The organism is Rhizobium sp. CF122, from assembly GCF_000282035.1.
GTDB lineage: Bacteria > Pseudomonadota > Alphaproteobacteria > Rhizobiales > Rhizobiaceae > Rhizobium.
Genome location: NZ_AKKA01000089.1, coordinates 1 through 54,485, shown reverse-complemented (window position 1 = coordinate 54,485; position 54,485 = coordinate 1). Strand labels below are relative to the sequence as shown.

Below are 54,485 nucleotides of genomic sequence, written 5' to 3'. Positions count from 1 at the left end.
GGTCCGGGCCACTCACACAGCCTGACAGAACAGACAGTGCGGCAAGGATTGCATATCGGTGCATAGGGTCTCCAACGGGATGCTCGGCGATTCTCTAAGAAATTATTACCGCCTATGGTTAATTTTTCACTTCTCAATACGCCTTAACCACAGTCCAAAAGGAAGCATGCGTGATGACGAAACGGAGGCGTTGATGCCGGCCATTTGAGCGCGCGCCCCGCACGCCAATTGCATGAATATGACTATGCCGCGATCCGAGTGCACAATCGCAAATACCGATGTAACAGCGGCGCGCAGCACGCAGTGGATGAGGATCTTCGCGCAAACTCAACTCATGGGACTTGACGCAGCTTACGCTGTCAACCGCCGTCTAATGTGGAGCGTATGGCCCTCGAGTAGTCGCTCCCCGCCGGGGCGGCGAGTGCCCGGCTGCTGATCGCGGCCTGTTTCCTTACCTGGTCGAGAGGCAGGTCGGTACGGATCAGGCCGCGGTCGTAGAGGTAGTCCGGCAGGTAACCAGATGCGATGATGCGCCAGTCGAGCGGGATGCCGGGATCGATCAGTCGGGCGAGCTTGAAGACGATCGTCGTGCAGTTTGCCGTGATCGTCTGGTAGAATTCGGGCTGTGCCGCCAGCGCGTTGGCCTTTTCAAGGTAGGACAGGAAGAGGGCGCGCGCTATCTGCGGGGAGACACGGAGCGGATAAAGCGACACGGTCTCCCGGCGGATGTTGGTGCGCAGGCGGACGATGTCGCTCTCTTCCGCAGCTATCAGCACCAGTTCGAACTCTTTGAAGAAGCCGCCGATCTCCGAGAATGCCTCGCCTCGTTCCTTTCGGATCTCGGCCGAGAATACGACATGGCGACCATCCGCAAAACCGAAGCTGACAAGGGTATGGGCAATCGCGGGGTTGCTCCAGACGGAGTTCAGCAAATCGACCGACCGGAGCGTGGCGAGGTCATATTGCTCGGTTTGCCAAAACGGATCGAAGTCTTCAGTCGTCCGCCATTGAAAGTTCCGGACGTTGTGCAGGATGATCTGGTCGCCTGTTATCGTTGCGGTGACACCGTGGGCAACGTCGGCCGCCCACTCCCGGTTGTTGCTCGGCTTGATGCCGGTCCACCAGTAGGAAACCGCGAGCATCGCCGCCAGTAGAAGCACACCGGCGAAAAGCAGGCGCCGCCTGACAGTCAGAATGGCGATCAGTCCGACGAGAAAGCCAGCGGCGATGATTGGCCATTTCCATGTAGAAGGCGCCTGATAGAAGGCGGCAAGGGCAAACCATCCGGCGAAGGCAATGGCTGCCAGCCGGAAGACGAAGCGAGCGATAAGTACCAGAATTCGCCACTTCCGAGGCTTTGCCGCAGTGGAGATAATTGCCATTGTTTCGCCCCCGCGAACGCGCCTGCCTGCCAATCGGAAGGCGCAATATCGCGCGGCCTTCCAGGAAGCGCAAACCACCGGAACGACCAGCGTCCGCTTCAATGGCGGCCCCAGATCCCACCGGCGGTGCGAGCGGGGCCGCCTCGTTGAATTATGCGGATGCGGCTTCGCTCGAACTGCCTGAGAGCGCCTTGCGCAGCCGCTCCTCCTGATCCGGCGCCAGCGAAGTTTTCAGGACGCGGCCACGCAGCCCCTGGAGCTCGGCGAGAACCTTCTCCGGTTGCGCCTTGCGCACGAGGATGAAGAGAGCGGAGGAGGAATTCGGTATGGTCCCGCCAAGAGACCTGATGAACTCGTCGTCGATACCATAGTCAGTGAGCGAGCCGGAGATCGCGCCGGTGCCTGCACCGACGAGGCCGCCGATTGCAAAGCCCGCGAGCGGATTGAGGAACAGCAAGCCGACAAGACCGCCCCAGAGGGAGCCGGACAACAAGCCTGATGTGGCGCCGATCGCCGTCAGGTTGAGGCTCTGCTTGAGATGGACCTTGCCGGCCTCGTCTCGAACCACCACGACTGCATCTTCGAGATCGACGAGGTATTCCTTCTTCAGGCTGTTCAATTTCAGCAGCACCTTGTCTGCTTCGTCCATGGCATCGAAGCCGATGACAACGAGTTCCGACATTGTCCGTTCCTTTCGTTTGATGGCGAGGATATGGAGCATGACGGCTGGCAGACGTGCGCCAGCCGGGGGCCCATTGATCGAACGCGTAGATCTTCCTCCAGTCTGCTTTCATGTCAACGAGCAACCAATTGCGCGCCGCAGCCTCATCAAGCGCCTTATCGAGCATTCCGAAGTCAGATTTGCGCATCATATGCGTATTCCCGATCTGCATCGGTATGCTGAACGGTGTCATTGCGAAGAAAGGCCGCATCCAGCCATGACCACTGGTTGGGACAGGCTGGAGCCCCGGCGCTGCACAATGCTCGTCGCATTTCTCGACGAGCTTGCGTTCCCACTGAAGAGGGTCACTCGGTAAGTACGTTACGGTAATAAACGAGCGTCAAACGTAACAGCGAGCAGAAGTGCCTTGGCCTACTGGGTAAGCGGCTGTGGCTTAAAGTCTCCCTGAAGAGTTTCATCGGCAGGGCGTCTCTTGGCCTGCATCGGCTGCTCAAGCACTGTCACTGGTGCGGCGACAGCCGTGGCGGCAACGTTGCCGATGGTTGTCACCGTGCCGCCGACCACAGCGGTCAGCCCTTGGCCGAGCGAGACATTCGAGTCCGTCAGCGTCTGCCCGGTGATGATGCGTTGGCCAATCAGTTGAACGATTTCAGGACTTTCGGCGAACTTGCCATGGTTCAGACCTTCCCCCTTCACCTTGGTAAGATCGATCGCCGTAATGCCGGCAGCTTCGAGTTTCGAGCGATAGGGCTCCACGGTCGGGTCAATCGAGCCCAAACGCGAGACCTTGCCGGTGATGAAGCTTGACACTGCAAGCGCCTTGTCATCCTGCGACACGAAGATCGTGAACTTCGGCGTCGGCGTGCCCATCTCGGCGAACTGTTTTGCGAAGACCTGAATGTCGATATCAGGGGAAGCGAGGATGACGTTGTGAATCTTGCTGTTCACATGGCCGTCGCGGATGCCCATCTGTCGCAGCGACTCCATGGTGAGCCAGGTGCCCATGGAGTGAGCAAGGATGGTGATGTCCTTGACATCCGGGTCCGCGGCGAGCGTTCGCAGCCCCTGCTCGAGTGCTGTGCGCGAGTAGTTGGTGCTCTCCTTGTCGTATTCGTAAGCCGTGAGTTGCGCGCGTGAGGGCCAAGTGAAGAGAAACGGCGTCGCCTCCATGCCGGAATCGTGGACGATCTGGGCGAGGCGGAAAACCGAGTCTTCGTATTTGTTATTGAAGCCATGCACGAAAACCAGCGCGTGACCGCCTTGAATATGCTGGCGAAACCAGGCACGGCCCTGCGCTTGCGTCTCGATCTCTCTGACGCTGGTCACCGCAAAGTCGGTCGCGGGGTTGGGCGGCAGTCGCCTCGGCCATTGGACGGTGCCGGGCTCCCGTTTTGGCGGTATCGAGACGTCGACCGCCGTCAAGTAAGGTTTCGGGCTGCGTTCGCCGGTAAACAGCGTTGCAGGGTCGCCGGACGGTTCGCGGGTGGTGGCGACCAGCATGCTGACTTGCGAGGTCTTCGGCGTGGCCGCCGTCAGCGCAATGGGTGCCATGACCCCGCTTGGATGACCACAACCGGCAAGAAGTGCGGCGACGAGCAGCGGTGCAATTGTCCGAACAGCGCGGGCAGCGATCACGTTTCCGGTCCCCTCATTTGAAAACGCAAGCACCTTACGGTGGCCGGGCCAAAGTGAAAGTACCTTACAGTAACCACGCAGATGTTACGTGCAATTCGCGCAAGACGCCTACGTGCCGCGACGAGTTTTGGGTAAGTGTTACCGAACCGCAACGAGTGCACGCCGCTTGTCCTCTGGGCGGCTCCAGTCCGATTCTCGCGACGCTCCTTTCGTCCTCATTTGTCCTTTTGTGAATTCGGTTCACAGATCCTTGGACCAAGTGACCGCTTATCATCGAAATCCAATGCCTCCATATGTCCGCCAGTCAATCACGCCGGCAGGCCGGCAGTCATTTGAGGCACATTATGCCAATTGCTCTTTTTGCTTTGACGATCGCGGCCTATGCGATCGGAACCACAGAATTCGTCATCGTCGGACTGTTGCCGACTGTCGCTTCAGATCTTCATATCAGTCTGCCGCTGGCCGGATTGATCGTCAGCGTTTATGCCTTGGGTGTCACTTTCGGCGCACCCGTGCTGACGGCGCTGACCGGACGTATCGAAAGGAAGCCACTGCTTCTCGGCCTGATGGCACTCTTCGTCATCGGCAACGGCATGGCGGCAATCAGCCCGAGCTACGCGCCGTTGCTGGTCGCGCGCGTGCTTTCGGCCTTTGCGCATGGCGTCTTCTTCTCTGTCGGTTCGACCATTGCGGCCGACCTCGTTCCCGAAAACCGTCGTGCTTCGGCGATCGCTATGATGTTCATGGGCTTGACGGTCGCCATCGTCACCGGCGTTCCGCTTGGCACGCTGATCGGCCAGGTCTTCGGCTGGCGCGCAACCTTCGCCGCTGTTGCCGGCCTTGGCGCAATCGCCTTTCTTGCGATTGCCGTGTTGCTGCCGTCGAACCTGAAGAAGGCACCAGCCGCCGGCATCGGTGACCAGATCCGCGTGCTCGGCAGCGGTCGCCTGCTTATCGTCTTCGCCATGACAGCGCTCGGATATGGCGGTACCTTCGTCGCCTTTACTTTCCTCGCGTCGATCCTGCAGGAAATCACCGGGTTTTCCGCCGGCACCGTCGGCCTCATTCTCGTGGTCTACGGCATCGCCATCGCCGTCGGCAATGTCGCCGGCGGCAGGCTCGCCAACCGCAGCCCGGTACGTGCCTTGACCGGACTCTTCATCGCCCAGGCAATCGTGCTGGTGCTCTTCAGTTTCACGGCAGCATCGCCCTGGCTGGTCGTTCCGACGCTGGCAGCACTTGGCTTCCTCTCCTTCGCCAACGTGCCAGGCCTGCAGATCTACGTGGTGCAGTTGGCAAAGCAGGTTCGCCCCGCCGCCGTCGATGTGGCATCGGCCCTGAATATCGCAGCCTTCAACCTCGGCATCGCGGCGGGTGCATGGATCGGCGGTCTGGTGGTCGAGTCCTCGCTGGGGCTGGGTGCAACGCCATGGGTTGGTGCAATCCTCGTCGTGGCAGCGCTGGTTCTGACACTCTGGAGTGGTGCTCTGGATGGCCGCTCGGCATCCGATGCCGACACTGCGAGCCAGCCTGCCTAACCACGGCGACGGGAATCCCCAACATCCCGAGATCGGTGGTCGACGCGAGCCCAATTGCGTTGGCCACTGTTACTTTTTGGACGGCGGAGTACCTGTGCCTTAACCCGGCGAAGGAGGCTGGCGCTCCGCGGGAAGCATTCTTTGCCAGTCGTTTCAGATGTTTCTTTTCCCGGTAAAATTGTGTCGTCGTCGACCACAATTTTCTTGCCTAATAGCGGCATGCTGCGACATACTCAGCGCAGCTGATAGCCACTTGTATGCATGCCTCGAAACACCTTGCGCATTTGCGTTTTTCACGCAGTTGGGGTTCGATCAATGGTATATCTGTCGCCTTTTCTCAAGATATCGGTTGCAATGCTCGCCACTTGCGGGGCGTCGCTTCTGTCCAGTACATCCGCATACGCACAAGATCCCCTTGACGATTTTCCGCTGGTTATCAGTTGTGAATACAAGGGCACCTACCACGCATTCTATTTGTCGAGGGTGACGAAAGACGGCACCGCCACTTTTTCAGCCTCCGACCGGATTGCGGGCACGATTACGCTGGACGGTAAAGCAAAGGCCGTCGGCGGATCCGATGGGGGAAGTTGCGTGGGCAAAACCCTCAAGGAACTGCGCGCGTCAGGGCAGGCGCACGACCTCAAATCTTAGCCCTGCAACGCCGCGATTCTGGGCTATTGGCTTCGACCAGGGCCAGCTTTCGCGCGGGCGATGGAGAGGCTCCCAACCTACGTCGCACGAGCTGGCTTGATCTGTAGCGTGAAGCTCAGCTATTGGCGCGACGCGAGGGGGAAGAGGCATGGAAGAGCTGCGAACTCCTTTCAAGGTAACAGCGGGTCGCTTTCTGCGCTCGGTGAGGATTTTCATGTCCTCGGAAGTCGGCGGCGCAGCCAAGCTTCTGACGGCAAGCCTTGTCGCGCTCTTCCTCGCGATCAACGGGCTCAATGTGCTGAACAGCTTCGTGGGCCGGAACTTCATGACGGCGATCGCCGACAGGCAGATCGCGGAATTCGCCCGGCAAGCCGTATTCTATCTTCTCGTGTTTGCTGGCTCCGCGATCGCATCGGTTTATGCGCGCTTTACCGAGGAGCGGCTAGCACTCACCTGGAGAGACTTTCTGACGCGTCGCGCCGTCAATCTCTATCTTACTGACGGAGCCTTTTACCGCCTCGGTGTTTCGGGCGCACTCTCGTATCCGGATCAGCGCATTTCGGAAGATATCCGGGCATTTACCGTGACGACACTGTCTTTCTTGCTGATGATCTTCAGCAGCGGGCTAACGATCCTTTCATTCTCAGGCGTACTTTTATCCATCAACCCCGTCTTGTTCGCCGTGGCCTTCATTTATGCGGCTTGCGGCTCGCTTCTGACGATCTGGCTGGGGCGCCCGCTCATCAAGCTGAACTACGACCAGCTCGATAAAGAGGCAAGTTTCCGTACGGGCCTCATTCAAGCGAGGGAGAACGCCGAGCGAATCATACTCACCGGCAGTGAGCCGCGCATGAAGTCCTTTCTTGCAAGCCGAATTGATGATTTGGTGACCAACTTTCGCAGCATAACATCCGTGAACCGCAATGTCGGCTTCTTCACGACGGGCTACAACTGGCTGATCCAGATCATCCCCGCTTTGATTGTCGCACCGGCCTTCTTCCGCGGTGATATCGAATTCGGGGTGATCACCCAATCCGCGGCAGCATTCGCAATGCTGGTGGGCGCCTTTTCGCTGATAATCAACCAGTTCAACTCGATCTCCAATTTCGCCGCCGTCGTGGCGCGACTAAGCATGCTTTTGGAAGCGATAGAGAACTCGCAGCAGCGCGTCGGATCCGACATTCAGATCGACGACACCAGCGAGGGCCTGTCGTACGAGAGGCTCACGATACTGTCAGAGTGGGACGGCTTGCCGTTGTTGCAGGAGTTGACCGTAGCCATTCCGCCTCGTGCTCGCGTCCTTGTGACATGCGCCCGAGAGGACCAAGGGAGCGCGCTTTTCAGGGCCACCGCCGGTGTTGCTTGTCCCGGTTCTGGCCGAATTTTTCGCCCCGCCGCCGAACGGATACGCTTCCTGCCGCAGCACTCCTATTTTCCGACGGGTACGCTTCGACAACTCATCGTTCCGTCGGACGCGAGCACAGAAATTCCGGACGAACAAACTTCGCTGCTACTTGCCGAATTCGGACTCGAGCGCATTTCTAAGGCAGAGGGATTTCAACAAGAAGTGGAATGGCATACGTCTCTGACGCAAAGAGAGCAGTGCTTGCTGATGCTGGCGAGCGTGTGCGTTGCGAAGCCGGATGTCATCTTGCTTGAGAGGGCCGAGGTTATGGTTGGCTGGGATACACTTTTCCGGATCATGACGCGCTTTGCAAATGACGGCATCGCCTGCGTTCATATCGGGAGCGCCGCCAACATATCATCCTATGACGCCATCCTGGACCTTGGCGATAGTGGCGGATGGCAATGGAGGAAACCCACATAACCGCGCAGACGCTTCCGCGGCGTGCAGCACGGAGATTGCGACGACAAGAAAGTCGATAGGAGGCTGACGATGACGAATGCCGCTCTTGCAACCGACGATTATCTGAAAACGAGCACTCCGCTTGGAGCAGACGAACTCCGCTTGATGGACGCCTACTGGCGCGCATCGAACTATCTTTCGGTCGGGCAGATATATCTGCTCGACAATCCGCTCCTGAAGCAACCCCTCAAGCGGGAGCACATCAAGCCGAGGCTGCTTGGCCACTGGGGAACGTCGCCTGGCTTGAACATGCTCTATGTGCATTTAAACCGAGTGATCAAGCGCGACGATCTCAACATGATTTATGTGATCGGGCCTGGCCATGGTGGGCCATCACTGGTCGCGCATGCTTATCTGGAGGGGACCTACAGCGAAGTCTACCCGAATATCGGTCAGGACACCGAAGGGATGAAGGCTTTGTTCAAGCAGTTCAGCTTTCCCGGCGGCATTCCGAGCCATGTCGCTCCCGAAACGCCAGGAAGTATTCATGAGGGTGGCGAACTCGGCTATGCGTTGAGCCATGCCTACGGCGCGGCCTTCGACAATCCGGATCTGATCGTCGCCTGCGTTGTTGGCGACGGCGAGGCGGAAACCGGTCCGCTTGCGACGGGATGGCATGGCAATAAGTTTCTCAATCCTGCCCGTGACGGATGCGTGCTGCCGATCCTGCATCTCAACGGCTACAAGATCGCCAATCCCTGCTTCCTAGCCCGCATCCCCAAGGACGAATTGCGGAAGTTCTTCGAGGGGATGGGCTATGCTCCGCTTTTCGTGGAAGGTCATGATCCTGACAAGGTGCAGCAGCAGCTGGCCGCAGCGATGGATACAGCCGTTGCCGAGATCAACCGGATCTGGGCGGAGGCGCGTGAGAAGGGTAATCTGAAACGCCCGGCGTGGCCGATGATCGTTTTCCGCACGCCAAAGGGCTGGACCTGCCCAAGCGAAATCGACGGCAAGAAATGCGAGGACTACTGGCGGTCGCACCAGGTTCCGATGGGCGACATGGATAAGCGGGAACACATCGAGATCCTTCGGCACTGGATGCAGACGTACAAACCTGGAGAGCTCTTCGACGACGACGGTAAGCTGCGCGCCGAATTCGCGGCGCTCGCCCCGGCTGGCAATCGCCGGATGAGCGATAATCCGCACGCGAACGGTGGTCTGCTGCTGCGTGACCTGAAGATGCCAGATTTCCGCGACTACGCCGTTCCCGTGCCGAGCCCGGGGGCGACAACGACCGAATCCGCCCGGGTGATGGGCAAGTTTCTTCGCGATGTCATGAAGATGAACCTGAACACAAAGAACTTCCGGCTGTTCAGCCCCGACGAGAACAACTCGAACCGCTGGCAGGATGTGCTCGAGGTCACCAACCGCTGCTACATGGCGGAGATCTATCCCGAGGACGATCACCTGTCGCCCGATGGCAGGGTGATGGAGGTGTTGAGTGAGCATCAGTGCCAAGGCTGGCTTGAAGGCTACCTTCTGACAGGACGCCACGGCTTCTTCTCGTGCTATGAGGCCTTCATTCACATCATCGACTCGATGTTCAACCAGCACGCCAAATGGTTGAAGGTGTGTAATCACATACCTTGGAGGCGGCCGATTGGATCGCTCAACTACTTCCTGAGCTCGCATGTCTGGCGCCAGGATCATAACGGCTTCAGCCATCAGGATCCGGGGTTTATCGACCACGTCGTCAACAAGAAGGCCGAGGTGATCCGCGTCTATCTCCCCGCGGACGCAAACACGCTGCTTTCCGTTACCGATCATTGCTTGCGTAGCCGCAACTACGTGAACGTCGTCGTGGCCGGCAAGCAACCGGCGCCGCAATGGCTGACCATGGATGAGGCGATCAAGCATTGCGCCGAGGGCCTCGGCATTTGGGAATGGGCCAGCAATGATAAGGGCAGTGAGCCTGACGTCGTGATGGCGTGCTGCGGCGACGTTCCGACGCTCGAGACGCTGGCGGCGGTGCAATTGATCCGCGAGCATCTGCCCGAACTGAAGGTGCGCGTCATCAACGTCGTCAACCTCATGAAGTTGCAGCCATCAAGCGAGCATCCCCACGGTCTTTCAGACCGCGATTTCGATGCGCTCTTCACCAAGGACAAGCCGATCATCTTCGCGTTCCATGGATATCCCTGGCTGATCCACCGGCTGACCTACCGGCGCACCAACCACGGCAATCTGCATGTGCGCGGATACAAGGAGGAGGGGACGACGACGACGCCATTCGACATGGTCGTTCTGAACCAGCTAGACCGCTTCCATCTTGTCGAAGACGTCATCGATCGGTTGCCGCAACTCGGTTCCCGCGCCGCCTACTTCAAGCAAGCGATCCGCGAGAAGCTGATCGAGCACCGGCAATACATTGAAGACCATGGCGATGACATGCCTGAAATCACCGGTTGGAAATGGGGCGTCCAGGGGCGGCCAGCAAAGACGCAAAGGACGTCGACGGAAGGCGACAATACCTAAGGCGTTCGGCCCGCAACGTGCGGCCGGGCTGCATTTCCTGGGCGCCGATGACGTCGGTGCAGTATACAAGTCACTGCTGTGACGACGCTCGGGCGGCGATTTGCATATTGGCGAGTTGAGGAGCGCCGTCAGGCGCGAAGCCCGTGTGGAAAGGGGGAAGTCATGGTCGAGGTACCCACCCCAAACATCGAGTCCGCGCCGAGCGACGAGGATTTCGCGCGACTACAGTTCACGACCCTACTCTATTACCTGCATTGCACAAACCCGGACAACGGGCTCGTCCGCGACAAGACTCAAGCGGGCGCGCCGGCGAGTATCGCCGCCATCGGCATGGCACTTGCAACTATCCCTGTCCTTGTGGAGCGCGGTATCATCATTCGTGAGTTTGCTGCCAAGATCGCCCGACGGCGGCTTGATTTTCTCCTGCATTGCCAGCAGGGTCCCGAGCCCGACGCCTCGGGCTATAAGGGCTTCTTCTACCACTTCCTCGATATCGAAACAGGACGTCGGGTATGGCAGTGCGAACTGTCGACCATCGACTCCGCCTTCCTGTTTGCCGGCGCCCTGACGGTCGCCACTTACTTTGATGAGGATACGGCTGACGAAGCAAGGATCAGGCAACTTGCTGCATCGCTCTACGAGCGGGCAGACTGGAACTGGGCATGTGACCACGGCGCGACCCTGACGCACGGCTGGCGCCCCGAGAACGGCTTCATTCCCTACCGCTGGCGCGGCTACGACGAAGGCTTGCTTCTCTACATACTGGGGCTCGGTTCGCCGTCGCATCCCTTGCCGCAGGAAAGTTACGCGGCCTACACGGCAAGCTATGACTGGCGCAACATCTTCGGACGCGAACTGCTCTACTCCGGTCCGCTCTTCACGCACCAGCTTTCGCATATGTGGATCGATTTCCGCGGCCTCCGCGACGAATTTATGCACGAGCATGACAGCGACTATTTTCAGAACAGCAGGCAGGCGACCTTCGTCCACCAGGAATATGCGATCCGAAATCCGATGGAGTTCGAAGGCTATGGCGAGCACTGCTGGGGATTTACCGCAAGCGATGGACCCGGCTGGCTGACGGCGGAAGTTGATGGGGTGCGCAGGGAGTTCTTCGACTATATCGCCCGCGGGGCACCGTTCGGGCCGGACGACGGGACGGTCTCGCCGTGGGTCGTCGTGGCGTCTCTGCCTTTCGCACCCGAGATCGTCATTCCAACCGTCCTCAACTGCGGGCGCATGAATCTGGGAATGACGCGGCTCTACGGGTTCAAGCCATCGTTCAATCAGACTTTCAAGGTTGCAGACAGTCCTACAGGGTGGTGGATCAGCCCCTGCCACTTCGGCATCGATCAGGGCCCGGTGGCGCTGATGATTGAGAATTACCGGACCGGCTTCCTATGGAATCTGATGCGCAATTGCGAACCTATTGTCAGGGGACTGCGCCGCGCCGGCTTTACCGGCGGCTGGCTTTAGCCAGCGTTTGTGCATGCGGACTTGTACGATGGTCGCGCACGCCGAGTTCGATCAATGGGAACCGCGAAGCTGATTGTCCACGAGCCAATTCCGGTTGAAAACACGCTTCGCTCCATCGGTTGCCTGGGAGGCCTGCACGATATCCTCCCGCAACCACCAGTCGATCGAGGTGCCGGGCGGCGAGAGTTTTCCTTGTTCAAGGTTTGCCGTGACCAGGATTGATATCGATGGGTTCCGCGCAGACTTCCCTGCCGCCGTTTCGGCAGCCGACAGAGCAAAAAGCGGCGCGACGATGCCCGTCATGAGGACGGACGCGTAGACTGGTAGCGTTTGCGAGTACGACATAACATGCACCCCGCTGGAACTGCAGCAATACTACAATGTCGCAAGTCAAACCTGTAGTCGAGCCTGTATTTTGTGTGCTTCGTCCAATGAGATGCCGCGGGGATAGGAAGCACCCCGCGCTGGATTTCTGTACCTTTACTTTGACCGTCTGCGGCGGCGACCGGCACAAGCGCTATCGCTGCGGCAGTACCCGTGTTGGCTCGAGGCTGCACCACGCGGATTTCAGTCAAAACGAGAGCGTTGCGGCCCCTTCCTTGATCTCGGCATGCATCGCGCTTGCGCCGACGATCACGACACCATCGAGGAGGTCTTCCTGATCGTAGCCGCGCGACTTCACGCACGGTGGGCAAGCCCAGATCGTGCCGCCACGATTCTGAAAGTCCTCGATCAAATTCGTGAGGGGGTCGAGAGGAGGGACATGCGTCATGCGCTGGCCGCCTTTTCGCACCAAATCGATCGCGGCGCTGGTGAGGAACATCGAGACTTTGAGCCCGGCGGTGATGCCGCCGTTGGCGATCGTGAAGGCAACGGACGAAAGCTCGGAATCAATTCCCTTCGTCAGGAGCACGACCAGTTTTTCAGTCGAGGTTTGCATAGTATTCTCCTCCAGTTGAGTTGTACCTGTTCACTCTAGGGAGGCGGGAAGCACCTGTATTTGGCCGAGATGCGTGAAGACTTATCCAAAAGTCCTCAACCGACGCGCGGCGTGGCGCGGGATGACGTTCTGTCGACGCTTCTGTCAGCGATGCGCCTTTCGGGATCGCTGCAGTTCTGCTTTATGCCGTCTGGTGCCTGGCAGACGGATGACAAACCTTCCCTGGCCGCTCTCTCGGGAAAAGCAAGCGGTACGGTGCCGTTCCACATCGTCGTCGCGGGCCAATGCTGGCTGAAGATTGAAGGCGACGAGGCAACCTTGAATGCAGGTGATGTGCTGATATTCCCCTTCGGTACCGGACATCAATTAGGGGCAGGGGCCGGCGGCGTATTGGTCGAACCCATGCGCGAATTGCCGCCGAAGCCGTGGCGGCAGATCCCCGTTCTCCGGCATGGAGACGAAGCGGACGGCGTGAGGCTGCTCTGCGGCTACCTGCAATGCGATGCGCTGAGCTTTGAGCCACTGAGGAAGGCGTTGCCCAAGCTCATTCATGTGAAAACGCTCGGCGCGAATGGTGGAGACTGGCTCCGTGCCACCATCCGGCAGATGGTTGACGAGGTCGATAGGCCACGTGCGGGTGGAATTTCCATGCTGCCGCGGCTGACCGAAATGATCTTCATCGAAATTCTCCGCCACCAGATCATGATGGCCGAGCCGCGTAGTGTCGGTTGGCTGGCGGCGCTGGCGGATGAGGCGTTGTCGCGGTGCCTTTCCATCATTCACGACGACCCGACGCACGACTGGTCTTTAAAGGAATTGTCGATCACCTGCGGGATGTCGCGAAGTGTGCTGGCGGAGCGGTTTAAGACAATCCTTGGTACATCCCCCATCAGGTACATGCGGGATTGGAGGCTCTATCTTGCCAGCGTGTCGCTGGCGACGACCGGAGCGCCGATCGCCGCCATTGCTTATGAAGCCGGATATGCGACGGAGGCGGCTTTCAGTCGAGCCTTCTCCCGCGCCTTCGGCACACCACCGGCGACGTGGCGCACAGAGGCGCAGAATTCTCACGCGGCCTTGGGCCAAAGGCCACCTTGCAGCACACCGTGAAAGCCTTGCGGTGCGCTGCACAGCGAGCGGGCTGTTTGGCGGTCTAAAGTGGGCCCGTCGGGTCTCAACCCGACGGCCTTTCAAGATCGCAACGTTCTAAATGCGGCTCTGACCTCGTCGCTGAACAGTTCAGGTTCTTCCCACGCCGCGAAGTGCCCGCCTTTTGCGGCGCGATTGTAGTAGATGAGCTTTGGATATGCCCTGGATAGCCAGCTCTTCGGCGGCTTGTAAACTTCTCCGGGGAATACCGTGACGGCAACCGGAACTTTCACCGGGGTCAATTTCACTCCCGAAGCAGTGTTTTCCCAATAAATTCGCCCGCTGGAAGGGCCGGTGTTCGTCAGCCAGTAGAGCGTGATATTGTGGAGGATAGCCTCCTTGTTCAGGGCCTTCTCCGGATCTCCACGCGTGAAGACCCAATCGGCCATCTTATCGTAGAGCCAAGCGGCCAAGCCGACCGGCGAATCCGCGAGGCCATATCCGACCGTCTCCGGACGGGTACCCATGATGGCCGCGTAACCGAAGCCGTTGTTCAGGAAGTCGCGGGTTTCTTCGAAGACGGCCTTCTCATCTAGAGACAGGCTATCCGGCGCGGGTCCACCGCTCTTGAGAGCCTGCGCAGCTTCCGGTGGGAAAGTCGTCGCGCGTTCGACCCTGTTGACATGGATACCCAGCAGTCCTTCAGGTGCCTGACGACCCAGGGCGTCGCTGATGATCGCGCCCCAGTCGCCGCCTTGCGAGACGTAACTGTTATAGCCGAGACGTTTCATCAACGCGTCCCATGCTGCTGCGATCCGCTGCGGGTTCCAGCCCGTCGCAGTCGGCTTCTGCGAGAAGCCGAAACCGGGGATCGAGGGGAGCACTAGGTGGAAGGCGTCTTCAGCGCTGCCGCCGTAAATAGTGGGATCTGTTAGCGGGCCTACGACATTCAAAAGTTCGAACACCGACCCCGGCCATCCATGCGTCATGATCAGTGGCAGTGCGCCCTCATGCTTCGAACGAATGTGGATGAAATGAATGTCCAGGCCATCGATGTTCGTCAGAAACTGGGGCAGCGCGTTCAGCTTCTCTTCGGCCTTTCGCCAGTCATAGGACGACTGCCAGTAGTCTACCAAATCTCTCAGTCTATTGGGCTGGACACCCTGAGAGCGGTCGGTCACCGTTTCGCCGTCCGGCCACCGCGTCGCGGCAAGGCGTCGCCTGAGGTCCGTTAGCGCGGCCTCGGGAACTTCGGCTCTGAACGGACGGATATCCCCGCCGCCAGCCTTCGTCACGTCAACGGCGTTCGCTGCGGTTGCCGCCAAGGGGAGGATCGTCGTCGCAAGTCCGATTGCCGCACCGCCAAACAGCAGTGAGCGCCGTGACATATGGATTCTTTCGATTGATTGCTGGATCGTCATGACATGCATCCTTTGCGCGGGAAGCCTCCAGGGCTCATTTGACCGGCTCGACGAGTGCGACGCCCTTGCTGACGACATAGGTCGCCAATTCGGAAGCCTTGCCGTCACCGACGTTCTTGGCGGTGTGCGGCACTCCCGAGGGAATGAACAGCGATTGGTCGGCCTTCAGCGTAACGGGCTTGCGGCCCTCGATCCGGTATTCCAGCGTGCCCTGGAGGACGACCGCTATTTCTTCGTCGGGGTGCTTGTGATTGGTTGCCAGAGCGCCGGGATTGAGATCGACTCTCGTCTGGATGGCTTCCTTTCCCGGAACGCTGATATTGCTTTTGGCGAGATCGATGCGCTGTATATGAAGCTGCTGTGCCTGAGCTGTCTGAAGCGACAGGACGCCAAGTGCCTGGGCTGAGATGATCGTCATACGCGTTTTCATATGTTTCCCCCTTCGAAGATGGTGGGAGGCGTGGGCAAGGTACGCCACGCTCCCGAGAAAGGTTGGTGGTCGCGATCAGACCTGATCCGGACCTGCACGGTAGATCAGGAACTTGTTGCCTTCAGGATCGCGGAAATATGCACAATAGGGGCCTTCGCCGTTTTCGCCTCTCGGGCCCGGCGCTCCTTCGTCGGAGCCGCCCAGCGCCAGAGCGGTCGCATGCGCTTCGTCGACCTTGGCACGGGAGCGAGCTTCGAAAGCAACCATTCCACCATTGCCGACGGTGGCCGGCTTGCTGTCAAACGGTTTGATGACGCCGAATTCCAGCGTCTGGTAGCCATAGTAGACAGCGCGACCGGGCTGGACGAGAACGCGGCCGATCCCGAATACGCCAAGCAGTTTGTCGTAGAATGCCGAGGCGGCATCCAGGTCGTTGGTCCCGACGGTCGAATGGCCCGGCAGGCCACGCACCGTCTCGGGCCGGGCGGCATGTTGTTTATTGGCTGTCATGTCGTTCATGTCCGTCTTCCTCTTGGCTCAGGGGTTCAATCGCGGCCATCTCGGATGCGAGCTCTTCGGCCAGCGAGTGGGAAGAATCTAAGCGGGGCAAGCTTGCCTCGGTACTCAGGGAAACTGAGAGCCAGCCTCTCGTTTCGATGCCCTGAATCGGCTTCGATGCAGGGCGCTGAGCGCCAGCTCGCTATCCACAAAGATCGTCGACGACACCGTGCACGTTTGAATTTCGTCTGCGGCGAGCATCCGCCAGATCGGCTGCGGTGCGATCGACGCAGCGGTTCACGCCGGGTTCGGGACTTGCCGAATTCAAGAGGCTGCCTCTCGCATTCTTGCTCTACCCGATGCGGTGGCGATGTTCGATTTTGCGGCAATCGACAAACCGATCGTGGAATTTCGAACGAAAGGGCACTCACATGCTGAAGTTGTCAATCGGCACCCTGCTTGCGGCCGCAGCGGCTTTTACACCTATGTCGCTGGGGCATGCTGCAGCCGCCGAGCGAAAAAGCCAGGCCAGCATCAGCTTCCTCGACGTTGGCAAGGGCATCACGCTGAGGAGAATGGTGGTGCGGGCACCGGACCCGAAGGGGACGGTCCTCTTCCTGCACGGGTTTCCCGAAACCCTATTTGTCTGGAAGGAGATCTCGGCTGCACTCAGCGACGATTTCGAAGTGCATGCCTTCGACTGGCCAGGGTTTGGACAATCGACGCGACCCGCTGTCGAGAAATTCTCCTACTCACCCACAGCCTACGCGGAGGTGCTGAACGCTTATATCGAGAAAGCCGGCATCGATCGATCGAATCTGACGATCTACGCCACGGACATCGGTGCCCTTCCTGCGCTGCTTTTGGCAGTCGACGAACCGGATATTGCCAGGTGCATCATCGTCGGCGACTTTGCGCCGTTCAACCGGCCCGAATACATGTTCGACAGTCTGCAGAGCCTGAAGGCCGAGCCTTCGGCCTCACAGGTGCGCGCGCACATGAACGAGACCAGCGCCGAGATTCTGGCGAATGCCTACAGGCGAGGTCTTTCAAAGGAAGAGCAGTTCGACCTGCCCGAAGACGTCCAGAAAGACATGGTCCGTGGCTGGAGCCACGGGGCTTTGACCTCGGCTGATGCCTTCTATTACTATTATGCCAAGTTCACGCGGGATGAGGATTTCCTCGAGGCAAATCTGGACAAGCTCAAGACCCCAATCAAGCTAGTCTGGGGCGAGAAGGACCTCTACATCAGAAAGGAAATGGGCGCCGAGTTGGCCAAGCGGATCGATGCGAAACTCGATATATTGGGTGGCCTCGGGCATTACCCGCATTTGCAGAAGCCAGAGCAGACCGTTGAGGAAGTGCGCGCCTCATTCCGGTGAGACGGTAGCACTCGCGGGGTCGGCACCATAACTTCTGCAGGCCGCCCGAAGCCGAGGCAGGGTCCAGTCGATGAATGAACGCACCTTCAAGGCGAGTAGACCTTGGCGCGAATAGACGATGTGGATTGGCCCTGGTGGGCCGGCGTATTCATCCAGGATCGGCACAAGCGCGCCCGACGCCAACTCGTCGGCAACCTGGTAGTCGAAAAGCCGTGCAATACCCGCTCCGCTGAGCGCGGCGGCGACACAGTTCGCCGCAGTGTTGACCTCCACCCGATGGCGGGGGACGGATTCAATCGATGCGCCATCGACGTCGAATGTCCAGAAGAATGTCCGCTTGTTGAAAATGATGCCGTCGTGGTTTGCCAGGTCGCCGGGATGCTCGGGACGTCCACTCCGCTTCAGATAAGTCGGGCTGGCGCAGGTGAGCAGCCGGAATTCGCCAGCCTTCACCGCATAGAGGGAACTGTCCGCAAGTTTGCCGAGCCTGATGGCGATATCCACTTGCTCACCGACCAAGTGAACCGTGCGGTCGAGCGACAGCAGGTTCAACGAGACCTCTGGGTGTTGCTGTATGAATTCCAGCGCGATCGGCAACACGTAGCGGCGCCCGAACTCCACGGGCATCGTAATTGTCAGGGTCCCGCGAGGGGTGTGATATTCCCCGGAGGCACGGCGCTCGGCCTCCTCAAGATCTGCCATGATTTTCCGCGCGGCTTCGACATAGTCGCGCCCGGCATCCGTCAGCTGCAGGTTCCGACTTGTGCGGATGATGAGATTTGCGCCGAGCTGCCGTTCCAGATCGGCGACTTTGCGGCTGACGCTGGGCAACGGCGCGTTCAGCACCCGACTGCCGGCCGACAAACTGCCGGCGTCGACCACCGCAAGCAACACACGCATGGCATCAAATCTGTCCATCGGACACCGCGGCTAGCGTTTGTCTTTGTCGAAGCCAAATCGGCTCGGAGGATTGAACACGTTTGACGGCTCCCTGTCACCTGCGAGAGAGCGATACGATTGCCTTTAGCCAGCCTGAGAGAGCCAGGGAGTTCCCCAATCCGCGTTTATGGCGTCACAGTCCGCCGTCGGTCGAAGGGCGTCCTCGTGGCGCTCGACGTAAAGAAAAGGCCAGCCATCTTGGGAAAGCTTGCGACAGTCAAAGCCGAGGGCTTCGAAGGCCGGCTTCATCTCAGTCTCAATATACTGGTCGAGCATCGGCGCGCGATCAGGGTTCTGACTCTCCGTCGGCATCGCGACCCGTCGCGCCAGATCCTCCCGCAAATCGCCGGAAGTGAAGTAGGACTCTGCTCTGGCAATAGCGGCATCTCGTGTCATGGCTGCAACCTAGCAGGAACCAACCGGCACAGCCAGAAAGCACGCACAACTGATCGCCTCAGGCGGCGAGCGGTCCCTCGTGGCACTTGCAAATAATGCCGCTTCGGCTGCGACGTCCCGCCCGGCGACCAGCGCATGATAGTTGCAACCTCCGGCATATGCATCGCCTCCGCATGAGGGGCGGAGTATATCTCTAGGATACGTAGAATTCGAATAGTTGAAGCAATCAATCTTTATATCGATATATATTAATATGCCTCGTGGCTGTATTGGATCCGGGGCGCAAAGATGCTTGAATTTTTCAGTCGGCATGCTCATCGATTTGTTCGCGACAATGACGGCAACTTCGCAGTTCTAACTGCGCTGGCAATGGTGCCGTTACTCGCCGCGGCTTCCGTCGCAGTTGACTACGCCAATGCCGGTTTCGAGGCTGACAAGCTGCAGGAGGCATTGGATAGCGCCGCGCTCAGCGCGGTCCGGCTTTACGGCGAGGGCCAAACCGAGGCGGAAGCCACTCAGATGGCGAACGAGACGTTCTTCGGAAATTGGGACCGCTCTCAAGGCAACGGGGCCCCCCTCGCGGTGGTGCTTCCCCCGTCTCTGAATATCCTCTATTCGGAGGTCGGACAGCAGATAACGGCGGCGACCGACTATTCTTTTGACTACCAGCCGGTGTTTCTCACTCGCTTATCGTTCCCTATCTCGCGCCACAGTAGCGCCTCTTACCAGACGGGCGGCGAAGCCTGCATCCTGGCGCTCAATCGGACAGCCGACCGCGCGTTCGAGGTGAGCGGTAGTTCCAGGGTCGATACGTCGGGCTGCACGATCACCGCAAACTCAATTAGCGACCAAGCCATCTATGTTGGCGGGTCCGGAACCCTGAAGACGGAATGTCTTTATACGCCGGGCAAGGTCTCGGCGTCGCCAAGCAGCACTACTCTTGCGTGCGGCCAACCGCGCGAAGGAAGCGCTGTGGCCATCGACCCGTTCAAGCGCAAAACAATGCCGACAGCCGGACAAGCGGTGGATCTGTCCGGATGCGGACAGAACTTTGTCGGCGGCGGCGGTGGTGGCGGCACCTGCAATGGTACGGGCAAGACACCAAATAAACTTCCCGAAGGATATGCCGTGACGCTGAAGCCGGGGACGTACGGCGGTCTCGAAATCAAGGGCAATGTGAAGCTGCAGCCCGGCAATTACATCATCAACGGCGGCGCTTTGAAGTTCGCCAGCCAGTCGGTCATCACCGGCGATCAGGTCACCTTCTTCCTGCTGAACGGTGCTGCAATCGACATCCATGGCGGCTCGACCTTCAACGTCACCGCGCCGACATCGGGCGCATGGGCCGGGTTCTCGATCGTCGCCGACCGGAGCAACACAGCTCCTGCGGTCATCAACGGGAACAGCAACTCGCACCTCAACGGCATCATCTACATGCCGGCGGCCCAGGAAGTCCAGTACGCCGGCAATGGCGGGACGGGTGGCGAATGCGTCCGCATCATCGCCCAGGAGATCACTATGATCGGAAACAGCACGTTCAAGCTGGATTGCAAGTCGGAACTGGCGAACAACGAGATCAACAATCCCGGTGCCACCCGACTTCTCGAATGAGGGCAGACAATCGGCGGACTGCTGGGTGAGCGTGTACGTTTCTTGTCCGATTTTCGAAGTCGGCACAAATGAATGTGGTGCGCGCCAGCACGTCGGCGGGAATCCTTGCCACCCGGCTCTCCGACTTCTTCTTGAGAAGGGCGAAGTTTAGGAATTCGATGCACAGCGACTTCCCGACGCCGTTGTTCCTGGAGCTAGAATCGTCCTTCTCGCCGAGAACGATGTTCATGCCCTTCTCGAATGCTGACCGACAGCCCCTCGACCGCCTCGTCCTAGCAGTCGTAGACGCCGACCGCGCAGCGCCGGACCGTGCGCCGTGCCACTCCGGCGACGCTGACCGGCGTCAGCGGCCGGCCGATCCGGGCTTCGGCCGGGGTTACGATGCCGTCTGGCACAGGAATTGAAAATTTCTCGGCGACCTCAAGCCCGGAAATTCCAACGGCCGCGGCAATCAGGAGAACTCTCACGCGTCTGAACAGGGTCATTGCTTCGCTCCTTTTGCGAGGTGATCGGGAAGCTCGTCGGTGTCCTTGAGCTTCGACAGATCGACCTTCTTGGCGCCCGTGGTGTTTTTGAACGTGTAGTCTGCCGCCACTCCGTCGAGGCGACAATCGCTCTGAGCATTGTTTTTCTGGCGCAAGAGCTCGCAAAGGGCGGAAGCAGCTTTATGCGCTCCTGCCCTTGGCTGGTTGCTTTCTGTTTCGGTCTGTTACATGGACTCGGCTTTGCGGGTGCGCTTGCAGAGCTCGGCCTACCACAAGGAGGCATCCCACTGGCCCTGTTCGCATTCAATATTGGCGTCGAACTCGGTCAACTCGGCTTTATCGCAATCGTCCCTACGGCGGGATGGTGTGTGCGACGCGGCTTGGGTCACGTTCCGACTTGGACTTACTCACACAGCCTCATACACAATCGGCGCTACGGCGTCGTTGTGGATGTTCGACCGCATAGCCTCCGGTTAGAGCTCATCGTGTCAGCCACTTGTCCATGGGAAGCTTTGAGCCGTTCTCGTCGCCTCGCGTAGGACGCCGTTCACCGCAATTGCTTGTGGACGAATGGCCGCTTAAGAGCCAGAAACCGCCTCGCCATAACAGCCTGCGTCCGGGGGCGTCGAATTCAGGCACGCTTGACGCACCTGAAGCCGACATGACTGGTGGACGTGTCCTCGGGCTCGGCATGCCTCGCCGCCGGACGATAGCGGCGGCAGTAGTTCGGCGCACAAAGATGCGACCCACCCTTCAGGACGCGCCTCGGAATTCGGATTTCCGGCTGGCGGGGGTCGTAGCTGGTTTCCCGGTCGCCGCCGCGCGGGTTCTGGGGAATGCAGCACGATTTAGCGGCAGGCTCCGGATGGCGAGCCGACCAGAAGTCGGACGTCCACTCCCAGACGTTGCCGATCATGTCATGGATGCCATATCCGTTCGCAGGGAACGCGCCGACGGGCGACGTCCTGTCGGCTCCGGCCGATTTGCTGCTTTGCGTAGGAAACGTACCCTGCCACGTGTTCGCCATGAGCTTTCCGTCCGGAACCAGCTCATCGCCCCAGGCAAACTCGACTTCGTCCAGGCCGCCACGTGCGGCCAGTTCCCATTCGGCCTCTGATGGCAAGGCCTTCCCCGCCCAGTCCGCATAGGCGCGGGCGTCGCCATAGGCGACATGAACGACCGGGTGGTCGAGCTTGCCGCGGATGTCGCTGCGGCCGCCGTAAGGATGTCGCCAGTCGGCTCCAAACTTGAACGACCACCACTGGCTTATGTCCGGTCCAACGATGGTCCTCGGTTGGGTGAATACGAGCGATCCGGCCCTGAGCATCTTAGGAAGCGCTCCGGGATAGTCGGCTGCATCCGGCGTTCTTTCCGCAACGGTGACATATCCGGTTGCTTTGACGAATGCGGCGAACTGTCGATTGGTCACGGGTGTCACATCGATCCAGAAGCCGTCGACCGTGACAGGATGGGCGGGGGCCTCTTCCGGATAGTGCTCGTTTGACCCCATTGTGAAGGTTCGGCCCGGCACCCATACAAGGCCATTCGGTCCTGCATCATTGGTATGCGCTCGTGTCAGCAATGTCATCCTGAGGTCCTTGCCGTTAATTGCAACGACGGGAGTAGGATAAGCCCCGCCGGTGACGCCCACATATGTCGCCGACACGGGGATAGGGCGGCGAAAGCCCGTCGGTCGTTACCTGTCTGTCCACACCGTGTAGCGGACCGAGGGCCACGCGGCCCTCGGTCGAGAACGCATATTACTTCGCGTCCTGTGCAGTTTGATTGGCCTCCATCAGCTTCTTCTCGTCGTCCGGCGTCAGCTTCGGGGGCTCGACCGAAATTGTCAGCTTATTGAGCTTGCCGGTGAACGGGAATGGAACCTGATAGTCGCGGTCATCGATCGGGGTGCCGGTCTTGGACCCGATGTCGAAGGTCTCATCGACCGGCAGGATGAGTGGGACGGAACGCTGTATCGCCTGCGTCGCGACTGTCTTGCCGTCGACGGTCAGCGTCCCCGTGCCGCCACGACCGATGCCGCTGAGGTTGTTGAAGGCAAGCGTTGCGAAGCCAAGGCCGTCATATTTGAAGTCAAACTCGACGGTGTGCTTGCCGGGCGAGAGTGCTTCGGGGCCTTCCCAACGGATCCGGTCAAGACCGAGAAGGTTCCAGGTCACGACTGGCTTGCCTTTCAGCAGGTACACCCCGTATCCGCCAAACCGTCCACCTTGGGAAACAATGGCGCCATCGCCACCTCCTTGTGGTACATCGATGTCCGCGGTGATCGTGTAGGAGGTATTGAGAAGATTGGGCGCCACGCTTTCCGGCAGGCCGGTCACCGGTTGCTTATAGGTGAACACGTTCCGTCCCGCCGTCACCGACGGGCGTGGGGAAGCTAAACGAGTCGCCGCTGAGGCGTCCAGCGGCAGGACCTGATACTTCGCAAACTCACCGAACATCAGGTCCTTCATTTCCTGGACCTTCGCAGGATTGGCGGCGGCCAGGTCGTTGTTCTGGGTCCAGTCATGCTGGACGTCATAGAGCTCCATCTTGAAGGCGGTGGCGGGATCGTCAACCGCCTTGCCGGCCAACTCCCAGGGCGCACGGATAGGGACTGCGCTCAGCATCCAGCCGTCGTCGTATAGTCCCTGCGCGCCCATCATCTCGAAATACTGCGTGCGGTGTCGCGAGGGTGCCTCGGCATTGGCCTTGTCGAAGGCGTAGGCCATGCTCACCCCCTCGATCGGTTTTTGCGCGATGCCATCGACCATGATCGGTGCAGGAACGCCAGTCGCCTCAAGAATTGTCGGTACCACGTCGATCACATGATGGAATTGCCACCGAATTCCGCCCTTGTCGGTAATGCGCGCGGGCCAGGAGATGGCCATGCCGTTGCGGGTGCCGCCGAAGAAGGATGGGATCTGCTTCGTCCATTTGAAGGGTGTGTCGAGGGCCCAGGCCCACGGGACGGCATAGTGCGGATAGGTCTCGTTGCTGCCCCACTGGTCATAAAACTTCAAGTTCTGGGCAACAGTTGGATTGATGCCGTTGAACGGAACCAACTCTGCGAAGGTGCCGTTCATCGTGCCTTCGGCGCTCGCGCCATTGTCGCCGCTGATGAAGATGATCAGGGTGTTGTCCAGCTTGCCCATGTCCGCGACGGCCTGGACCACGCGGCCGATCTCGTGATCGGTGTACATCAGGTAGGCCGCGTAGACGTCGGCCTGCCGAATGAACAGCTTCTTTTCGTCGGCCGACAAACTATCCCACTTCTTCAACATATCCGGCCATGGTGTGAGCTGGGCGTCCTGCGGGACAACGCCAAGTCTTTTCTGGTTGGCGAAGATCTGGTCACGAACGTCGTTCCAGCCTTTGTCGAACAAATGAAGATCGCTGGCCGTCTTGATCCACTCCGGCGTCGGGTGGTGTGGTGCGTGTGTGCCCCCCGGCGCGTAGTAGAGCAGGAACGGCATCGACGGATCGATCGAATTCAACTGGTTCAGCCAGCCGACGGCCTCGTCGGCCATGGCGGTGATCAGGTTCCATTGCGGATTGCCGACAAAGGGAGCGATCTGGGTCGTGTTGCGAAACAGCATGGGCGACCACTGGCTGCTGTCGCCACCCATGAAGCCGTAGAAATATTCAAACCCCATGCCGGTCGGCCATTGATAGAACGGGCCAGCCTGGCTGGTCTGATAGGTCGGCGTGTTGTGATCCTTGCCGAACCAGGAGGTGCGGAAGCCGTTTTCCAAAAGGATGCGGCCGATCGTGGCGGTGTCCTTGGGAAGGACGCTGTCGTAGCCTGGGAAGCCGGTCGCCTGTTCGGAGATCACGCCGAAACCTTCGGAGTGGTGATTGCGACCCGTGATGAGAGACGCACGCGTCGGCGAGCAGAGCGAGGTTGTGTGAAAGTTCGTGAAACGCAGGCCGTCGGCGGCGATGCGGTCCAGAGTGGGCGTCGGAATGACACCGCCGAACGTCGAAGGAGCGCCGAAGCCAACGTCATCTGTGATAATCAAGAGAACATTTGGCGCGCCCCTTGGCGGTACGACACGCGCCGGCCATGCCTGTTTGGACTGCAAGGCGTTGAGATTGATGGTGCCCTCAAACGGCTGCGGCGGCGGCGGCAGATAACGCCCGTCGATCGTCGTCGTGGCGTTGGGGGAGCCGAGCGTCCCGGTAACCTGCTGTGACTTTGCGGGCATGGCTGCAAAAAGGGCCGCCGTGGCGGCCAGAAGCGCTGCACGTATCATTAGACATCCTCCCGAGTGTGTCGGCATGTCACGCCGCCCATTGCGGCTTTCGCGCATTCAGTCTGCTCGAGGAGGACCTGCCCTTCTTTAGCCCTGGAAATCCAAGCATTTAGATGGATCCACAGCAGACACCCCTTGGTCGTAATACAGCTTCCCCGGCCGTATTCGTCTCTCCCGGCTAGGAGCGCCGGGCGAACTCTGGCCATCCCGGCACCCGCCCACTTTATCGGATGGGGGCGTCCTCCGATATTGTACTTTGGGGAATCGTCGGGCCTTCAGAGCAATCAGTGGTAGCGGTTTGTCAGATGACACCACAGCGTGAAGCTGTTATTGTCGTGAGGCATCTGGGGGAAGGCTGATGGGCTGGGGATGCGGTTATTCGGCTAGGTTGCAACATGCGGCCGCTCGGTTGACGGCTGTATCCGTGGTTGTTTGCGGATGCGCTGCTGTGGCCTCAGCCGCGCCGCCCTTGATCGTCGATCGGGTTGCGCGTGTCCTCGTTCTCTATCCCTACGATGAGCGGATCGCGGCAACGACCATGATCGGGGAAGCGCTGCGAAGCCGCCTGTTGCAGGCGACGGATGGCAAGATCGACCTGTTTTCGGAGTTCCTGGACCTGTCGCGCTTTCCAGAAGCCGAGCACGTCGGCCGCATGGGACGATACCTCGCGGAGAAATACGCGGCTCGTCGCCCGGACGTCGTGGTCGCGATTGGCAGCGATTCCGCGAGTTTCATATCGGCGAACCGCAATTCGATCGCACCCGGCGCGAAAATCGTCGCGACCGGTTTCGGCAACACCGAAACCAACGACCTGCCGGGTGACGTGATCGGCGCCTTCGCCACGTTCGACATTCTCAAGACGGTTGAAATGGCCCGCAAGTTGCAGCCTGACGCGCACCACCTCTATATCCTGGGCGGATCGTCGAACTTCGACCGGAAATGGCTGGCGACGGCGCGAGCCGATCTGCGCGAATTCGCCAAATCATACGAAACGACGTACATCGAAGATCTGACGATCGAGGAATTTGTCGAACGCGCATCTCATGTCCCTTCCGACAGCATCGTCGTGGTGTTGACGGTTTCCAAAGATCGGAACGGACGGAATTTCATTCCGCGCGACGCGATGAGGCAGATCGCGGCAACCGCCACTGCGCCGATCTACGGTCCCTATCAGACCTACATCGACAACGGCGCCGTCGGCGCGTATACCGTCACGTTCGATAGTTTGGGCCAAACTGTCGGGAGCTTCGTCATCGATGCCATTGCCGGCAAGCCGGTGTCGAGCGTTGACGCGCCGGCGACGTACATCGTGGATGCTCGACAACTCCGGCGCTGGGGGCTGTCGGAGAAGAACCTGCCTCCGGGCACCGTTCAGATGCATAGGGAAAAAAGCTTCTGGGAGGATCACTGGCTGGCGGCGACCGGAGCGTTTGGCATCGTCGTGATGCAGACTGGCATTATCGCAATCCTCCTGCTCGAGCGACGCCGTCGGCACGATGCGGAGGCCAAGTCTCGCCTTCACCTCCTCGAAGCCATTCACCTCAACCAGTCCGCAACGGCGGGCGCCTTGTCGTCATCGATCGCTCACGAACTGAACCAGCCCCTATCGGCCATTCGAAACAATGCGGAGGCAGCGTCCGTGCTGCTTCGAAGCGAGAGCCCCGATCTGGAACTGATCAAGCAAATCCTGATCGACATCCAGGAGGACGATCAGCGTGCGGGCGATATCATTGGCCGAATGAGAGGCCTGCTCAAGAAGCGAAGCGAGATCGACTGGCAGGAGTTCGACCTGAACGACGTGACGTCAAGCGCGATCCGCATCCTTCACGGCGAGGCCGAACGCAGGAGTATCACGCTGGATTCGGACCAACGCTCCATTAAGCTGCCAGTCCGCGCGGACAGGGTTCATGTGCAGCAGGTCATCCTCAATCTGGCGACCAACGCGATGGACGCCATGTCGGATGCTGCCACAATCAAGAGAACCATTACGTTTGCGACGGGCCGTTCCAATGAGAAGGCGGAGCTTTGTGTCTCGGACACAGGCAACGGCATTCCCGAGGAGCGCCTGTCCAGCATCTTCGAACCGTTCTACACCACCAAGCAGGCGGGAACGGGGTTGGGCCTTTCCATAGCCCGCGCCATTCTCGAGACATATGGCGGCGCGATCTCCGCATGCAACCGGCCTGAAGGCGGCGCCGTCTTCCGCATGGTCCTGCCTCTCGCCAGAAGCGAGGAGCGGGACTGCTGAAACAAGTCGTCCATATCGTCGACGACGACGAATCCTATCGCACAGCGACGGCAAGAATGCTCGCCGCATACGGTCTCGAGGTCGTGCCTATGACTCCGGCGACCGGTTTCTGGCGTGCCTTCCAAACTGTGAGCCGGGCTGCGTCCTGCTCGACCTGCAGATGCCGGGCCTGTCCGGCCTGCAATTGCAGCGTCAACTGCGCGAGCGGGCGTCCTTGTTTCCGCTTGTGTTGCTTACCGGCGAAGGGGACATCAAGGCCGGCGTCGAGGCAATGAAGGCGGGCGCCCAGGACTTTCCGGAGAAGTCCAGCTCGGGCGCAGTACTTCTGAAGGCGATCGAACAAGCATTGGGGCAATAAGATCAGCAGCGGGCCGAGCACGCGCGTGTTCAAGAGCACTTGACCTTGGTGGCGAGCCTGACCGCTCGCGAAGCCGAAGTCTTCGAGCCGATCATCGGGGCCAGCTCAACAAGCAGATCGCTTATGCTCTTGGGACTACGGAGCGGACGGTGAAGGTCCACGGCCACCGGGTGATGGAAAAGCTCGGGGTGCGATCGGTGGTCGGGGCGGTGTCGATAGCAGCCAGCATGGGCCTGACCAGTCGCTAGTCAGGAACGATCCGCCAGCCTTCCCCTTAGGACAATATCAAGCGACCGCCAACCGGCCTACTGTGCGGGGGAACCGCGTAAAGTTATGAAAGGGTGTGAATTGGGAGACCCGCGCCGCACGATCGCTGTTGTCGATGACGACGCAAGCCTCCGGCGAAGCGTCGGTCGCCTCCTCAATGCCTACGGATTTCCGGCGATCGAGTACGCATCCGCGGAAGCCTTTCTCAGTCGCGATTCCGACACCGCGGTCGACTGTCTCATCCTCGATATCGATCTCGGCGGCATGTCCGGCATCCAATTGCAGCGCAGATTGAGGGAGGCCGGTTCGAACCTCCCGGTGATCCTTATCACGGCCCTTGATGATGACGGCCTGAAAGTCGAGGCGGAAAACGCGGGTTGCATCGCCTACTTGCGAAAACCCTTCGCAGCCTCCGCCCTCGTCGCTGCGGTCAGGAGGGCGCTCCAAATGTGAAAGGGTCCACAGATACCACCTCTACGTCCTGCACTTGCCGAAACCGGAGCCTCAGGGTCTCGAGCGCGAGTTCTGCACAAGCAGAGGCGGACAATCCAGATCCTGATCCAAATTATGCATCGCTGCCTGCTTGCAAACGTCGGCGCTGGCAGGTGGCGCTAGCTCCGCGGGCCGACATCGACGATTCAAACGGAAGGAAAGGCAATGTCTAAACACTGGATAGCTTCCCTGGTATGCTCAGTTTTTCTGATGCCGATAGCAGCGAGTGCTGCACAGCTCGAGGTCGGCAAGCTCGACTGCGACATATCAGCGGGCGTCGGAATGATCATCGAGACGAAACAGGACGTCTCCTGCACATTTACGCCATCGCCATCCGCATCTGGCGCGGTTCAGAGCTACAAGGGATCGATCGACGAGTTCGGCCTCGCCATCGGGGACGTGAAGGAGGGGCGCATGGTTTGGCTTGTTTCCAGCATCAAGGGCCAGCCGCTGGATGGGTTGCAGGGGACGTATCGAGGCGTCGAGGCGGATGCCAGCCTTGGCCTTGGTGGCGGTGCTAAGGTGCTGGTCGGCGGAAGCAAGGACAGCGTGTCGTTGCAGCCCCTTTCCCTGGAAGGGGAAGCCGGCGTCAACGTTGCGATCGGAGTGGCCTCCCTCAAGCTTCGCGCTGTGGACTAGGCAACTCCACACCTCTGCAACTACCACAATGCACCGTCATCCCGAGGGCGTCCCGTCCACGACCGGACGCCGGAAGGGCGTGATTGCCCCTGTGCGGCGCTAGCAAGCAAGCGCTCCATGATTCCGCGATTGCGGCTCTTCAGCACGTGGTTGGAAGGACACTAGCGTCCGTAAAGCAAGGGACGACGTGCTGAAGAGCGGTGTCCTGGATCCTCCTGAAAACGCAGCCAATTTTCTTGTTGACGCCTTGGATCATGTTCTCTAAACGTTCTCGCCATCATGTCTTATATCGCTCGCCATCACTCGGTCCGAATATGATGACTGACTGCCGGACGTAGTTCGGCGTCCGCCTTATCGTATTGTGTTTCCGAGGGTGCCATGACGAGCATTCCATTCGAGACCCCGCCGGGCGATGTCGACCCGCGACGAGCGTCTCCGTGCTTCCACTATCCGCTTGCTACCATCAAATGCGTCGGGTCTCCGATCTTCCGCACTCAGGACGCCCGCGACTTTGCATGCCTTCTCGACGTCGATCCGGACGTTGCCAGTTGGAGCTGCGACGGCGTCGAGCTGTCCTACGGCGGCGAGACCTATCTAACCGACTTCGTCGTCACGGGCGTCGATGGCCGTACCTTCGTCGTCGATGTTTCCCACGATCTTCCGAGATCGCCGGACTGGATCGAGCTGGCCGCCGAGCGGGCAGGATACGGCTACCGTCCCATCGCCATGAAGGAATTCACCGACGGCTACCGGCTACGCAATGCTAAAGACCTCCTCCGCTGTGGCTTCTATCGCCCGCTCGGAGACCGGATTCGACTCCTCGCCGCACTCGAGGAATAGGATCGCTCACCGTTGCCGAATCCCTTGCCGCATTCCGGGAAGGGCGGCCGATGGGATGCCTCGCGGCGCTCATCCTTCAAGGATTCCTGGAGATCGAACTGGACGACGCCCTGATCGGCCCCGACACGGCCGTCCGCCGGATACGCGACTGAGAGACTGCCGCCATGCACCTCCAGTATCGAATCCAGGACAGGATCATGAGAAATCCGAAATCCCTTAAGGACGGCCACGGCCTTCCTGAATGCATTGCCTATTGCAACATCCGGTCTGGCATCACGCCGTTCCTGCGCGCTGACCGTTTCGCGGTCGCAGTCGTCCTGCCGCCAAGCTGTCGGTCTGGTGGCTGCGGCTCGGCATCGCGCTCGAGCCCATCCGGCCGGGCCATCCGCAAGAGAATGGCCGGCATGAGCGCATGCACCTGACGCTCAAGAAAGAGGCGACCAGGCCACCTGGCAGAAATATCCTGCAGCAACAGGCCCGCTTCGATGCGTTCGTCAGCGAATTCAATACCGAGCGGCCGCATGAAGCCCTGGCGATGAAGACGCCGGTCGATCTCTACAGCCCATCGGCGCGCCGATATAACGGGCTGCCGGAGATCGATTATCCGTTCCACGACCGTGACGCACTGGTGACCCATTGCGGCCGCATCTGCATCTACCGCAAGAAGATCAATATCTCGACCGTGCTGGCCGGACAGAAACTGGGAATCAAGGAGGTCGACGACGGTATTTGGCTCGTCAGCTTCATGCACGATGATCTCGGATATATCGACCTGGAGCAGAGGACCTTGCAAACCATCGACAACCCGTTCGGCACGAGGTTGTCACCCATGTCTTAGGTACGTTTTGTTGGTAAGCCCGCCTAGGTTTGCGCCTGCGATCGATTCGCAAGTCTAAAAACACAACAATTTCAGATGCTTATTTTCAAAGGAAATCGTGCTTCCAGAACTTTTGTGGTTTTCCCGCGATAGTTATGATCCCTAACCACGGTCGGCATTGCGCCTGAACAGAAGGTACTCCTAGCGGACGCCTGCGGCTGGGGTTTCCTGACCGTTGCGGCACAAGAAAAGGCGCCGACGAAGGGCCGAGTGGCAGTCCCGCTGCTGCATGCGTGTGCGAACACCTACCCATCCGGGCGGCTGCTCACGTTCCATTATCGCAACATGAGGTGAGCACCTTTCGAGTCTTGAGATCGAAGGTCCCAGCCCTAAAATCTGGAGCTGAAACAAGGGGTCTTCAAACTCATGACCGACTATTCGATTGCGACAATCCCGCCAGACCAGCCGTTGCCGGCCGATGATCCCAATCGCAGCCTGACGGTGGCGCTCCCGGACGATCCGGCGGTGCCACACATCTCGCAAGCGGGAAACGTCTATAGCGTGCTGATTTCCGGCGCGCAGACCGAGGGCCGGTATTGCCTGATTGACATGCTGGTTCCCGATGGTGGCGGCCCGCCGCCCCATCGCCATCAGTTCGAGGAAATGTTCACCCTCATGGAAGGCGAGTTGGAGTTCACGTTTCGCGGCGAGACGCAAACGATCCGTGCACCAGCGTCGATCAACATACCCGCCAACGCACCACATCAGTTTGCAAACCGATCGGGCAGGATGGCGCATATGCTGTGCATGTGCACGCCCGCGGGGCAGGAGGACTTCTTCCTGGCGGTGGCGGATCGGATTCCCGACAGGCAATCGCCGGCGCCGAAGCCCGACGCCGTGAAGCAGGCTGAGAAAAAAGAACTCATGCAGAAGCTGGCCCCCAAGTACAGAACCGAGTTTCTGTCGGGAAAGTGACAACGGGGTAGCCCCGATCTTGGGCAGCGGATGATCCGTCGGCCCATCCCCAAAACAGCATCGAGACCTTTGCACGACCGCATGGTCGTGAGGATACGTGTGCCAGCAAGAAAGAGTGTGAAACTATGACAAACGCGATCACCAACTTGGACGGATTCGGCTCTGTGACGGGAGTGCCCAAATTGCCGGAAGGCTTCCGCGACGTCTTTCGGAGCTACCGGGTGGAGGTGAACGGCATCGGCCTGCACGCCGTGATCGGCGGGGAGGGACCGCCTCTTCTTCTGCTCGGCGGCTGGCCGCAGAACTGGTTCGCCTGGCGGTATCTGATGTTGCCGCTCAGCCGTGATTTCACCGTGATCGCGGTCGATCCGCGCGGCGTCGGTCTGTCCGAAAAACCTGCCGACGGATATGACGCCGATACGCTCGCCGCCGACATGTTCGCGCTGATGGACGCGCTTGGTCATATCAGGTTCTCAATGGTCGGACACGACGTCGGACTGTGGGTCGGCTATGCGATGGCAGCCGACCGCCCCGATCGTATCGAACGCATCGCGCTTGGCGAGGCCATCGTTCCGGGCTTGTCGCCATCGCCACCGCTGCTCAGCGACGACCGCTGGACCAGCGACTTTCTATGGCACTTCAATTTCAATCGGGCGCAGGGAGTGAACGAGCGACTGGTCGAGGGACGGGAAGACTTGTACTTCGGCTATCAGTTCGACACCAAGGCCGGATCCGTCGCCGGGTTTCCCGCCTATGGCAAGGAGTTCTACATTGAAACTCTGCGTCGCGTGCCCGGCGCACTGAAGGCCAGCTTCGACTACTACCGGGCGATCGATGAATCGATCCCACAGTATCGTCGGCGTAAGGCAACCAAGATTGAGGTTCCCGTCCTTGCGTTTGCCGGCGCCTTGGCCTGCGGCGATATGGTCGCGAACGAATTGCGTTCCGTGGCCCTGAACGTCGATTCGGTGGTCATTCCCGATTGCGGACACTATCCGGCAGAAGAGCAGCCGGCCGCGCTGCTGGATGCCTTGCAGCGTTTCCTTCGGCTCTCGTGATCGTCATGAATAGCCTCAGCGTCTGGTCGACTGCGGAAGATCCGCAATCGCCAGGCGCTATTTCAGGAATTGTCCGTCCCGGAGGGCCTCAGCGAATTCCGCCACGATCGCCTTGATCAGTCGCCCGGTGATCCGATCCTTCTGCCAAAGAGCGGTCATCTCCACGGGCGACGGCTCCCAATCAGGCAGGACGCGAACAAGCGCGCCCGACTTCAGTGCGCTCTCGATCATGAAGTTGGGCAGGTTGACGACGCCAAGGCCCGCGATCGCCGCTTCGACGAGGATTGTCTGCCGGTTCGCCGCGAAGCCGATCCTGGGAGTGACGGTCGTTGTGAGGCCGTCGCGGTGGCGCAAATCCCATTCCACCAGGTCGCGACGGATCGCCAGCGCCGGGACATCCTTCAGGTGGTCCGGCTCCTTGATTTCGGAATGCGTTGCCAGATATCCGGGGCTGGCTACCAGCGTTCGCGGCACGGCCGCGATTTTTTTGAACGCAAGTCCGGAGTCGGCAACCGATCCCATTCGGACAACGAGGTCGTAGCCTTCCTCGATCAAGGACACCCTGCGGTCGGCAAGGGTCATCTCGATGACAACGTCGGGAAACCGGGTCTTGAAACGGATCAGGGCCGGCGCGAGAACTTCCGTCGCCATATCGGGCGGCAGGGAAAGCCGGACCGTCCCCGACAGCGCGACCTTCTCATCCTGGACCCCGGCGACCGCCTCCTCGGCCAGCAGGAAGGCGTCGCGGCTTCGGTCGTAGAGCTGCTGACCGTTGTCGGTCAGAACGACGCCCTTTTTGGTCCGGCGTACGAGGCGGACGTTTAACGCATCCTCCAATGCAGAAAGGCGCCGAGAGAGCGTGGCCTTGGAAATGCCCGTCGCTCGCTCCGCCGCTCCAAAGCCGCCGGCTTGAACGATGCGAATGAACAGCGCGAGGCCGTCGAAATCTCCGAACGTTTTCATGTTTCAATTTTGAAACATAACCTCGGCATTTTTCAAGTCTCCCGCAAGTATCGTTTCATTCGTACATTCATAACCGAGCGATGACGCTCTTCAGGAGATCACATCATGTCCAAGCTTTTCACCCCTGAGAATTCCGCGTTGCTGCTGATCGATCATCAGGTCGGCACGATGAAACTGATCAAGAACATCGACGTCGAGCAGGCCAAGCGCATGTCGCTGGCGCTCGCGAAGGCCGCCAAGATTCTCGGCATCCCCACCGTTCTGACGTCGAGCCAGGAAGATCGGCTTCAGGGACCGCTGCTGCCGGAACTGCGGGAAATCCTTCCGGAAGCCTTCGATAAGCGCGTGAAGCGCGAAGGCGTCGTCAATGCCTGGACCGACGCCAACTTCAAGGCAGCGGTAGAAGCGACCGGCCGCAAGAACCTGATCATGGCCGGCGTCACGACGGACGTCTGCCTTGTCTTCCCGGCGATCGACGCCGTCGGCGAGGGCTACAACGTGCAGGCAGTCATGGACGCTTCCGGTTCGCCCTACGAACTGTCCGAAGACATGTCGCGCCGCCGCATGCAGGACGCAGGCGTCATCCTGACAGCAACCAACACGATGATCGCGGAACTCGCCCAGAACTGGAGCACTCCGGACGGGCAGAAGCTGATCCAGTTGCTGTTCACCGAGGTCCTGCCGCCCATCGAGTAATCGAAACCGAGCCGCCGAAGCCAAGGAAAAAGAACATGACCATACATGCAACACCCATCCCAGGTACTGGCATCGTATCGCCCGAAACGCATCTGGTGCGGGCACACGGTCCATTTCAGCTCCGCCGCATCCGTCCCGGCATCTCGTTCGGACAAGCTGGCGACGCAGGCTTCGGCGGACTTGGAGTCATCGACCACGCAAAGCTGCAGCCCGGCCTTGTCGTCGGGATGCACGAGCACCGCAACGACGAGATCATCAGCTACATGCGCGCCGGTCGCATGAAGCACACCGACTCTGCCGGACGGAGCGAGGTCCTGTCTTCGGATCGTCTGATGGTCATGAATGCGGGTCGGGGCTTCTCTCACGAAGAGGAAGTCGTGGGCGCCGATCAAATCGAGATGCTGCAGATTTTCGTCAGGCCCGAGGCGTCGGACCTCACACCCGACGTTCAGTTCGTTGATCTTGACGAGTCCGCCCGTGACGGTCGGTGGCGCCTCCTCACGGGCCCGGTCGGCTCGACAGCGCCAACCGTCGTTCGTCAGGCCATCTACCTCTACGATACTCATCTGGCTGCGGGCGGCACCATCGAACTGCCTTCATTGGAAGGTTTCGACCGCTGGTTCTATGTCTTCCGTGGAGAGGTCACCGCGGCGTCGCAGAAGGTCGGGGCGCAGACCGCGCTGACCGTGGGGCCGGACGACCCGCATTTCAACGTGACGGCCAGCGTGGATTCGGACCTGGTGGTCTTCCTCGTCGACCGAAACGCCAAATTCTCGCGTGAAGGCACCATCAGCGGATAGGCCGCAAATGACTGCTCCGACATTGGAGCAGTCATTCCCATTGCTGGAATTTTATACCGCACCGGCACCAGGCAATCTTCATTGTGATCCTAACGCGAGCTTCGACCGCCAAGACACGGCGGTGTCTCGGCGGTCTCGGCGGAGATCCACTCGAAAGCAGATATGGAAGTGGAGTTAATGATCATGTCCGAAGAAGCAGCCGTCGTCCCCGGAGCAGCAAACGGCACCGAGCGGGCTTATACGAAAGTTCTCGTCCCGCTCATGGTGGTCGTGGCCGTCCTCGTTCTTGTCGGAGTGAGTTCGCAGCGTTGGGACAGATGGACGGCTGGAGCGGACACCCAGTCGACCGACAACGCCTACGTTCGCGCCGAACTGAGCCGCCTCAGCGCGCGTGTCGCCGGCAACGTCAGCTCGATCAATGTGAGCGACTTCGACCACGTAAAGGCCGGCGACCTCCTGCTTCAGATCGACCCCTCCGACTACGAGGCCAAGCGCGATCAGGCAAAGGCGGCGCTCGACGCGGCGATCGCACAGCTCGGCAACTTGGACAATCAGAAAAATCTGCAAAGGGCGGCGATACGGCAGGCCGAAGCACAGTCCACGGTCGCAAACGCGAACGCAGCTCTGGCGAAGATGGAGGCGGACCGACAGGTCGCCCTCATGCAAAAGGGAGCGGGAACGCAGCAGAAGAACGAACAGGCGCAGGCCGCGCTGCAGTCGACCGCAGCGACGGCTCTCGCGACAGACGCCGCTGTCGTGTCGGCAAAGGCCCAGCTCCAGTATATCGAGGGGCAGACGCCCCAGCTCGCCGCCAACGTGGCGGCGGCAAGGGCCGCTTTGAAGACGGCCGACCTTGCTTTGTCGTACACCAAAATCACGGCGCCGTTCGACGGCGTCGTCAGCGAGCGACAGGTCCATGTCGGCGACTACGTAACGGTCGGAACGAATTCCATCGCCATCGTCCCGCTGCCCGCCGTCTATCTGATCGCCAACTTCAAGGAGACCCAGCTCTCCCGCATGAAGGAAGGGCAGCCCGTCACCGTGACCGTCGATGCGCTTCCCGGCGAATCCTTCACCGGCAAACTCACCCGACTTTCGCCGGCGTCGGGATCGCAGTTCGCGCTGCTGCCTGCAGATAACGCCACCGGCAACTTCACCAAGGTCGTCCAGCGGGTTCCGGTCCGCATCGACTTCGACGCCTCGCCGGCGCTCGAGCGCTTGCGGTCCGGGATGTCGGCCGTGGTTTCCGTATCTGTCGGCAAACAGGGCTCCTGACGTCATGGGCGGCATCCTTCGACTTCCGTTTCACGGAACGGCGAGAACGACGCACCCTCCGATCCTTGCGGTGTGCGCGGTCCTGCTCGGTCCCTTCATGGTCGGATTCCACAGCCGCCTGTTCGGAACCGGCCTCGTCGATCTGCGCGGAGAGTTCGGTCTCGGCGTCGACGAAGGCGCATGGTTGAGCACGCTCGCGACGGCGCCCCAGATCGTGCTCGCACCCGCCGTGGCCTGGCTCGCAGCAGCCTATGGCATCCGCCGCGTCATGGTCGGTCCGGCGCTCCTGTACGCGTTAGTTTCGCTGATGATTCCGTTCGCACGGGGCTTCGAGACCCTGGCGCTCCTTCATATCGTCCACGGCATGCTGCTCGGCGTCTTCGTTCCCGCGACGCTGATGATCATCTTCAAGAACCTGCCGATGAAATGGTGGATATCGGCGATCGCGATCTACGCGTTCCGTGGTGCGTTCACGGCGAATTCGGGGACGGCCCTGGTGGACTTCTACGTGCAGCATCTCGGATGGCAGTTCATGTACTGGCAGGACGTCGTGCTCGCACCAATCCTGGCGCTGCTTGCCTTCGGTGGGGCTCCTTACGAGCCCGTGAATCGCGAGCTCGTCCGCCGGGCGGACTGGGGTGGGATGCTGTTTCTCGGCTCCGGGATGGCGCTAATATTCGTGGCAGTGGATCAAGGCAATCGACTCGACTGGTTCGCCAACGGCTTCGTCATCGCGTCCCTTGCAGGCGGATTGCTGCTCGTCGTCGCTTTCTTCGTCAACGAGCTTCTCGTCGCGCATCCGTGGGCGAGCATCGGGGCGATCGGGGTGCGGAACGTCGTGCTGCTGCTCTCGATCGCGCTGCTTTACCTGATGAGCGGTCTGTCGAATACGAGCCTGATCCCGAACTATCTCGCGACCGTCGCAGGGCTTCGTCCGGAACAGATCGGCCAGACGCTGCTCTATTGGACGTGCATTCCGCTGCTCGTCATGACGCCGATTGCCGTGTGGGCGCTGCATCGCACCGACGGGCGGTTCTTGCTGTTCATCGGCCTGTGCTGCTTCGCGGCGGCGGCGCTCATCGGAACTGGTCTGACGGGCGACTGGAGCGGCGACAATTTCCGGACAATGTGTGTGCTTCAAGGTGTCGGACACATACTCACGTTCCTTCCGATCATCGTTCTCACGGTCGCGAACGGCGATCCCAAGAAGGCGATCGCGGTCGCCGCCTACATCCAGGTGATCAGGCTGCTCGGCACGCAGACGGCGCAGGCCCTGATGACGACCTATCTGCGCAAGAGTGAGCAGTTGCATTCCTACCTGACCGGGCTCAACGTCGAACGCGGTTCGGAAGCGTCGGTATCCGCGCTGGCGGCGCTCTCCCAGAAGATGGCGAGCGCGGGACAGGCGATCGCGCAGAGCCGCGGTCTGACGGTGCTGGGGCAGCATGTGCAGAAGCAGGCAAACGTATTGTCCTTCATCGACGCCTTCTGGCTGACGTTCTTCTGCGCCGTCGGCGGCCTCGTCATCCTGGCCTTCGTCACCAAGGCGCCGAAAGGGCCACTCACGGCGTAGCATCTGGCGATGATACAACGCGAAGGAACCTGTCTCCGGCTTTTCTGCATATTGGAGGATCACGACGTGACGGATCAAAAGCCCAGGCTGATCGGGCTGAACCACATCGCTCTCAAAGTGGGCGACGTCGAGGAGGCATTGCAGGTGTTGCCTGACGCGTCCTCGATTTCCGTCAATCTGCCGCCCAGGGGTAAAGATGTTGCTTTGATGCCCTTAGAAGGCTCAGGCGCAGAGCTATGGCGGAAAAAATGCAAAACCTCCACCCGCAGGCGCAGACCTACGCGGGCTTACCAGTACGCTCTGTTACCTATGTCTTCGGTATGGACAAAGAATTTTTTTGGCGCACCCGACAGGATTCGAACCTGTGACCTTTGGAATCGGAATCCAACACTCTATCCAGCTGAGCTACGGGTGCATGCCTGAGGCGTTTGAATCGCCTGTCCGATGCGTGGTTCTTAGCCTAGCTTCTCGCTGGCTTCAATCTACAAAATGAAAAGTCCGCCGTTCTTGCGGGCGGCGGACTTTTAAATCTCACGTCTGGGGGTCAGACCTGCATGGCGCCAGGGCCAGGGATGGCCTTCGGCGGCACCTTGCCGAGGATGATCATGCCGAGCACTTCATCCTTGGTGACGTCCTCGGTGCGGGCGTGGCCGACGACCTGGCCGTTCTTCATCACCGAGACGCGGTCGGCGAGATCGAAGACGTCGTGGATGTCGTGGCTGATCAGGAAGATGCCGATGCCTTCCTTTTTCAGCTGCTTGATCAGCTCGCCGACCTGCGCCGTTTCCTGCGGACCAAGAGCGGCCGTCGGCTCGTCCATGATCAGGATGCGGGCGTTAAAGAGGATAGCGCGAGCGATCGCCACCGATTGCCGCTGGCCGCCGGAGAGCGCCTTCACGGGCTCCTTGAAGCGACGGAAATTGGGGTTGAGACGCCCCATCACCTCGCGCGCGGAGGCTTCCATGGCGACGTCGTCCAGCGTGCCCCAGGGGGTACGCAGCTCGCGGCCGAGATAGAGGTTGGCGGCGGCGTCGACGTTATCGGCGACGGCGAGCGTCTGGTAGATCGTCTCGATGCCGTACTTCTTCGCATCGCGCGGATTGCGGATGTCGGCCGGCTCGCCGTTGATCAGGATCTCGCCGCTGTCACGCTTGTAGGCGCCCGAGAGGATCTTGATCAGCGTCGACTTGCCGGCGCCGTTATGGCCGAGAAGCGCGACGACCTCGCCGGGGTAGAGATCGACGGAAGCGTTGTCCACGGCGTGGATACCGCCGAAGGAGATCGAGATGTTCTTGAGTTCCACAAGAGGAGCGTTCTGGTTCTGGGGAGTGCGTTGATCAGTCATATCTAGGACTCCTCTTACTTGGCACGCGAACGATAGACAGTGTCGAGCCAGACGGCGACGACCAGCACCGCACCGACGACGACGCTCTGCAGCGGCGTGTCGACATGGGCAAGTACCATCCCTGACTGCAGCGACTGCATCACGAGTGCGCCGAGCATAGCGCCGGCGATCGTGCCGGTACCGCCGGCCAGTGAGGTGCCGCCGATGACGGCTGCGGCGATCGTATACAGTTCGTCCAACGTACCTTGAGCATTGGTGGCGGCGTTGAGGCGGGCGGTCGAAATCGCTGCCGCGACGGCGGCGAGCATGCCCATCAGCGCGAAGATGCGGACAGTGACCCAGCGGGTCTTGATACCGGCAAGTTCTGCCGCCTCAGGATTTCCGCCGATCGCGAAGACGTAACGGCCAAAGCGCAGGCGGGTGGCGATGAAGGTCATGATGATGCCGACGATGATTGCGATCAGAACCGGCACGGCAATGCCGTAGGGGATATCTAGGCCGGTTTCGGGCCACGGAATGTTGTTCGCCTCGGCGTACCTCTTGGCGATATTGATCGGCCAGTAATAGCTGTTGGCGATCCAGACGGCGCCGAGGATCAACACGCAGGAGAGCGCCGACAGGAAGTACTCGGCCCAGACCGGGCGCCGCGGGAAGCCGAAGCGTTTGCGCTGGCGGCGCGAGTTCAGGATGCTGCCGATGACGAAAAGGCAGGCGAGCACGCCAACGATCCAGCTCCAGGTAGCGCCGATCGAGCCTTCGGCACCGCCGCCCATGATGCGAAAGGTCTGGTCCATCGGGGCAACCGTCTGGCCGCTGGTGACGAGCCAGGTGGCGCCGCGCCAGACGAGCAGACCGCCGAGCGTCACGATGAAGGAGGGAACGTTCAGGAAGGCGATGATGAGGCCCTGGAAGGTACCGATCAGTGCGCCGGCGATGAGGCCGACGATCAGCGTGACGATCCAGGTGAAAGGGCTATCGAAGCCGATGAATTCGGGCAGGATTTTCGCCTGCGTGACGCCCATGATCATGGCGCAGAGGCCAAGCACGGAGCCGACCGAGAGGTCGATATTGCGCGTCACGATAATGAGAACCATCCCGGTCGTCATGATCGCGATGTCGGTTGTCTGAACCGAAAGGTTCCACAGGTTTCTCGGCGTCAGAAACAGCCCGCCGGTGACGATGTGAAAGCCGATCCAGATGATAAGCAGCGCACCGATCATACCGAGAAGGCGCGTGTCGATTTCGGTCGCGCGGAAGAAGCGGCTGACGAGGTTGCCCTCAGCCATGCTCGGTCCGCTTGAAGTTGTGGATTTTACCATTTCGGCCATGGGTTTGCCGTTCCCCCACTGTTTGGACGTTTGATCCGCTTCGCATCACGTCGATGCCGGCGGCGTCGCCCCGTTCTTGTACTGACCATCGCCGTGCTTCCGAATTTCGGTCGCTCTGTCCCGCGACATGAAACCGGCAGGGAATCAAGGCCGCGATGGTTGGGTGAGGCGGATAGACCATCGATAAACGGTTCCAATCCGCATCCGGCGCCGCAACGGTTTCAGCCGTTGCGGCGCCGGCAATCTATGCCTTGCGACCGTCGATTAGTCGCAAGCCTTGACGCTGCCGGCCTTGACGCCTTGGCAAGCTTCAGCCTTGGAGATCCAGCCGGCATCGATGACGACGTTCAGGTTGTCCTTGGTGATCGGAAGCGGCTTCAGGAAGACCGACTCCATCGGAACGCCCTTGGCGCCACCCTTGAAGGTCTGAACGCCTTCGATCTCGTTCATCTTCTTGCCGGCAGCGAGGTCGAGCGCGACTTCGGCGGCGCGCTTGCCGAGTTCGCGTGAGTCTTTCCAGACGGAGACCGTCTGTGTGCCGAGCGCAACGCGATTGAGAGCGGCTTTGTCGGCGTCCTGACCGGAAACCGGTACGGAGCCGGCGAGGCCCTGCGCGTCGAGGGCTGCGATGGCGCCACCGGCGGTGCCGTCGTTCGAAGCAACAACGGCATCAACCTTGTTGTTGTTCGCCGTCAGGAACTGCTCCATGTTGCGCTGTGCGTTCTCTGGCAGCCAGCCGTCGGTGTAGGCTTCGCCAACGTTCTTGATCTTGCCGGCATCCACGGCGGCCTTCAGCACTTCCATCTGGCCCGAGAACAGGAAGTCCGCGTTCGGGTCGGACGAAGAGCCCTTGATGAAGACATAGTTGCCTTCCGGCTTCACCTTGAACACGCCTTCAGCCTGCAGACGACCAACTTCCTTGTTGTCGAAGGTGATGTAGAAGGCAGCCGGGTTTTCGATCAGACGGTCGTAACCGACGACCGGGATGCCTTCAGCGGCGGCCTTTTCGATGGCCGGGCCGATGGCGTCGCTATCCTGAGCGAGGATGATGAGTGCATTCGCGCCCTGCGAAATCAGCGATTCAACGTCGGTCAGCTGCTTTGCGGCAGACGACTGGGCGTCAGCGGAGATGTACTTGGCGCCCTTGGCTTCCAGTGCCTTCTTGATGGCAGCTTCGTCCGTCTTCCAGCGCTCTTCCTGGAAGTTCGACCAGGAAACGCCAACGACGAGATCGGCAGCCATGGCGGCAGTGTGGACCGACACGAGGATGGCCGCCCCGGCCATCAGCTTCAAAATTGACTTCATAATTATCCTCCCGAGTGAGTTGCGGCCAGCCCCAGCCAGTGGTTCCTCCGGCCGCCGCGGTTCGCTGACGAGAAGTTCCAATTATTTTCTCGACAGTCGAGAAATTTAGTGTCAGAGATTTTTTCAACTGTCAACACCGCACTATCAGCTTCGTTTCCGTTGCGGAAAACTGCTGGAGATGCTGTGTGAACGAGGGCGGAATGCGAGGGGGAGAGGGCCGGCATATATGCTGACCAAGTCGAGCACGGAATTGGTCCGGCAGCGAAATAGCGTCCTCGTGCTCGCCGCGCTTCGAAGACATGGCGCGTTGGCGCATACGGAGATTTCCGAATTTACGAAGCTTTCCTCGGCGACGATCTCGGCGATCACCGCCGATCTGGAAAAAGCGCATATCATCGAGAAATCCGAACACCAGGCAACGAGCGGGAGAGGGCGTCCGCGCGTGCTGTTTCGGCAACGGCGCGACTGCGGCTACCTTGTCGTCGTGATCATTTCATCGGATGGCGTCCAGTATTCGCTCGTCGACTATGCCGGCAGGCTCATCGACCGGTTCAGCGAGGAAAGGTCGCACGATCCCGCCGGTGCCGAGCGGTTTATTGCCTCCATCAGGGAGGGGCTTGCACGCATTCTTTCACGCTCAAAGCTTTCCCAGGAAAAAGTGCTGCTGATATCGATCAGCAGCAAAGGTCTCGTGCATGCAACGGACCCCGTGCTGGTGTGGTCTCCGATTTTCGGCAGCAATCAGATCGACTTTGAATCGGCATTACGGCCGGACTGGCAGGCCAAGATCATTCTCGGCAACGAGACGCAGCTGGTTGCGGCGGCGCTCGGCGCGCATGAGGAAAATACCAGGCCAGCGGAATTCCGCTCGCTGGCGGCGTTGTCGCTCGGACATAGCATCGGCCTCGGCATCGTTCGGCGCACGGGGCAGGGGGAGCGTGAGATCTCGGCGCCGAATTTCGGCCATATGCTGCATATGGCAAACGGAGGCCTTTGTCGCTGTGGAAGCAGGGGGTGCATCGAGGCCTATGCCGGATTCTATGCCATTTTGCGCATGGCCTTCGAAGTGCCGCTCGACACGATCCCGGCCAAGTTCGTGCCGGTCGTCGAGCTCGACAAGATCGCCGCGCGAGCGCGCCAGGGGCATCGCATGTCCGCTTTTGCGTTCAGGCAGGCCGGTATCGCACTCGGAAACGGGCTTTCGCGTCTCCTCAGCCTGACGGAGCGTATGCCGATCGCGATCACCGGTCCGGGAACGCGCTACTACGATCTGTTGCGACAAGGGATCGAGGAAGGGCTTGGCCAAGCGCATGTCGTGCGAATGGAAGGGATGCCGGAGATCCGCGTCGTACCTGACGAATCGATCCTCGTCTTCGAGGGGCATCTGGACAGGGCATTGTCAGTAATCGATCAGGAGCTGGTTCTGTCCGGCATTCAGGGATCGGACTAGCCGTGCGTCCCGCGCAGCATAGCAATGAAACGAGAAATGGCCGGGCAGGGACCCGGCCATTTCACAGGTGGCTTTCGGTCGGGAGAGGGCCGTCAGCCAATCTTGATGAGTTTGCCTTCCTTGACGGACTGCACGGCAGCATCGGCAAGCGCCAGAGCAGCGAGGCCATCGGCGCCGGACGGCGTAATCTTCGCGCCCTTCTCGATCGCGGCGATGAAGCTCGCGATCTCGTTGGCATAGGCTTCGGTGTAGCGGGTCATGAAGAAGTCGTGCAGCGGCGGGCGGGTGTAGCCGTCGCCGTTGGCAACCTCGATCGACACTGGGCGCTGGTTTTCGGCGGCGACCATGCCCTTCGAGCCATGCACTTCGATGCGCTGGTCGTAGCCATAGGTCGCGCGGCGCGAGTTGGAGATGATCGCCTGCTTGCCGGACTTGGTCTGCAGGATCACCGAAACGCTGTCGTAGTCGCCGGCTTCGCCGATCGCCTTGTCGACGAGGACCGCGGCAGTGGCGCTGACGGCAACCGGCTCCTCACCAAGCAGGAAGCGGGCCATGTCGAAGTCATGGATCGTCATGTCGCGGAAGATGCCGCCCGAACGCTTGATGTAATCGACCGGCGGAGCGCCCGGATCGCGCGAGGTGATGGTCACCATTTCGACGTCGCCGATTCGGCCGTCATCGATCGTCTTGCGAACGGCCATGAAGTGCGGGTCGAAACGGCGGTTGAAGCCGACCATCAGCTTGGCCTTGGTCTCGTCGACGACCTTGATGCAGGCCTTGACGCGGGCAACGTCGAGATCGATCGGCTTTTCGCAGAAGATGGCCTTGCCGGCGCGCGCGAAGCGCTCGATCAGATCGGCATGGGTGTCGGTAGGGGTGCAGATGACGACAGCATCGATATCCTTGGCGGCTTCGATCGCCTCGATTGTGCGGACCTCGCAGCCGTAGGCGGATGCGATCGCTTCGGCTGCCTGCGGGAACGCGTCGGCGACGGCAACGAGCTTGGCGTTGGCATCGCCGCTGACGGCCTTCGCATGAACCTTGCCGATGCGGCCGGCGCCGAGAAGACCAAATCTGACTGTCATGAGAACCTCCCTTGGATTCGGAACAAATGAACCGAATTGCATCTAATGTGGAATTTTCATTCCATTTTATGTCCGCCGCGTCAAGCCGGCGCTCTTTCACATTTTCAGAATCCACCTTAAAGACGTGTGACAATTCAGCTATGGGAATGAGATGCAACTGATCGATCCACAACATCCGGCCTATCGCCCGCTTTGGGTTCGCATCCTGATTGTAGCCGTTTGCTTCGGCTGGGCGCTGGTCGAAATCATCACCGGCGATCCATTCTGGGCCGTCCTGTCGGGCGGTGCCGGTGTCTACGCGGTCTACATGCTGTTCTGGACCTACAAGCCGCAGTCGGCGCAGACCGCCACGCCGCCATCGACCGATAACGACGACGACGAGGAAGACAAGGAAAACAAGAAGGACGTGCACTAGTCAGCGGGCAATGCGGCGCAGTGCCTGGTCGATCAGCAGATTGGCTGTGGTCATCCGCTTCGTCGCGTTCTCACGGAACAGCGGGTCAACGCGATCTGGATGGTTCTTCTTGGCAAAGGCGCGCCGTTTCACGCTGAGACTTTGCACCGTATCGCGCGCTGAAATATCCAATTCGGCGGCGATGTCTTCTGCTGTGATGCGTGCAAGATAATCCGGCATCACCGGCTCGGGCTCCGGTTCAGGAGGCGGCAGGGGCTCGGCCACCGTCTCCGGAGGGATGAATTCCAGTGTCTCGAAATACGCCTGGTCGGGCCGTGCTGACGATACCGAGACCCCTTCCATGACGTTGAAAGCGAGTCCAGTGTTGAGACCGCTCACACGGGCCGAAGCGGGCGCATCCTGTTCGACAGTCTCGTCCTCCGCTTTCAGGCGGTCGAGCACGGACTGGAACACCGATTGGCTGAACAGCATGATTGCCCTCCTTTGGCGGCGGGCATTAGATGCGAGCAAAATGGTGCAAAGCTTGTCAGCCCGCGGCCGCTTTCTTGCTCTCGGCCAGTACTAGGTCATAAAGGAGCCGCGCGCTCGGGGGGAGCGCCCGCTCCTTCACCGTGATCAGGCTGTAGGGCCTGACATTGATCTCGAAATCGATCGGCAATACCCGCACATCCGACGCCTTCGACTTGTGGGTCGCCAGGAACTGCGCGACGTCAAGCGCGATCGGAGCGATTGCATCCGTCTGGCAAACCGTCGCGCAGGTGAGCAGTAGCGACGAGGTGTTGACGATATTTTCCGGCAGCGGCACGCCGCGAGACAGGAACAAGTCCTCGATCGTCCGGCGCAGCAGCGTCCCCGCCGGCTGGAAGACCCAATCATATCGTGGGAGGTCCTCGAGGGAGGCGACCTTCTTCTTCAGCAACGGATGGCCTCCCCGCACGATCAGGCAAGCCTTCTCCACGCCGATCTCCTGGACCTGGAACAAGCGCGGATTAAGATCGTCGGGAATGCGGCTGATAATGAAGTCGTGCCGGGCGGCCAGCAGTTCGCGGGCGAGCACGTTGCTCGTTTCGACCTGTATGGTCACCTCGATGCCGGGCAGGGCGGTTCTAACCCGCTTGATCGCCGGTACCACAAGGCTCATGGCCGGCGCGGTAACCGCGCCGATGAAGACGGCGCCGCCCTTTCCCGTCTTCAGTTCGGCAATCTCGCGGCCGGCCTCGCGAAGTTCCAGCATGATCTTGCGCGCCCGTCTGGCAAGCGCCTGTCCGAAGGTCGTCAGTACGACGCCGCGCGCCACTCGCTCATAAAGCGGTGTCTTAACGATCGACTCCATTTCCGACAGGATTCGTGATGCCGCCGGCTGCGAAATGTTCAGCACCTCGGCGGCGGCTGAAATTTGGCCGCTATCTTCGATTGCGACGATCATCCGCAGGTGATTCAGTTTAAGCCCCGATCTCAAAAAGGCGTCGTCACCGAAAATATCGGTATGAATGTCCACATTGGCATCGGTCTGCGGGTCTGAAATGAACGCCATGGTTGCGGCCTCCCAACCGCGCTCCATCAAAAGTAATACTTTTTAACGATATACCAAAATTGTTATGCACTTTGCCAGTTATTCTATTTGACAGTTATAGGAATCCATACCAGTTTGCCGCCGTGTGCTGGTTGGCACTCAACACGTGTGAGAGCGTGGAGGAGACCTACTTCGTTTCTCACCATCTGAAGTAATTATCCAAGACGGAACCTGCCACAGTTTCGGAGCGGGCGATTTTTCGTCCGTGCGTTTATTAACTAAGGGAGAGAGAGATATGAAATCCATTATCTCGTTGATGGCAGCGGCGGCCTTTGGCGTCGCTTCGTTCGTAATGCCGGCTATGGCAGCCGACAAGGGGACTGTCGGCATTGCAATGCCCACGAAGTCGTCCGCTCGCTGGATCGATGACGGTAACAACATCGTCAAGCAGCTCCAGGAAGCTGGCTACAGCACCGACCTGCAGTACGCCGACGACGACATTCCGAACCAGCTGTCTCAAATTGAGAACATGGTCACGAAGGGCGTTAAGGTTCTCGTCATCGCCGCTATCGACGGCACGACGCTTTCCGACGTTCTCCAGAAGGCTCACGACGCAGGCATCAAGGTCATCGCTTACGACCGCCTGATCCGCGATTCGGGCAACGTCGACTACTACGCGACGTTCGACAACTTCAAGGTCGGCGTTCTGCAGGCAACTTCCATTGTTGATGCCCTCGGCCTTAAGGATGGTAAGGGTCCGTTCAACATCGAGCTCTTCGGTGGTTCGCCGGACGACAACAACGCCTTCTTCTTCTATGACGGCGCGATGTCGGTTCTGCAGCCTTACATCGACAGCGGCAAGCTCGTCGTGAAGTCCGGCCAGACCGGCATGGACAAGGTCGGCACGCTGCGCTGGGATGCGGCAACGGCCCAGGCTCGTATGGATAACCTGCTCTCGGCTAACTACACCGACGCGAAGGTCAATGCAGTTCTGTCGCCTTACGACGGTCTGTCCATCGGCATCATCTCGTCGCTGAAGGGCGTTGGCTACGGCACCCCGGACCAGCCGCTCCCGGTCGTTTCCGGCCAGGACGCTGAAGTTCCGTCGGTCAAGTCGATCATCGCTGGCGAGCAGCACTCCACGATCTTCAAGGACACCCGCGACCTCGCAAAGGTTACCGTCGGCATGGTCAACGCTCTGATGGAAGGCAAGGAGCCTGAAGTCAACGACACCAAGACCTACGACAACGGTGTCAAGGTTGTTCCGTCCTACCTGCTGACCCCGGTCGCAGTTGACAAGACCAACTACGAGAAGATCCTCGTCGAAGGCGGTTACTACAAGGCTGATCAGCTGAAGTAATAATTGTACCAAGTTGGCCGGAATCCGCTGCTTGCGGGTTCCGGTCTTCAATTTTATGATCGCCGCGCCCCTTTTGGCTGCTGGCGCTGGATTATGACCATGGACAATACAATCCTCGAAATGCGGAACATCACCAAGACGTTCCCAGGCGTAAAGGCGCTTGAGAATGTGAACCTCAAGGTTCGACAGGGTGAGATCCACGCATTGGTGGGTGAAAACGGGGCCGGAAAGTCGACCCTGATGAAAGTTCTCTCCGGCGTTTACCCGGCCGGAACCTACGACGGCGACATTGTCTACGAAGGCGACGTCCGTCATTTCAAGGCACTCAAGGACTCCGAAGAAATCGGCATCGTCATCATTCACCAGGAACTGGCGCTGGTGCCGCTCCTGTCGATCGCCGAAAATATCTTCCTCGGCAACGAAGTCGCCCAGAACGGCATCATCAAGTGGCAGGAAGCCTTCAAGCGCACGAAAGAGCTGCTGAGCAAGGTCGGCCTCAAGGAGTCGCCGGAAACGCTCGTCACCGACATCGGCGTCGGCAAGCAGCAGCTGGTCGAAATCGCCAAGGCGTTGTCGAAGAGCGTAAAGCTGCTGATCCTCGACGAGCCCACGGCTTCGCTCAACGAAAAGGATTCCGACGCGCTGCTGGAACTCCTGATCGAGTTCCGCAACCAGGGCCTGACGTCGATCATCATCACGCACAAGCTCAACGAAGTGCGCAAGGTCGCCGACCAGATCACGGTTCTGCGCGACGGCATGACGGTGAAGTCGCTCGACTGTCAGACCGAAGAGATCAGCGAAGACATCATCATCAAGAACATGGTGGGCCGCGAGCTCGCCGATCGTTATCCGCCGCGCTCAGTGCCGATCGGCGAGACGATCCTCGAGGTGAAGAACTGGAACGCTTATCACCAGCATCACCGGGACCGCCAGGTTCTGCACGACATCAACGTCACCGTCCGCAAGGGCGAAGTGGTCGGTATCGCGGGCCTGATGGGCGCCGGTCGCACCGAATTTGCGATGAGCCTGTTCGGCAAGTCCTACGGACACAAGATCCATGGCGACGTGTCCATGCACGGCAAGCCGGTGGATGTCAGCACCGTTCGCAAGGCGATCGATGCCGGTCTTGCCTATGTGACTGAAGACCGCAAGCATCTCGGGCTCGTGCTCGGCGAGAACATCGTTCACAACACGACGCTCGCCAATCTGGCCGGCGTGTCGAGCGCCACGGTTATTGACAGTATCAAGGAATCGAAGGTCGCATCGGACTACCGCTCGAAGCTGCGCATCCGCAGCTCCAGCATCTTCCAGGAAGCGGTCAATCTCTCGGGCGGCAATCAGCAGAAGGTCGTGCTGTCGAAGTGGTTGTTCTCCGATCCTGACGTTTTGATCCTCGACGAACCCACACGCGGTATCGATGTCGGTGCAAAATACGAAATCTATACTATCATCAACCAGCTCGCCGCCGACGGCAAAGGCGTTCTGATGATCTCATCGGAAATGCCGGAACTGCTTGGCACGTGCGACCGCATCTACGTCATGAATGAAGGACGTATCGTGGCGGAACTGCCAAAGGGAGAGGCGAGCCAAGAAACCATCATGCGCGCTATCATGCGCTCAGGGGAGAAGAAACAATGACTCCGGTCAACCCTTCAGCCACCGAGGAAAGTAACGTCGTATCTGTTGCCGACTATATCAGGGGCAATATCCGCGAATATGGCATGCTTATCGCGCTCGTCGCGATCATGGTCTTCTTCCAGTTTTATACCGGTGGTATTCTCTTCAAGCCGGTCAACCTGACGAACCTCGTTCTGCAGAACTCCTTCATCGTCATTATGGCGCTTGGCATGCTGCTCGTCATCGTGGCCGGTCACATCGACCTCTCGGTTGGCTCGATCGTCGCCTTCGTCGGTGCTGTTGCCGCAATCATGACCGTCACCTGGCAAATGAATTTTGTGGTGGCGGGCATCCTGTGCTTGATCATCGGCGGTCTGATCGGTGCTGCCCAAGGTTACTGGATTGCGTATCACCGCATCCCGTCCTTCATCGTTACGCTGGCGGGTATGCTCGTCTTCCGTGGCCTCACGTTGTTTGTGCTCGGCGGCAAGAACATCGGCCCGTTCCCGAAGGACTTTCAGGTCATCTCGACCGGCTTCCTACCGGGCACGATGATCGATGTCGCTGGTGTTCCGCTGCATTCCACGTCCCTGATCTTGACGCTTGCCATTACTGTTGTCCTTTTCTATCTCGCTTGGCGCCGCCGCAAGGTCAACGAGAGCCATGGTATCGATGTCGAGCCGACGAGCTTCTTCATCGCGCAGAACGCCGTCCTGTCGCTGGCAATCCTGTTTCTCGGCTATCAGCTTTCGAGCTACAAGGGCCTGCCGAACGTTCTCGTCGTCATGCTCGTGTTGATCGCGGCCTACGCCTTCGTAACGCGCCGCACGACAATCGGTCGCCGCATTTACGCCATGGGCGGCAACGAGAAGGCAACCAAGCTCTCGGGTATCAACACCGAGCGCCTGAGCTTCTACACCTTCGTCAACATGGGTGTCCTGGCTGGCCTCGCGGGCATGATCATCGCGGCTCGCCTGAACTCGGCGACCCCGAAGGCGGGCGTCGGCTTCGAGCTTGACGTTATCGCGGCCTGCTTCATCGGCGGTGCCTCGGCATCCGGCGGCGTTGGCAAGATCACCGGTGCTGTCATCGGCGCCTTCATCATGGGTGTCATGAACAACGGCATGTCGATCGTCGGCCTCGGCATCGACTTCCAGCAGATGGTCAAGGGACTGGTGCTTCTCGCTGCCGTCTTCTTCGACGTCTACAACAAGAACAAGGGCTAAGCGCTCCGGCGCTGCGCACGCATTCGCAGTCATGTGAACTTACCAATCCGGCTCCTTTGAGAGCCGGATTGGCGGAGCATTTTCCGCGCTATCGAAAAAAGGATGAAGACCGTGCTCATTTCGCAGATCAAGGGTTCGAACGGAGAGATCATTGTCGCCGTGCGCGAGCCGGGCGGTACCGCGAAAGCCGTCAAGAATGCCGGCAGCGTCTATGCGCTGGCCATGGAAGCCGCAAACGGCGGCAAGTCGCTGGTTTCGGTGATCGAAGCGCATGGCTACGGCGATGCGGTCGATCTCGAAAAGGCTTATGCCGAGGGCCGCTTCCTGCCGCCGATGACGCATCCCGATGCGGCGCACCTGCACCTGACGGGCACGGGCCTCACCCACCTGGGCTCGGCCGCCACGCGCGACTCCATGCACAAGAAGACCTCCGAGGCGGCTGAAGAGACGCTCACCGACTCGATGAAGATGTTTAAGATGGGCCTCGAGAACGGCAAGCCGAAAGCCGGCGAGAAGGGCGTCCAGCCCGAGTGGTTCTACAAGGGCAACGGCTACGGTTCGGCGGCCCCCGGCACGCCGCTCGTTTCCCCGTCCTTTGCGCTTGATGGCGGCGAAGAGCCTGAAATGGCGGGCATCTATGTCATCGCGGAAGACGGTACTCCGTTCCGCATCGGTTTTGCGCTGTCGAACGAGTTCTCCGATCACGTCACGGAGCGGATCAACTACCTCTACCTCGCGCACTCCAAGCTGCGCCCGGCAAGCTTCGGTCCGGAAATCCGCATCGGCGTGGCGCCGGAAGACATCCGCGGCACCTCGCGCATCAAGCGCGGCGACAAGGTGATCTTCGAAAAGCCCTTCCTGTCGGGCGAGGCGAACATGTCGCACACCTTTGCCAATCTCGAATATCATCACTTCAAGTACGGCCTGTTCCGTGTGCCCGGCGATGTCCACGTTCACATGTTCGGAACGGCGACGCTCTCCTTCGCGGAAGGCATCAAGGCGGAAGAGGGCGATGTCTTCGAAATCGAAGTCGCCGAGTTTGGCCTGCCGCTGCGCAACCCTCTGAAGATTGCCGCCGAAGAAGAGATTGCCGTCAAGCAGCTCTGATTTCGCAAGGCCCGGCCGCTTCGGCGGCCGGACCGTTTCTATAGAACGGTGAAGGAGGCCTAATCAGCCCATGACCATTTATCAGAACCTCATTGCCGGCGAATGGGTCGGCTCGGACGCGACCAAGAACATCAATCCGTCGGACACCAACGAGGTCGTCGGCCTTTATGCGGACGGTACGGCCGAAGACACGAAGAATGCGATTGCCGCCGCCAAGGCAGCCTTTCCTGCCTGGTCGCGTTCGGGCATCTGGGAGCGCCACGTCATCCTGAAGAAGGCCGGCGACGAGATCATGGCCCGCAAGGACGAGCTCGGCGCCCTGCTTGCCCGCGAAGAGGGCAAGACGCTTCCCGAAGCGATCGGCGAGACCGTTCGTGCGTCGCAGATTTTTGAATTTTTCGCTGGCGAAGCATTGCGCCTTGCAGGCGAGGTCATCCCGTCGGTTCGCCCCAACATTGGCGTCGAGATCACCCGCGACCCGCTCGGCGTGATCGGCATCATCACGCCCTGGAATTTTCCGATCGCGATTCCTGCCTGGAAGATCGCGCCGGCGCTCTGCTATGGCAACACGATTGTCTTCAAGCCGGCGGAACTCGTTCCGGCCTGCTCCTGGGCAATCGTCGACATCCTGCACCGTGCCGGCCTGCCGAAGGGCGTACTCAACCTCGTCATGGGGAAGGGTTCGGTTGTCGGCCAGGCGATGCTCGACAGTCCTGATGTCGCGGGCATCACGTTTACCGGTTCCACCGGCACGGGCCGCCGCGTCGCGGCCGCCTCGATCGAGCATAACCGCAAGTTCCAGCTGGAAATGGGCGGCAAGAACCCGATGGTCGTCCTCGACGATGCCGATCTCACCGTCGCCGTCGAAGCGGCCGCCAATTCCGGCTTCTTCTCTACCGGCCAGCGCTGCACTGCGTCTTCGCGGTTGATTGTCACCGAAGGCATCCACGACAAGTTTGTTGCCGCGCTGACGCAAAAGCTGGAGACGCTCGTCGTCGACAACGCGCTGAAGCCTGGCACGCACATCGGGCCGGTCGTCGATGAAAGACAGTTGAAGACCGATACGGACTATATCGAGATCGGCAGACAAGAAGGCGCGAAACTCGCCTTCGGCGGCGAACTCATCACCCGCGAGACGCCCGGCTTCTATCTGCAGCCGACGCTGTTTACGGAAGCCACGAACCAGATGCGTATCAGCAGGGAGGAAATCTTCGGTCCTGTTGTATCGGTCATCCGCGTCAAGGACTACGAAGAGGCGCTGGCGACCGCCAACGACACGCCGTTCGGCCTGTCAGCCGGCATCGCCACGACGAGCCTCAAGCACGCCACGCATTTCAAGCGTAACTCCGAAGCCGGCATGGTGATGGTCAACCTGCCGACCGCGGGCGTCGACTTCCACGTTCCCTTCGGCGGCCGCAAGGGTTCATCCTATGGCCCGCGCGAGCAGGGCAAGTACGCGGCGGAGTTCTACACGACCGTCAAGACAGCTTATACGCTGGCCTAACCACGGCCCAAAACGATCCGAGCCGCCCTGCGGCGGCTCGGCCAGATCTCGATACAGAGTTCTTCCGAGGCCCGCCGCTCAGCTCTGGCTCTGCATCTGTCCCTGATCTTCTACCTTGACGACGACCGAGAGCTTTTCGCCCGGCGTGCCGATGCGCATGCCTGAAACGGGGGCGGCATCGCGGTAGCAGAGGCCGGAGGCTACACGCACATAGCGTGCGTCCGGGCAGATATTGTTGGCCGGGTCGAAGCCGACCCAACCAAGGCCCGCCACGTGCGCTTCGCCCCAGGCGTGGGTCGCTGCCTGCTCAACCTTCTCTTCCATCATCAAGTAACCGGAGACGTAGCGGGCCGGAACGCCGAGGCTGCGTGCGGCGGCCACAAAGATATGAGCGTGATCCTGGCAGACGCCGCTTTTCTTCTCCAGCGCCTGCTCCGCTGTCGTTTCGGTATCGCTCGTCCCGGGCCGGTAGGCTACCATCTCATGAATCCCGGACATCAGCGCATGCATGCGAGCAAGTTCGTTTTCGCCGCTCACGCCTTTGGTCAGCTCCTTGATAAGCTTTCCGGGCTTCGTCCTTGGCGTCTCGCGCAGGAATAGCCAGAGCGGGCAGAAGCCGCTGTGGGGGCCGAGGACGCCGTTTCGATCTTCCGTTTCGACTTCGCCCTCGGCAACGATGCGTGTCGTCCGCTGCTGACCTTCCAGCGAGACGAGGTTGACGTGGTTGCCGAACTGATCGTCGTATTCAACCTCGGGCTTGGCGCCCTCGACATGCAGGGACCAGTTGAGGATCGTTTGTCCGACCACGGTCGGCGGCGTCAGCCGCAGCCGCTGCAGCGAGAAGGCCGACGGCTCTTCATAGTGATATTCGGTGACGTGGCTGATCTTAAGTTTCATGTCGTGCCCGCCTATGCATAGAACCGGTAACCGTCGGATATTTCCATGCCGAGCTGGTTGTTGCGCGTGACGAAATCCTCGAGAAACTCATGCAGGCCCTGATCCATGATCTCCTTGATGGCGCGTGTCTGGAGCGTCTTCCGGATGGCGTCTGCCGTGTCGTGCGCCGGCAGGCGCTC

At 60.0% G+C, this 54,485-nt stretch carries 49 protein-coding genes, 1 tRNA gene and 4 pseudogenes; 29 read left to right on the top strand and 25 right to left on the bottom strand.

Going from position 1 to position 54,485, the window contains the following annotated elements; genetic code table 11:
- Positions 1 to 359: 359 nt before the first annotated feature.
- From PMI09_RS23625 to PMI09_RS23615, 4 genes and pseudogenes are all read right to left on the bottom strand, one after another.
- Positions 360 to 1,382, bottom strand: coding sequence for an Lnb N-terminal periplasmic domain-containing protein (locus tag PMI09_RS23625; protein ID WP_007800365.1), 1,023 nt, complete (start codon positions 1,380 to 1,382; stop codon positions 360 to 362).
- A gap of 151 nt (positions 1,383 to 1,533) precedes the next feature.
- Positions 1,534 to 2,064, bottom strand: coding sequence for a DUF1269 domain-containing protein (locus PMI09_RS23620; protein ID WP_007800363.1), 531 nt, complete (start codon positions 2,062 to 2,064; stop codon positions 1,534 to 1,536).
- A gap of 73 nt (positions 2,065 to 2,137) precedes the next feature.
- Positions 2,138 to 2,288, bottom strand: a pseudogene (locus PMI09_RS32340) (haloacid dehalogenase-like hydrolase); the annotation flags it as partial.
- Positions 2,289 to 2,475: 187 nt separating this feature from the next.
- Positions 2,476 to 3,615, bottom strand: coding sequence for an alpha/beta hydrolase (locus PMI09_RS23615; protein WP_037083924.1), 1,140 nt, complete (start codon positions 3,613 to 3,615; stop codon positions 2,476 to 2,478).
- 428 nt (positions 3,616 to 4,043) lie between these two features.
- On the opposite strand from PMI09_RS23615, the gene PMI09_RS23610 reads away from it, so the two are divergent.
- The 5 genes from PMI09_RS23610 to PMI09_RS23590 all read left to right on the top strand — a co-directional run bounded on the left by PMI09_RS23610 (position 4,044) and on the right by PMI09_RS23590 (position 11,709).
- A complete protein-coding gene (locus PMI09_RS23610; RefSeq protein WP_007800357.1) occupies positions 4,044 to 5,237 on the top strand; it encodes an MFS transporter in 1,194 nt (397 codons plus the stop codon).
- Positions 5,238 to 5,591: 354 nt separating this feature from the next.
- A complete protein-coding gene (locus PMI09_RS23605) occupies positions 5,592 to 5,888 on the top strand; it encodes a hypothetical protein (protein ID WP_037083922.1) in 297 nt (98 codons plus the stop codon).
- Between the two features lie 148 nt (positions 5,889 to 6,036).
- Positions 6,037 to 7,716 (top strand): ABC transporter ATP-binding protein/permease, encoded by a 1,680-nt coding sequence (locus tag PMI09_RS23600; protein WP_007800353.1) that lies wholly within the window; start codon positions 6,037 to 6,039, stop codon positions 7,714 to 7,716.
- Positions 7,717 to 7,785: 69 nt separating this feature from the next.
- Positions 7,786 to 10,233: a phosphoketolase family protein gene (locus tag PMI09_RS23595; RefSeq protein WP_007800352.1), complete on the top strand. Its 2,448-nt coding sequence runs from the start codon at positions 7,786 to 7,788 to the stop codon at positions 10,231 to 10,233.
- 162 nt (positions 10,234 to 10,395) lie between these two features.
- A complete protein-coding gene (locus PMI09_RS23590) occupies positions 10,396 to 11,709 on the top strand; it encodes a glucoamylase family protein (RefSeq protein WP_007800350.1) in 1,314 nt (437 codons plus the stop codon).
- Positions 11,710 to 11,760: 51 nt separating this feature from the next.
- Here PMI09_RS23590 and PMI09_RS23585 read toward each other — a convergent pair whose 3' ends face one another.
- Together PMI09_RS23585 and PMI09_RS23580 are read right to left on the bottom strand one after the other, a co-directional pair.
- Positions 11,761 to 12,054, bottom strand: a complete 294-nt coding sequence (locus PMI09_RS23585) for a hypothetical protein (protein ID WP_007800348.1) — start codon at positions 12,052 to 12,054, stop codon at positions 11,761 to 11,763.
- A gap of 226 nt (positions 12,055 to 12,280) precedes the next feature.
- Entirely contained in the window at positions 12,281 to 12,649 is a 369-nt protein-coding gene (locus PMI09_RS23580; RefSeq protein WP_007800346.1) for a DsrE family protein, read from the bottom strand.
- Positions 12,650 to 12,718: 69 nt separating this feature from the next.
- On the opposite strand from PMI09_RS23580, the gene PMI09_RS23575 reads away from it, so the two are divergent.
- Entirely contained in the window at positions 12,719 to 13,759 is a 1,041-nt protein-coding gene (locus PMI09_RS23575) for an AraC family transcriptional regulator (protein WP_007800344.1), read from the top strand.
- Positions 13,760 to 13,839: 80 nt separating this feature from the next.
- Here the strand turns inward: PMI09_RS23575 and PMI09_RS23570 are convergent, their stop codons facing one another.
- The 3 genes from PMI09_RS23570 to PMI09_RS23560 all read right to left on the bottom strand — a co-directional run bounded on the left by PMI09_RS23570 (position 13,840) and on the right by PMI09_RS23560 (position 16,108).
- The gene (locus PMI09_RS23570) at positions 13,840 to 15,159 is read right to left on the bottom strand and encodes an epoxide hydrolase family protein (RefSeq protein WP_007800342.1); all 1,320 of its coding nucleotides are present in this window, start codon (positions 15,157 to 15,159) and stop codon (positions 13,840 to 13,842) included.
- 34 nt (positions 15,160 to 15,193) lie between these two features.
- Positions 15,194 to 15,589: a cupin domain-containing protein gene (locus PMI09_RS23565; RefSeq protein ID WP_007800340.1), complete on the bottom strand. Its 396-nt coding sequence runs from the start codon at positions 15,587 to 15,589 to the stop codon at positions 15,194 to 15,196.
- A gap of 75 nt (positions 15,590 to 15,664) precedes the next feature.
- Positions 15,665 to 16,108, bottom strand: a complete 444-nt coding sequence (locus PMI09_RS23560) for a VOC family protein (RefSeq protein ID WP_007800336.1) — start codon at positions 16,106 to 16,108, stop codon at positions 15,665 to 15,667.
- A 410-nt stretch (positions 16,109 to 16,518) separates the two neighbouring features.
- On the opposite strand from PMI09_RS23560, the gene PMI09_RS23555 reads away from it, so the two are divergent.
- Entirely contained in the window at positions 16,519 to 17,469 is a 951-nt protein-coding gene (locus tag PMI09_RS23555) for an alpha/beta fold hydrolase (protein ID WP_007800334.1), read from the top strand.
- Here PMI09_RS23555 and PMI09_RS23550 read toward each other — a convergent pair.
- Entirely contained in the window at positions 17,458 to 18,387 is a 930-nt protein-coding gene (locus PMI09_RS23550) for a LysR substrate-binding domain-containing protein (protein ID WP_007800331.1), read from the bottom strand. The genes PMI09_RS23555 and PMI09_RS23550 overlap by 12 nt on opposite strands.
- Positions 18,388 to 18,552: 165 nt before the next feature.
- Positions 18,553 to 18,804 (bottom strand): annotated as a pseudogene (locus PMI09_RS23545) (M20 peptidase family dipeptidase); the annotation flags it as partial.
- Positions 18,805 to 19,092: 288 nt separating this feature from the next.
- Between PMI09_RS23545 and PMI09_RS23540 the strand changes: the two are divergent.
- Positions 19,093 to 20,415 (top strand): TadE/TadG family type IV pilus assembly protein, encoded by a 1,323-nt coding sequence (locus PMI09_RS23540; RefSeq protein ID WP_007800325.1) that lies wholly within the window; start codon positions 19,093 to 19,095, stop codon positions 20,413 to 20,415.
- Between the two features lie 272 nt (positions 20,416 to 20,687).
- On the opposite strand, the gene PMI09_RS23530 is transcribed toward PMI09_RS23540, so the two are convergent.
- Positions 20,688 to 20,900 carry a hypothetical protein gene (locus tag PMI09_RS23530; protein WP_007800321.1) on the bottom strand — a complete coding sequence of 71 codons (213 nt, stop codon included), beginning with the start codon at positions 20,898 to 20,900 and terminating at the stop codon, positions 20,688 to 20,690.
- Complete coding sequence (locus PMI09_RS32870) at positions 20,897 to 21,055, bottom strand: hypothetical protein (protein ID WP_244423815.1); 159 nt, start codon at positions 21,053 to 21,055, stop codon at positions 20,897 to 20,899. Before PMI09_RS32870 ends, PMI09_RS23530 begins: the two co-directional genes overlap by 4 nt.
- On the opposite strand from PMI09_RS32870, the gene PMI09_RS30640 reads away from it, so the two are divergent.
- Complete coding sequence (locus PMI09_RS30640) at positions 21,026 to 21,439, top strand: HupE/UreJ family protein (RefSeq protein WP_244423814.1); 414 nt, start codon at positions 21,026 to 21,028, stop codon at positions 21,437 to 21,439. The two genes, PMI09_RS32870 and PMI09_RS30640, sit on opposite strands and share 30 nt — an antisense overlap.
- Before the next feature lie 92 nt (positions 21,440 to 21,531).
- Here the strand turns inward: PMI09_RS30640 and PMI09_RS23525 are convergent, their stop codons facing one another.
- Positions 21,532 to 22,488 carry a formylglycine-generating enzyme family protein gene (locus PMI09_RS23525; protein ID WP_007800319.1) on the bottom strand — a complete coding sequence of 319 codons (957 nt, stop codon included), beginning with the start codon at positions 22,486 to 22,488 and terminating at the stop codon, positions 21,532 to 21,534.
- 172 nt (positions 22,489 to 22,660) lie between these two features.
- Positions 22,661 to 25,153, bottom strand: a complete 2,493-nt coding sequence (locus PMI09_RS23520) for an arylsulfatase (protein WP_007800318.1) — start codon at positions 25,151 to 25,153, stop codon at positions 22,661 to 22,663.
- A 358-nt stretch (positions 25,154 to 25,511) separates the two neighbouring features.
- Between PMI09_RS23520 and PMI09_RS23510 the strand changes: the two genes are divergently transcribed.
- The 9 genes and pseudogenes from PMI09_RS23510 to PMI09_RS23470 all read left to right on the top strand — a co-directional run bounded on the left by PMI09_RS23510 (position 25,512) and on the right by PMI09_RS23470 (position 32,847).
- Complete coding sequence (locus tag PMI09_RS23510; protein WP_007800316.1) at positions 25,512 to 27,401, top strand: sensor histidine kinase; 1,890 nt, start codon at positions 25,512 to 25,514, stop codon at positions 27,399 to 27,401.
- A pseudogene (locus PMI09_RS31795) lies at positions 27,398 to 28,007 on the top strand (response regulator transcription factor). The gene PMI09_RS23510 and the pseudogene PMI09_RS31795 overlap by 4 nt, the downstream one beginning before the upstream one ends.
- A gap of 85 nt (positions 28,008 to 28,092) precedes the next feature.
- Entirely contained in the window at positions 28,093 to 28,479 is a 387-nt protein-coding gene (locus PMI09_RS23500) for a response regulator transcription factor (RefSeq protein ID WP_007800311.1), read from the top strand.
- 249 nt (positions 28,480 to 28,728) lie between these two features.
- Complete coding sequence (locus tag PMI09_RS23495; protein WP_244423813.1) at positions 28,729 to 29,157, top strand: DUF992 domain-containing protein; 429 nt, start codon at positions 28,729 to 28,731, stop codon at positions 29,155 to 29,157.
- Positions 29,158 to 29,535: 378 nt separating this feature from the next.
- Complete coding sequence (locus tag PMI09_RS23490) at positions 29,536 to 29,997, top strand: hypothetical protein (protein WP_007800307.1); 462 nt, start codon at positions 29,536 to 29,538, stop codon at positions 29,995 to 29,997.
- A gap of 197 nt (positions 29,998 to 30,194) precedes the next feature.
- Positions 30,195 to 30,419 (top strand): hypothetical protein, encoded by a 225-nt coding sequence (locus PMI09_RS23485; RefSeq protein WP_007800302.1) that lies wholly within the window; start codon positions 30,195 to 30,197, stop codon positions 30,417 to 30,419.
- A pseudogene (locus PMI09_RS23480) lies at positions 30,320 to 30,835 on the top strand (integrase core domain-containing protein); the annotation flags it as partial. The gene PMI09_RS23485 and the pseudogene PMI09_RS23480, both read left to right, overlap by 100 nt.
- Before the next feature lie 405 nt (positions 30,836 to 31,240).
- A complete protein-coding gene (locus PMI09_RS23475; protein WP_007800298.1) occupies positions 31,241 to 31,789 on the top strand; it encodes a cupin domain-containing protein in 549 nt (182 codons plus the stop codon).
- Positions 31,790 to 31,914: 125 nt separating this feature from the next.
- Positions 31,915 to 32,847, top strand: coding sequence for an alpha/beta fold hydrolase (locus PMI09_RS23470; protein ID WP_007800296.1), 933 nt, complete (start codon positions 31,915 to 31,917; stop codon positions 32,845 to 32,847).
- A gap of 57 nt (positions 32,848 to 32,904) precedes the next feature.
- Here the strand turns inward: PMI09_RS23470 and PMI09_RS23465 are convergent, their stop codons facing one another.
- Positions 32,905 to 33,810: a LysR family transcriptional regulator gene (locus tag PMI09_RS23465; protein ID WP_007800293.1), complete on the bottom strand. Its 906-nt coding sequence runs from the start codon at positions 33,808 to 33,810 to the stop codon at positions 32,905 to 32,907.
- Positions 33,811 to 33,915: 105 nt separating this feature from the next.
- On the opposite strand from PMI09_RS23465, the gene PMI09_RS23460 reads away from it, so the two are divergent.
- From PMI09_RS23460 to PMI09_RS23445, 4 genes are all read left to right on the top strand, one after another.
- Positions 33,916 to 34,506 (top strand): isochorismatase family protein, encoded by a 591-nt coding sequence (locus PMI09_RS23460; RefSeq protein ID WP_007800292.1) that lies wholly within the window; start codon positions 33,916 to 33,918, stop codon positions 34,504 to 34,506.
- 35 nt (positions 34,507 to 34,541) lie between these two features.
- Positions 34,542 to 35,306 (top strand): pirin family protein, encoded by a 765-nt coding sequence (locus tag PMI09_RS23455; RefSeq protein WP_007800290.1) that lies wholly within the window; start codon positions 34,542 to 34,544, stop codon positions 35,304 to 35,306.
- Between the two features lie 183 nt (positions 35,307 to 35,489).
- Positions 35,490 to 36,581 carry an HlyD family secretion protein gene (locus PMI09_RS23450; protein ID WP_007800289.1) on the top strand — a complete coding sequence of 364 codons (1,092 nt, stop codon included), beginning with the start codon at positions 35,490 to 35,492 and terminating at the stop codon, positions 36,579 to 36,581.
- Positions 36,582 to 36,585: 4 nt separating this feature from the next.
- On the top strand, positions 36,586 to 38,154 hold the full coding sequence (locus PMI09_RS23445; RefSeq protein ID WP_007800287.1) for an MFS transporter: 1,569 nt from the start codon (positions 36,586 to 36,588) through the stop codon (positions 38,152 to 38,154).
- A gap of 338 nt (positions 38,155 to 38,492) precedes the next feature.
- On the opposite strand, the gene PMI09_RS23440 is transcribed toward PMI09_RS23445, so the two are convergent.
- From PMI09_RS23440 to xylF, 4 genes are all read right to left on the bottom strand, one after another.
- A tRNA-Arg gene (locus PMI09_RS23440) sits at positions 38,493 to 38,569 on the bottom strand.
- A gap of 129 nt (positions 38,570 to 38,698) precedes the next feature.
- On the bottom strand, positions 38,699 to 39,499 hold the full coding sequence (locus tag PMI09_RS23435) for an ATP-binding cassette domain-containing protein (RefSeq protein WP_007800285.1): 801 nt from the start codon (positions 39,497 to 39,499) through the stop codon (positions 38,699 to 38,701).
- 14 nt (positions 39,500 to 39,513) lie between these two features.
- Positions 39,514 to 40,827, bottom strand: coding sequence for a sugar ABC transporter permease (locus tag PMI09_RS23430; RefSeq protein ID WP_037083901.1), 1,314 nt, complete (start codon positions 40,825 to 40,827; stop codon positions 39,514 to 39,516).
- A gap of 264 nt (positions 40,828 to 41,091) precedes the next feature.
- A complete protein-coding gene (gene xylF, locus PMI09_RS23425; RefSeq protein ID WP_007800280.1) occupies positions 41,092 to 42,132 on the bottom strand; it encodes a D-xylose ABC transporter substrate-binding protein in 1,041 nt (346 codons plus the stop codon).
- Positions 42,133 to 42,358: 226 nt separating this feature from the next.
- Between xylF and PMI09_RS23420 the strand changes: the two genes are divergently transcribed.
- A complete protein-coding gene (locus PMI09_RS23420) occupies positions 42,359 to 43,582 on the top strand; it encodes an ROK family transcriptional regulator (protein WP_007800278.1) in 1,224 nt (407 codons plus the stop codon).
- 92 nt (positions 43,583 to 43,674) lie between these two features.
- On the opposite strand, the gene iolG is transcribed toward PMI09_RS23420, so the two are convergent.
- Positions 43,675 to 44,667 carry an inositol 2-dehydrogenase gene (iolG, locus tag PMI09_RS23415; protein WP_007800276.1) on the bottom strand — a complete coding sequence of 331 codons (993 nt, stop codon included), beginning with the start codon at positions 44,665 to 44,667 and terminating at the stop codon, positions 43,675 to 43,677.
- Between the two features lie 151 nt (positions 44,668 to 44,818).
- Here iolG and PMI09_RS23410 point away from each other — a divergent pair, with 151 nt between their 5' ends.
- Entirely contained in the window at positions 44,819 to 45,082 is a 264-nt protein-coding gene (locus tag PMI09_RS23410; RefSeq protein ID WP_007800274.1) for a hypothetical protein, read from the top strand.
- Here the strand turns inward: PMI09_RS23410 and PMI09_RS23405 are convergent, their stop codons facing one another.
- Together PMI09_RS23405 and PMI09_RS23400 are read right to left on the bottom strand one after the other, a co-directional pair.
- Complete coding sequence (locus PMI09_RS23405; RefSeq protein WP_007800273.1) at positions 45,083 to 45,553, bottom strand: hypothetical protein; 471 nt, start codon at positions 45,551 to 45,553, stop codon at positions 45,083 to 45,085. It abuts the gene before it with no gap.
- Positions 45,554 to 45,608: 55 nt separating this feature from the next.
- Positions 45,609 to 46,616 (bottom strand): LysR family transcriptional regulator, encoded by a 1,008-nt coding sequence (locus tag PMI09_RS23400; protein WP_007800271.1) that lies wholly within the window; start codon positions 46,614 to 46,616, stop codon positions 45,609 to 45,611.
- 274 nt (positions 46,617 to 46,890) lie between these two features.
- Between PMI09_RS23400 and chvE the strand changes: the two genes are divergently transcribed.
- From chvE to PMI09_RS23375, 5 genes are all read left to right on the top strand, one after another.
- Positions 46,891 to 47,955 carry a multiple monosaccharide ABC transporter substrate-binding protein gene (gene chvE / locus PMI09_RS23395; RefSeq protein ID WP_007800269.1) on the top strand — a complete coding sequence of 355 codons (1,065 nt, stop codon included), beginning with the start codon at positions 46,891 to 46,893 and terminating at the stop codon, positions 47,953 to 47,955.
- Positions 47,956 to 48,054: 99 nt separating this feature from the next.
- Entirely contained in the window at positions 48,055 to 49,593 is a 1,539-nt protein-coding gene (gene mmsA, locus PMI09_RS23390) for a multiple monosaccharide ABC transporter ATP-binding protein (protein WP_007800268.1), read from the top strand.
- Positions 49,590 to 50,798 (top strand): multiple monosaccharide ABC transporter permease, encoded by a 1,209-nt coding sequence (gene mmsB, locus PMI09_RS23385; RefSeq protein WP_007800267.1) that lies wholly within the window; start codon positions 49,590 to 49,592, stop codon positions 50,796 to 50,798. Before mmsA ends, mmsB begins: the two co-directional genes overlap by 4 nt.
- Before the next feature lie 111 nt (positions 50,799 to 50,909).
- The gene (gene araD1 / locus PMI09_RS23380; protein WP_007800266.1) at positions 50,910 to 51,905 is read left to right on the top strand and encodes an AraD1 family protein; all 996 of its coding nucleotides are present in this window, start codon (positions 50,910 to 50,912) and stop codon (positions 51,903 to 51,905) included.
- A 70-nt stretch (positions 51,906 to 51,975) separates the two neighbouring features.
- Positions 51,976 to 53,409, top strand: a complete 1,434-nt coding sequence (locus PMI09_RS23375) for an aldehyde dehydrogenase family protein (RefSeq protein WP_007800264.1) — start codon at positions 51,976 to 51,978, stop codon at positions 53,407 to 53,409.
- Positions 53,410 to 53,487: 78 nt separating this feature from the next.
- Here the strand turns inward: PMI09_RS23375 and PMI09_RS23370 are convergent, their stop codons facing one another.
- Both PMI09_RS23370 and PMI09_RS23365 read right to left on the bottom strand, forming a co-directional pair.
- On the bottom strand, positions 53,488 to 54,306 hold the full coding sequence (locus PMI09_RS23370) for a transglutaminase family protein (protein ID WP_007800262.1): 819 nt from the start codon (positions 54,304 to 54,306) through the stop codon (positions 53,488 to 53,490).
- 11 nt (positions 54,307 to 54,317) lie between these two features.
- Positions 54,318 to 54,485: alpha-E domain-containing protein (locus PMI09_RS23365; protein ID WP_007800259.1), on the bottom strand; the 168-nt coding region annotated here is incomplete at its 5' end.

Excerpts from the sequence above, each read along its gene's own strand:
- xylF (WP_007800280.1), bottom strand. The coding sequence starts at position 42,132 with ATGAAGTCAATTTTGAAGCTGATGGCCGGGGCGGCCATCCTCGTGTCG.
- PMI09_RS23500 (WP_007800311.1), top strand. The coding sequence starts at position 28,093 with ATGAAAGGGTGTGAATTGGGAGACCCGCGCCGCACGATCGCTGTTGTC.
- PMI09_RS23580 (WP_007800346.1), bottom strand. The coding sequence starts at position 12,649 with ATGCAAACCTCGACTGAAAAACTGGTCGTGCTCCTGACGAAGGGAATT.
- PMI09_RS23585 (WP_007800348.1), bottom strand. The coding sequence starts at position 12,054 with ATGTCGTACTCGCAAACGCTACCAGTCTACGCGTCCGTCCTCATGACG.
- PMI09_RS23405 (WP_007800273.1), bottom strand. The coding sequence starts at position 45,553 with ATGCTGTTCAGCCAATCGGTGTTCCAGTCCGTGCTCGACCGCCTGAAA.
- PMI09_RS23370 (WP_007800262.1), bottom strand. The coding sequence starts at position 54,306 with ATGAAACTTAAGATCAGCCACGTCACCGAATATCACTATGAAGAGCCG.
- PMI09_RS23530 (WP_007800321.1), bottom strand. The coding sequence starts at position 20,900 with ATGACCCTGTTCAGACGCGTGAGAGTTCTCCTGATTGCCGCGGCCGTT.
- PMI09_RS23600 (WP_007800353.1), top strand. The coding sequence starts at position 6,037 with ATGGAAGAGCTGCGAACTCCTTTCAAGGTAACAGCGGGTCGCTTTCTG.
- PMI09_RS23450 (WP_007800289.1), top strand. The coding sequence starts at position 35,490 with ATGTCCGAAGAAGCAGCCGTCGTCCCCGGAGCAGCAAACGGCACCGAG.
- PMI09_RS23490 (WP_007800307.1), top strand. The coding sequence starts at position 29,536 with ATGACGAGCATTCCATTCGAGACCCCGCCGGGCGATGTCGACCCGCGA.
- PMI09_RS23485 (WP_007800302.1), top strand. The coding sequence starts at position 30,195 with ATGAGAAATCCGAAATCCCTTAAGGACGGCCACGGCCTTCCTGAATGC.
- PMI09_RS23375 (WP_007800264.1), top strand. The coding sequence starts at position 51,976 with ATGACCATTTATCAGAACCTCATTGCCGGCGAATGGGTCGGCTCGGAC.
- PMI09_RS23435 (WP_007800285.1), bottom strand. The coding sequence starts at position 39,499 with ATGACTGATCAACGCACTCCCCAGAACCAGAACGCTCCTCTTGTGGAA.
- PMI09_RS23525 (WP_007800319.1), bottom strand. The coding sequence starts at position 22,488 with ATGACATTGCTGACACGAGCGCATACCAATGATGCAGGACCGAATGGC.
- PMI09_RS23615 (WP_037083924.1), bottom strand. The coding sequence starts at position 3,615 with ATGGCACCCATTGCGCTGACGGCGGCCACGCCGAAGACCTCGCAAGTC.
- PMI09_RS23565 (WP_007800340.1), bottom strand. The coding sequence starts at position 15,589 with ATGAAAACGCGTATGACGATCATCTCAGCCCAGGCACTTGGCGTCCTG.
- PMI09_RS23625 (WP_007800365.1), bottom strand. The coding sequence starts at position 1,382 with ATGGCAATTATCTCCACTGCGGCAAAGCCTCGGAAGTGGCGAATTCTG.
- PMI09_RS23570 (WP_007800342.1), bottom strand. The coding sequence starts at position 15,159 with ATGACGATCCAGCAATCAATCGAAAGAATCCATATGTCACGGCGCTCA.
- PMI09_RS23475 (WP_007800298.1), top strand. The coding sequence starts at position 31,241 with ATGACCGACTATTCGATTGCGACAATCCCGCCAGACCAGCCGTTGCCG.
- PMI09_RS23430 (WP_037083901.1), bottom strand. The coding sequence starts at position 40,827 with ATGGCCGAAATGGTAAAATCCACAACTTCAAGCGGACCGAGCATGGCT.
- mmsA (WP_007800268.1), top strand. The coding sequence starts at position 48,055 with ATGGACAATACAATCCTCGAAATGCGGAACATCACCAAGACGTTCCCA.
- PMI09_RS23400 (WP_007800271.1), bottom strand. The coding sequence starts at position 46,616 with ATGGCGTTCATTTCAGACCCGCAGACCGATGCCAATGTGGACATTCAT.
- iolG (WP_007800276.1), bottom strand. The coding sequence starts at position 44,667 with ATGACAGTCAGATTTGGTCTTCTCGGCGCCGGCCGCATCGGCAAGGTT.
- PMI09_RS23520 (WP_007800318.1), bottom strand. The coding sequence starts at position 25,153 with ATGATACGTGCAGCGCTTCTGGCCGCCACGGCGGCCCTTTTTGCAGCC.
- PMI09_RS23420 (WP_007800278.1), top strand. The coding sequence starts at position 42,359 with ATGCTGACCAAGTCGAGCACGGAATTGGTCCGGCAGCGAAATAGCGTC.
- chvE (WP_007800269.1), top strand. The coding sequence starts at position 46,891 with ATGAAATCCATTATCTCGTTGATGGCAGCGGCGGCCTTTGGCGTCGCT.
- PMI09_RS23455 (WP_007800290.1), top strand. The coding sequence starts at position 34,542 with ATGACCATACATGCAACACCCATCCCAGGTACTGGCATCGTATCGCCC.
- PMI09_RS23620 (WP_007800363.1), bottom strand. The coding sequence starts at position 2,064 with ATGTCGGAACTCGTTGTCATCGGCTTCGATGCCATGGACGAAGCAGAC.
- PMI09_RS23610 (WP_007800357.1), top strand. The coding sequence starts at position 4,044 with ATGCCAATTGCTCTTTTTGCTTTGACGATCGCGGCCTATGCGATCGGA.
- PMI09_RS23465 (WP_007800293.1), bottom strand. The coding sequence starts at position 33,810 with ATGAAAACGTTCGGAGATTTCGACGGCCTCGCGCTGTTCATTCGCATC.
- PMI09_RS23460 (WP_007800292.1), top strand. The coding sequence starts at position 33,916 with ATGTCCAAGCTTTTCACCCCTGAGAATTCCGCGTTGCTGCTGATCGAT.
- PMI09_RS23470 (WP_007800296.1), top strand. The coding sequence starts at position 31,915 with ATGACAAACGCGATCACCAACTTGGACGGATTCGGCTCTGTGACGGGA.
- PMI09_RS23595 (WP_007800352.1), top strand. The coding sequence starts at position 7,786 with ATGACGAATGCCGCTCTTGCAACCGACGATTATCTGAAAACGAGCACT.
- PMI09_RS23550 (WP_007800331.1), bottom strand. The coding sequence starts at position 18,387 with ATGGACAGATTTGATGCCATGCGTGTGTTGCTTGCGGTGGTCGACGCC.
- PMI09_RS23495 (WP_244423813.1), top strand. The coding sequence starts at position 28,729 with ATGCCGATAGCAGCGAGTGCTGCACAGCTCGAGGTCGGCAAGCTCGAC.
- mmsB (WP_007800267.1), top strand. The coding sequence starts at position 49,590 with ATGACTCCGGTCAACCCTTCAGCCACCGAGGAAAGTAACGTCGTATCT.
- PMI09_RS23410 (WP_007800274.1), top strand. The coding sequence starts at position 44,819 with ATGCAACTGATCGATCCACAACATCCGGCCTATCGCCCGCTTTGGGTT.
- PMI09_RS23510 (WP_007800316.1), top strand. The coding sequence starts at position 25,512 with ATGGGCTGGGGATGCGGTTATTCGGCTAGGTTGCAACATGCGGCCGCT.
- PMI09_RS23590 (WP_007800350.1), top strand. The coding sequence starts at position 10,396 with ATGGTCGAGGTACCCACCCCAAACATCGAGTCCGCGCCGAGCGACGAG.
- PMI09_RS23575 (WP_007800344.1), top strand. The coding sequence starts at position 12,719 with ATGCGTGAAGACTTATCCAAAAGTCCTCAACCGACGCGCGGCGTGGCG.
- PMI09_RS23555 (WP_007800334.1), top strand. The coding sequence starts at position 16,519 with ATGCTGAAGTTGTCAATCGGCACCCTGCTTGCGGCCGCAGCGGCTTTT.
- PMI09_RS23445 (WP_007800287.1), top strand. The coding sequence starts at position 36,586 with ATGGGCGGCATCCTTCGACTTCCGTTTCACGGAACGGCGAGAACGACG.
- PMI09_RS23540 (WP_007800325.1), top strand. The coding sequence starts at position 19,093 with ATGCTTGAATTTTTCAGTCGGCATGCTCATCGATTTGTTCGCGACAAT.
- PMI09_RS23605 (WP_037083922.1), top strand. The coding sequence starts at position 5,592 with ATGCTCGCCACTTGCGGGGCGTCGCTTCTGTCCAGTACATCCGCATAC.
- PMI09_RS23560 (WP_007800336.1), bottom strand. The coding sequence starts at position 16,108 with ATGAACGACATGACAGCCAATAAACAACATGCCGCCCGGCCCGAGACG.